Annotated in this window: 51 protein-coding genes and 3 tRNA genes (1 of these 54 running past the window's edge); 14 read left to right on the top strand and 40 right to left on the bottom strand. The window is 59.4% G+C overall.

Translation table 11 applies throughout. The features are described 5' to 3' along the window. Window positions 1–80: 80 nt before the first annotated feature. Window positions 81–569, bottom strand: a complete 489-nt coding sequence (locus tag HMPREF2879_RS01250; protein ID WP_005504421.1) for a hypothetical protein — start codon at window positions 567–569, stop codon at window positions 81–83. Window positions 570–778: 209 nt separating this feature from the next. Continuing rightward, window positions 779–1,126 (bottom strand): DUF4190 domain-containing protein, encoded by a 348-nt coding sequence (locus tag HMPREF2879_RS01255; RefSeq protein ID WP_049340397.1) that lies wholly within the window; start codon window positions 1,124–1,126, stop codon window positions 779–781. A 254-nt stretch (window positions 1,127–1,380) separates the two neighbouring features. Between HMPREF2879_RS01255 and HMPREF2879_RS01260 the strand changes: the two genes are divergently transcribed. Continuing rightward, window positions 1,381–1,472 (top strand) — tRNA-Ser (locus HMPREF2879_RS01260). Between the two features lie 93 nt (window positions 1,473–1,565). Here HMPREF2879_RS01260 and HMPREF2879_RS01265 read toward each other — a convergent pair. The 9 genes from HMPREF2879_RS01265 to HMPREF2879_RS01305 all read right to left on the bottom strand — a co-directional run bounded on the left by HMPREF2879_RS01265 (window position 1,566) and on the right by HMPREF2879_RS01305 (window position 11,938). After that, window positions 1,566–2,111 (bottom strand): SixA phosphatase family protein, encoded by a 546-nt coding sequence (locus HMPREF2879_RS01265; protein WP_049352305.1) that lies wholly within the window; start codon window positions 2,109–2,111, stop codon window positions 1,566–1,568. A 151-nt stretch (window positions 2,112–2,262) separates the two neighbouring features. Next, a complete protein-coding gene (locus HMPREF2879_RS01270; protein WP_005507582.1) occupies window positions 2,263–3,015 on the bottom strand; it encodes a winged helix-turn-helix domain-containing protein in 753 nt (250 codons plus the stop codon). A gap of 577 nt (window positions 3,016–3,592) precedes the next feature. After that, a complete protein-coding gene (upp, locus tag HMPREF2879_RS01275; protein WP_005507583.1) occupies window positions 3,593–4,231 on the bottom strand; it encodes a uracil phosphoribosyltransferase in 639 nt (212 codons plus the stop codon). A 205-nt stretch (window positions 4,232–4,436) separates the two neighbouring features. Further along, window positions 4,437–4,523: transfer RNA gene (locus HMPREF2879_RS01280), tRNA-Ser, on the bottom strand. 166 nt (window positions 4,524–4,689) lie between these two features. Beyond that, window positions 4,690–5,310 carry a TetR/AcrR family transcriptional regulator gene (locus HMPREF2879_RS01285; RefSeq protein WP_070634632.1) on the bottom strand — a complete coding sequence of 207 codons (621 nt, stop codon included), beginning with the start codon at window positions 5,308–5,310 and terminating at the stop codon, window positions 4,690–4,692. 78 nt (window positions 5,311–5,388) lie between these two features. After that, the gene (locus HMPREF2879_RS01290) at window positions 5,389–7,995 is read right to left on the bottom strand and encodes a YhgE/Pip domain-containing protein (RefSeq protein WP_070634633.1); all 2,607 of its coding nucleotides are present in this window, start codon (window positions 7,993–7,995) and stop codon (window positions 5,389–5,391) included. 2 nt (window positions 7,996–7,997) lie between these two features. Further along, a complete protein-coding gene (locus HMPREF2879_RS01295; RefSeq protein WP_070634634.1) occupies window positions 7,998–8,909 on the bottom strand; it encodes an ATP-binding cassette domain-containing protein in 912 nt (303 codons plus the stop codon). Window positions 8,910–9,209: 300 nt separating this feature from the next. Then, window positions 9,210–9,737 carry a nucleoside deaminase gene (locus HMPREF2879_RS01300; protein WP_049352318.1) on the bottom strand — a complete coding sequence of 176 codons (528 nt, stop codon included), beginning with the start codon at window positions 9,735–9,737 and terminating at the stop codon, window positions 9,210–9,212. 41 nt (window positions 9,738–9,778) lie between these two features. After that, window positions 9,779–11,938 carry a RecQ family ATP-dependent DNA helicase gene (locus HMPREF2879_RS01305; protein ID WP_070634635.1) on the bottom strand — a complete coding sequence of 720 codons (2,160 nt, stop codon included), beginning with the start codon at window positions 11,936–11,938 and terminating at the stop codon, window positions 9,779–9,781. A 338-nt stretch (window positions 11,939–12,276) separates the two neighbouring features. Between HMPREF2879_RS01305 and HMPREF2879_RS01315 the strand changes: the two genes are divergently transcribed. Next, window positions 12,277–12,933, top strand: a complete 657-nt coding sequence (locus HMPREF2879_RS01315) for a DedA family protein (protein WP_049349914.1) — start codon at window positions 12,277–12,279, stop codon at window positions 12,931–12,933. A 132-nt stretch (window positions 12,934–13,065) separates the two neighbouring features. Here HMPREF2879_RS01315 and HMPREF2879_RS01320 read toward each other — a convergent pair whose 3' ends face one another. The 8 genes from HMPREF2879_RS01320 to HMPREF2879_RS01355 form a co-directional block, all read right to left on the bottom strand. After that, the gene (locus HMPREF2879_RS01320) at window positions 13,066–13,716 is read right to left on the bottom strand and encodes a phage holin family protein (RefSeq protein ID WP_070634636.1); all 651 of its coding nucleotides are present in this window, start codon (window positions 13,714–13,716) and stop codon (window positions 13,066–13,068) included. Between the two features lie 406 nt (window positions 13,717–14,122). Further along, the gene (locus HMPREF2879_RS01325; protein ID WP_070634637.1) at window positions 14,123–14,992 is read right to left on the bottom strand and encodes a multidrug ABC transporter permease; all 870 of its coding nucleotides are present in this window, start codon (window positions 14,990–14,992) and stop codon (window positions 14,123–14,125) included. 91 nt (window positions 14,993–15,083) lie between these two features. Then, window positions 15,084–16,763 (bottom strand): ABC transporter permease, encoded by a 1,680-nt coding sequence (locus tag HMPREF2879_RS01330; RefSeq protein WP_070634638.1) that lies wholly within the window; start codon window positions 16,761–16,763, stop codon window positions 15,084–15,086. A gap of 79 nt (window positions 16,764–16,842) precedes the next feature. Next, window positions 16,843–17,436: a flagellar type III secretion system protein FlhB gene (locus HMPREF2879_RS01335; RefSeq protein WP_049349909.1), complete on the bottom strand. Its 594-nt coding sequence runs from the start codon at window positions 17,434–17,436 to the stop codon at window positions 16,843–16,845. A 107-nt stretch (window positions 17,437–17,543) separates the two neighbouring features. Then, complete coding sequence (locus HMPREF2879_RS01340; protein ID WP_239663321.1) at window positions 17,544–18,281, bottom strand: organic solvent tolerance protein OstA; 738 nt, start codon at window positions 18,279–18,281, stop codon at window positions 17,544–17,546. Window positions 18,282–18,533: 252 nt separating this feature from the next. Continuing rightward, complete coding sequence (locus HMPREF2879_RS01345) at window positions 18,534–19,199, bottom strand: hypothetical protein (protein WP_044150051.1); 666 nt, start codon at window positions 19,197–19,199, stop codon at window positions 18,534–18,536. Window position 19,200: 1 nt separating this feature from the next. Continuing rightward, window positions 19,201–19,710 (bottom strand): asparaginase domain-containing protein, encoded by a 510-nt coding sequence (locus HMPREF2879_RS01350; RefSeq protein WP_070832225.1) that lies wholly within the window; start codon window positions 19,708–19,710, stop codon window positions 19,201–19,203. 168 nt (window positions 19,711–19,878) lie between these two features. After that, window positions 19,879–19,951 (bottom strand) — tRNA-Lys (locus HMPREF2879_RS01355). A gap of 85 nt (window positions 19,952–20,036) precedes the next feature. Here HMPREF2879_RS01355 and HMPREF2879_RS01360 point away from each other — a divergent pair. The 6 genes from HMPREF2879_RS01360 (at window position 20,037) to HMPREF2879_RS01385 (ending at window position 27,281) form a co-directional block, all read left to right on the top strand. Continuing rightward, complete coding sequence (locus HMPREF2879_RS01360) at window positions 20,037–20,741, top strand: histone acetyltransferase (protein WP_070634639.1); 705 nt, start codon at window positions 20,037–20,039, stop codon at window positions 20,739–20,741. Window positions 20,742–21,207: 466 nt separating this feature from the next. Further along, the gene (locus tag HMPREF2879_RS01365) at window positions 21,208–21,825 is read left to right on the top strand and encodes a hypothetical protein (protein WP_005504391.1); all 618 of its coding nucleotides are present in this window, start codon (window positions 21,208–21,210) and stop codon (window positions 21,823–21,825) included. Beyond that, window positions 21,825–22,859 (top strand): inorganic phosphate transporter, encoded by a 1,035-nt coding sequence (locus HMPREF2879_RS01370; RefSeq protein WP_070634640.1) that lies wholly within the window; start codon window positions 21,825–21,827, stop codon window positions 22,857–22,859. The genes HMPREF2879_RS01365 and HMPREF2879_RS01370 overlap by 1 nt, the downstream gene beginning before the upstream one ends. Window positions 22,860–23,001: 142 nt before the next feature. Continuing rightward, complete coding sequence (locus HMPREF2879_RS01375) at window positions 23,002–24,045, top strand: glycosyltransferase family 2 protein (RefSeq protein WP_070634641.1); 1,044 nt, start codon at window positions 23,002–23,004, stop codon at window positions 24,043–24,045. Between the two features lie 2 nt (window positions 24,046–24,047). Beyond that, the gene (locus HMPREF2879_RS01380; RefSeq protein WP_070604981.1) at window positions 24,048–25,790 is read left to right on the top strand and encodes a polysaccharide pyruvyl transferase family protein; all 1,743 of its coding nucleotides are present in this window, start codon (window positions 24,048–24,050) and stop codon (window positions 25,788–25,790) included. Window positions 25,791–25,952: 162 nt separating this feature from the next. Then, window positions 25,953–27,281: an FUSC family protein gene (locus tag HMPREF2879_RS01385; protein WP_070634642.1), complete on the top strand. Its 1,329-nt coding sequence runs from the start codon at window positions 25,953–25,955 to the stop codon at window positions 27,279–27,281. Between the two features lie 132 nt (window positions 27,282–27,413). On the opposite strand, the gene radA is transcribed toward HMPREF2879_RS01385, so the two are convergent. Beyond that, entirely contained in the window at window positions 27,414–28,847 is a 1,434-nt protein-coding gene (radA, locus tag HMPREF2879_RS01390; protein WP_070634643.1) for a DNA repair protein RadA, read from the bottom strand. A 208-nt stretch (window positions 28,848–29,055) separates the two neighbouring features. Between radA and disA the strand changes: the two genes are divergently transcribed. Together disA and HMPREF2879_RS01400 are read left to right on the top strand one after the other, a co-directional pair. Further along, entirely contained in the window at window positions 29,056–30,132 is a 1,077-nt protein-coding gene (gene disA / locus HMPREF2879_RS01395; RefSeq protein ID WP_070634644.1) for a DNA integrity scanning diadenylate cyclase DisA, read from the top strand. A 100-nt stretch (window positions 30,133–30,232) separates the two neighbouring features. Continuing rightward, window positions 30,233–30,472, top strand: a complete 240-nt coding sequence (locus tag HMPREF2879_RS01400) for a hypothetical protein (RefSeq protein WP_049349900.1) — start codon at window positions 30,233–30,235, stop codon at window positions 30,470–30,472. A gap of 120 nt (window positions 30,473–30,592) precedes the next feature. Here HMPREF2879_RS01400 and HMPREF2879_RS01405 read toward each other — a convergent pair whose 3' ends face one another. After that, entirely contained in the window at window positions 30,593–31,384 is a 792-nt protein-coding gene (locus HMPREF2879_RS01405; RefSeq protein WP_049352742.1) for a hypothetical protein, read from the bottom strand. 93 nt (window positions 31,385–31,477) lie between these two features. Here HMPREF2879_RS01405 and HMPREF2879_RS01410 point away from each other — a divergent pair, with 93 nt between their 5' ends. Further along, entirely contained in the window at window positions 31,478–32,530 is a 1,053-nt protein-coding gene (locus tag HMPREF2879_RS01410) for an HhH-GPD family protein (RefSeq protein ID WP_070634645.1), read from the top strand. 134 nt (window positions 32,531–32,664) lie between these two features. Here HMPREF2879_RS01410 and HMPREF2879_RS01415 read toward each other — a convergent pair whose 3' ends face one another. The 11 genes from HMPREF2879_RS01415 to folP all read right to left on the bottom strand — a co-directional run bounded on the left by HMPREF2879_RS01415 (window position 32,665) and on the right by folP (window position 46,410). Next, entirely contained in the window at window positions 32,665–35,247 is a 2,583-nt protein-coding gene (locus HMPREF2879_RS01415) for an ATP-dependent Clp protease ATP-binding subunit (protein WP_049360022.1), read from the bottom strand. Window positions 35,248–36,364: 1,117 nt separating this feature from the next. Then, window positions 36,365–36,718: a histone-like nucleoid-structuring protein Lsr2 gene (locus HMPREF2879_RS01420; protein WP_049360019.1), complete on the bottom strand. Its 354-nt coding sequence runs from the start codon at window positions 36,716–36,718 to the stop codon at window positions 36,365–36,367. 677 nt (window positions 36,719–37,395) lie between these two features. Next, the gene (gene lysS / locus HMPREF2879_RS01425) at window positions 37,396–38,979 is read right to left on the bottom strand and encodes a lysine--tRNA ligase (protein WP_005504365.1); all 1,584 of its coding nucleotides are present in this window, start codon (window positions 38,977–38,979) and stop codon (window positions 37,396–37,398) included. Window positions 38,980–39,031: 52 nt separating this feature from the next. After that, entirely contained in the window at window positions 39,032–39,979 is a 948-nt protein-coding gene (gene panC / locus HMPREF2879_RS01430) for a pantoate--beta-alanine ligase (protein WP_049340443.1), read from the bottom strand. Next, on the bottom strand, window positions 39,976–40,938 hold the full coding sequence (locus HMPREF2879_RS01435) for a Rossmann-like and DUF2520 domain-containing protein (RefSeq protein ID WP_070634646.1): 963 nt from the start codon (window positions 40,936–40,938) through the stop codon (window positions 39,976–39,978). Before HMPREF2879_RS01435 ends, panC begins: the two co-directional genes overlap by 4 nt. A 128-nt stretch (window positions 40,939–41,066) precedes the next feature. Then, on the bottom strand, window positions 41,067–42,932 hold the full coding sequence (locus HMPREF2879_RS01440) for a PH domain-containing protein (protein WP_070634647.1): 1,866 nt from the start codon (window positions 42,930–42,932) through the stop codon (window positions 41,067–41,069). Beyond that, window positions 42,932–43,789 (bottom strand): PH domain-containing protein, encoded by an 858-nt coding sequence (locus HMPREF2879_RS01445; protein ID WP_070634648.1) that lies wholly within the window; start codon window positions 43,787–43,789, stop codon window positions 42,932–42,934. The genes HMPREF2879_RS01440 and HMPREF2879_RS01445 overlap by 1 nt, the downstream gene beginning before the upstream one ends. After that, complete coding sequence (locus HMPREF2879_RS01450) at window positions 43,776–44,294, bottom strand: DUF3180 domain-containing protein (RefSeq protein WP_005507616.1); 519 nt, start codon at window positions 44,292–44,294, stop codon at window positions 43,776–43,778. The genes HMPREF2879_RS01445 and HMPREF2879_RS01450 overlap by 14 nt, the downstream gene beginning before the upstream one ends. Before the next feature lie 45 nt (window positions 44,295–44,339). Beyond that, complete coding sequence (gene folK / locus HMPREF2879_RS01455; RefSeq protein ID WP_070634649.1) at window positions 44,340–44,960, bottom strand: 2-amino-4-hydroxy-6-hydroxymethyldihydropteridine diphosphokinase; 621 nt, start codon at window positions 44,958–44,960, stop codon at window positions 44,340–44,342. Beyond that, the gene (gene folB / locus HMPREF2879_RS01460; RefSeq protein WP_070507308.1) at window positions 44,960–45,373 is read right to left on the bottom strand and encodes a dihydroneopterin aldolase; all 414 of its coding nucleotides are present in this window, start codon (window positions 45,371–45,373) and stop codon (window positions 44,960–44,962) included. The genes folK and folB overlap by 1 nt, the downstream gene beginning before the upstream one ends. A 74-nt stretch (window positions 45,374–45,447) precedes the next feature. Continuing rightward, window positions 45,448–46,410 (bottom strand): dihydropteroate synthase, encoded by a 963-nt coding sequence (gene folP / locus HMPREF2879_RS01465; RefSeq protein WP_070634650.1) that lies wholly within the window; start codon window positions 46,408–46,410, stop codon window positions 45,448–45,450. 229 nt (window positions 46,411–46,639) lie between these two features. Between folP and HMPREF2879_RS01470 the strand changes: the two genes are divergently transcribed. Continuing rightward, window positions 46,640–46,846 (top strand): hypothetical protein, encoded by a 207-nt coding sequence (locus HMPREF2879_RS01470; RefSeq protein ID WP_070593054.1) that lies wholly within the window; start codon window positions 46,640–46,642, stop codon window positions 46,844–46,846. A 161-nt stretch (window positions 46,847–47,007) separates the two neighbouring features. On the opposite strand, the gene HMPREF2879_RS01475 is transcribed toward HMPREF2879_RS01470, so the two are convergent. From HMPREF2879_RS01475 to ppa, 8 genes are all read right to left on the bottom strand, one after another. Then, entirely contained in the window at window positions 47,008–47,973 is a 966-nt protein-coding gene (locus HMPREF2879_RS01475; protein WP_070634651.1) for an Abi family protein, read from the bottom strand. Window positions 47,974–48,410: 437 nt separating this feature from the next. Further along, complete coding sequence (gene folE / locus HMPREF2879_RS01480) at window positions 48,411–48,995, bottom strand: GTP cyclohydrolase I FolE (RefSeq protein WP_060824219.1); 585 nt, start codon at window positions 48,993–48,995, stop codon at window positions 48,411–48,413. Continuing rightward, window positions 48,982–51,210: an ATP-dependent zinc metalloprotease FtsH gene (gene ftsH, locus HMPREF2879_RS01485; protein WP_070634652.1), complete on the bottom strand. Its 2,229-nt coding sequence runs from the start codon at window positions 51,208–51,210 to the stop codon at window positions 48,982–48,984. Before ftsH ends, folE begins: the two co-directional genes overlap by 14 nt. Before the next feature lie 294 nt (window positions 51,211–51,504). Next, a complete protein-coding gene (gene hpt / locus HMPREF2879_RS01490) occupies window positions 51,505–52,056 on the bottom strand; it encodes a hypoxanthine phosphoribosyltransferase (RefSeq protein WP_005504342.1) in 552 nt (183 codons plus the stop codon). A gap of 197 nt (window positions 52,057–52,253) precedes the next feature. Further along, the gene (tilS, locus tag HMPREF2879_RS01495) at window positions 52,254–53,387 is read right to left on the bottom strand and encodes a tRNA lysidine(34) synthetase TilS (RefSeq protein ID WP_070634653.1); all 1,134 of its coding nucleotides are present in this window, start codon (window positions 53,385–53,387) and stop codon (window positions 52,254–52,256) included. A gap of 32 nt (window positions 53,388–53,419) precedes the next feature. After that, window positions 53,420–53,644, bottom strand: a complete 225-nt coding sequence (locus tag HMPREF2879_RS01500; RefSeq protein WP_005504337.1) for a helix-turn-helix domain-containing protein — start codon at window positions 53,642–53,644, stop codon at window positions 53,420–53,422. 260 nt (window positions 53,645–53,904) lie between these two features. Beyond that, window positions 53,905–54,732 carry an S-layer homology domain-containing protein gene (locus tag HMPREF2879_RS01505; RefSeq protein ID WP_049346262.1) on the bottom strand — a complete coding sequence of 276 codons (828 nt, stop codon included), beginning with the start codon at window positions 54,730–54,732 and terminating at the stop codon, window positions 53,905–53,907. Window positions 54,733–54,974: 242 nt separating this feature from the next. Further along, window positions 54,975–55,460, bottom strand: a complete 486-nt coding sequence (gene ppa / locus HMPREF2879_RS01510; protein WP_005504328.1) for an inorganic diphosphatase — start codon at window positions 55,458–55,460, stop codon at window positions 54,975–54,977. Between the two features lie 724 nt (window positions 55,461–56,184). Between ppa and HMPREF2879_RS01515 the strand changes: the two genes are divergently transcribed. Together HMPREF2879_RS01515 and HMPREF2879_RS01520 are read left to right on the top strand one after the other, a co-directional pair. After that, a complete protein-coding gene (locus HMPREF2879_RS01515; RefSeq protein ID WP_083309619.1) occupies window positions 56,185–56,889 on the top strand; it encodes an RES family NAD+ phosphorylase in 705 nt (234 codons plus the stop codon). Window positions 56,890–57,139: 250 nt separating this feature from the next. Further along, window positions 57,140–57,671 carry the 5' portion of a hypothetical protein gene (locus HMPREF2879_RS01520; protein ID WP_049359970.1) on the top strand. It continues 11 nt past the right edge of the window, so the window shows 532 of its 543 coding nt (coding positions 1–532); its start codon is at window positions 57,140–57,142; its stop codon lies beyond the right edge, outside the window.

Raw genomic sequence — 57,671 nt, forward strand, 5'->3', positions numbered from 1 at the left:
TATTTATAGCGTCCAAGTTTCGGGGCGCAGTTCATACGAGAAACGGGGCTTTTATGTACCCTCTAGGAGGGCGAGACCTTTTAGAAGAGTGCCAAGGTGCTGACCAGCTCAGTAAAGTGGTTGGAAGAGGAAGAAGCAGCACCTGCCGCGCCGATAAGACCCAGCAGCAGGAAACCACCGATTACAACCAAGAATAGGCCACCAAAAGCTGCGTTAATCCAGCCCATGATGCGACCACCCGAAGCTGCAGTGCCAAAACGCTCAGCCTCATTAGCCTTCATAATGCCGATAACACCCATGATCAGCGAGGGCAGACCGAACAGCCACCAGCTAACAAAGAAGTTGCAGATCAGACCAATAATGCCGAGCACCATGGAGGTCTGACCAGCCTTCTCGCCAGCAAGCTGCTCGGGGGTCTTCTGAACAATGCCGACGGGCACCATCATGGGCTGACCGTACTGACCAGGCTGCTGGTACTGCTGCTGACCGTTCTGAGCGTTCTGCTCGTTCAGGTTGCCGTATTCCGGGTTGTAGTCGTAGGAGTTAGAGTCCTGCGGGTTCTGAGACATGTGGTCCCTCTTTCGTGTGAATGGTGTGTATTGAACCTTACTCACCCTAACCTATCGCTGAGGTGGGCACAAACGGATTCGTCATTCTGGAGCTATACGCACCATATATGCACTAATTAGAAAACTAATTAGGCACGCAAAAGCCCGCGTGCACACGGAGTACACGCGGGCTTCCTCAAATCATGAGGCTACTGCAGGTAGCTTCAATCTTACTGCTTTACAAAAATCTTCAGAGCGACCAGCAAAATAATACTGACGACACCCAGAACAGTACCGGCAATAGCCATACCGCGGTTCTTCAGCTCGGGGTTATTCATAGCCAGGCGGCCGGTCGCAATAGCTACAGCACCAAGGATGAAACCGAGGACAAAGAAGCTCACAATACCGCTCACCAGAGAGACAATCGACAGGGTCTTTGCCTTCTTCGCCTGAGCCTGCTGCTCAGGGGTCTGAACGGGCACACCGTAAGGAGCCTGCTGATTGAACTGAGGTGCCTGCTGGCTAAACTGGGGGTCCTGGTTGAACTGGGGCTGGGGGTTGTTGGGGTTTTCAGACATGATCTCTCATTTCGTTGAGTAAATAAGACACCTCTGGCAACGTTGCATGGAAAAATCACACGCCAGAGACGCCCTCTATTTATCGGTTGGACAGTAGCAGTCTATCGAAAATGTATATGAGCCTCAAAGCGCACAATCCATAATCCGCCCTATAAAGCAACACATACTCAGAGATATCCTCCAAAGCACGGGCCGAATTGACCAAGCGCAAAACAGCCTATATTCTTATAGGGATGCGCTCACGAGCGCACCGTGGAGACGTGCCAGAGCGGCCGAATGGACTTCACTGCTAATGAAGGGTCGGGGTTAAACTCGACCGGGGGTTCAAATCCCCCCGTCTCCGCCACAAAAAGCCCCGTACCGGTTGGTACGGGGCTTTTGCTTTACCCATCTCATTCAGGCACGAAGCCTAGAAGCTCTTGGGCTAGAAGTTTCAGGACTAGAAGCACTTGAAATCCACGAGGCGCGCATCCGCACCATCAAGCAGAGCCCACTCCCCCGGCACCTCAAATACCGCAATGGAAGAGGGCGGGAAACCGTAATACACATCCATGGACGCGTTCGGGTCAGAATCTGGGCTCATCAGACGCTGCGCGGCATCCTGCACGCCGGGCAGATGCGACACCACCATCAGAGAATGAACATTCTCCGAAACACTGTTAATGCGCGCAATAATGCGGGACGCAGACACCTCGTACAGCCCCTCATCCAGATGAGCGGTAGGCGCCTTCGCCCCCAAACCATCCGAAACCCAAGTCGTCGTCTGACGAGTACGCAAAGCCGACGACGACATAATCTGCTCCGGAATATAACCGCGAGCCGCCAGCCAGGCGCCAGCAGCGGCAGCCTGCTCATGGCCGCGCTTCGTCAGAGGACGATCAAAATCATTCAGACCCCAATCAGCCTCCGCATGGCGCATAATAATCAGACGCTTGACCCCGCTGCGGTGCGAGCCAGCTGCAGTGTTGGAAGAATTTTCAGCCATACACCCATTCTATCTAGAGGGCGCCGGAACGTGCCGCACGCCGCCACAGCACGCACACTAACACCCCCAGGCGGGCACAAGTAAACCCCGGCGCACCGGCATCACGCCAGCACACCGGGGTGCACTCTACAGAAGCTAAATTCTGTACACGCTAAATCGAGTATTCCGGAGCAGCCCAGACAACAACCTCGGGGTGCTCAAAGAAGCGGTAACCCTGACCGCGCACCGTACGCACGGTACCCGACAGGCGACCCAGCTTCGAACGCAGACGACGAATATGCACGTCAATCGTACGCTCATGCGGATGCTCGTCACCGGAGCTCCACAGCGCCTTCAGCAGCTCCTCACGACCCACGGTGCGGGAAGAATTCTCCACCAGATGTGCCAGCAGTTCGAATTCCTTGAAGGTCAGCATGAGCGGCTCACCATCCAGGAACACCTCGCGGCGTGCCAAATCAATCAGCACACCCGAAGAGTGGCTATTCGTGGTCTCTGCTTCGCGGGCGACATTCGCCTCCGGGTGCATGTACATTGCGGTCGGGTCGCCGAGCGCATTACGTACCACCTCAAGGTCGCTACCCTCAGCGTTCACCGGAGCCAACGCCACAGCGGCGTACGACTCCGACTCGGGAGCCAGGTGGTGTGCATAAGTGCGCAAATCCTGAACGATACGCACCAGGGAGGTGCCGTTCGCTGCAGCAAGTTCCTCGTTCAAACCAACATAGAGCACAAAGCCGCGTGCCTCATTTTCCTGAGCCTGCTTATGGGCAGGGTCACCGGCTGAGAAAGTCATCGGACGCAACGTTGCAGCCTGCGCAACGGGACGCTGAGGCTGCACGACCTGGCGCTTAGCGGCGCGGCCGCGCTGGGAGATGTGCACATATCCAGGTACAGCGCCTGACATGATTCAACCTTCTCTCAAAGTCTGTGTACGGGATCCCTGTCGTACGTAGTGTGGGGTGCGCCGGAAGTGACGCCGAGTCAAACAGTCCCCAATACCTGTTCGAGCTTCAATCCTCTTACTTAATATTTCTCCTATTTGACGGATAAATCAAGCGGATTCGGCATAGTGGATTCATCTTTATGGGCGAGAGGAGTACAATACCCCCTCTCGCGTTTTGGGGTTTCAGGGACTACCTGAAGCTTTCAGTATTTTTTCTCTTATAAATATTCATAGCTTCTTTTATTTACTGGTTTCACCCTGTATTTTCATGTGAAGCTGTGAATATGCTCAATATATTTTGAGCCCCTCAAAGCACTATAGTGTTCCTCATCACATATTATCAAGGGTGTTTCATAAACCCACACAAGCGCCCAACAACACCATAAACACCCAAGACAGCAGACCGTTAGACACACATCCCCCAACACCACACCATATGACCTGCACACGGCCTCCAGCAGACACAACAAAGCGCCCCCGCACATGCTTAAACATATGCAGAGGCGCCCCACTCACATCACGTGAATAACGCTGAAAACTACTCAGCCAGACCGTACAGGCGGTCACCGGCGTCACCCAGACCCGGAATAATGTACGCCTTCTCGTTCAGACGCTCATCACGAGCAGCCAGGAACAGGTCAACATTCTCCATACCCTCAATGCCCTTCTCCAGAGCAGCAATGCCCTCAGGAGCAGCAATCAGGCACACGCACGTCACAGACTCAGCACCACGCTCACGCAGGAACTTAATGGCCTCAATCAGAGTGCCACCGGTAGCCAGCATCGGGTCCAGCAGGTACACCTGACGACCAGTCAGGTCCTCCGGCAGACGCTCAGCATACGTCACAATATCCAGGGTCTCCTCATTACGAGCCATACCCAGGAAACCCACCTCAGCGGTCGGAACCAGACGGGTCATACCCTCCAGCATGCCCAGACCAGCACGCAGAATCGGAACAACCAGCGGCTTCGGATCAGCAATACGAACACCGGTAGTAGTCGCCACCGGAGTCACAACCTCAACCTCTTCCACACGAATCTCGCGAGTCGCCTCATAGGCAAGAAGGGTCACCAGCTCATCAACCAGCTGACGGAAAATCGGGGACGGAGTGTTCTTATCACGCAGAACACTAATCTTGTGAGAGACCAGCGGGTGGTCAAGAATCTTAATACGCATAATACGATTTTACCCACCCCCGAATCAGCAAGCACCGGCAAAGCCCCGGAAGTGGCACACACCCTATAAAACGAGGCGAATACCGCCGCGCAGAACCCACCAGCGCACCCACCAATGCACCCGCCAGCACCACCCCAGAACAATCCGAAACAATCCGGACATGCAAAAACCCGCCGAGACGAATCTCGACGGGTTTTCGTTGGTGCGGTGGTGGAGGGATTTGAACCCCCGTTGGCTTTTACACCAAACATCATTTCGAGTGATGCACCTTCGGCCGCTCGGACACACCACCAACAGTGGAAAACTATAGCACACCCCCAACAGGAGGGCAAGAATGAGCCTACATATCGTGCGCGTACGGCAGCCGGGTGTCGCCTCTTTCACGGCCCCTTTAACCGTGCCCTTTTCGACACCCGACACCGAAGTCCCGGCTACGTCTGCAGACCCAACAGGTCCGCCTAATGACGGATATACCCATCTACAACCAGCATGACAGCACGCGTTGCATCCTCAGCATTACGCTCCGCCTGATGCACTTCACGATCCATGGCAAGCATATAAATCGCGCCGAACATAGAGATCGCAATCGCACGAGGATTCTGAGCGGTATCAACCGTATAGCGGCGAGCCACAGCCTCCGTCATCTCCTCCAAATAATTCAGAAGATTCAGACGGTTATCGCTCATCGCCTCAGTCCAACCATCCGCACCCTTCCACGCCTCCGAAAGCCACATCCGAGTAAAACCCGGACGGTCCTCAAGATACTGGAACGCGGCACGAATAGCACTCCGCAACGCCTCACGCGGATCAGAATGAACCGACGCCGCGCGACGCGCATCGCTCAGCAGCAACTGCGTGCCGTACTGGACCAGCTGATCCACCATGGTCTTCTTAGAACCAAAGTTGTAATACACGGTTCCCTTAGAAACACCCGCCCGGGCAGCCACCTCTTCAACAGTGGCGTACTCAAGCCCCTTCTGGGTCATGATATCCATGGCAGCGTTGAACAACTTCAACTGAGTTTTACCAGTACGGCCGGGACGACGACTTGCAGCTTCAGCGACAGGGCGCTGCAACATCAGAAGTCCTCCCTCCCTTTTTGCAGATATACCTCTATTTTATTAGACAGTTTTCCCCGGTGCTAGCCGGCAGGGCGCCTAAACCTCAATCTCCGGTGCAAGCTTCTTCAACGACCACGTACGATCACGACGCGTGCCAATGTAACCCAACACCAAACCAGCCAAACCCCACAGGGTCAACACCAGCATGATGCCCCACAGGCTCGACTCATTAATGCCATACGCCAAACGACGCGTACCCGCCACCGCATAACTCATCGGGAAGAAATCATGCATCCAACGAATCGACTCAGGCAGAGTCTCATAGGGCATCGTGCCGCCCGCAGTAATCAGCTGCAGAATCAGAATGACCAAAGCAACCAGCTTGCCCGGAGCACCCAAGATCACCGTCAGACCATGAATGAAACCGGTAAAGACCAGAGCCACATAGCAGAGGAACAGCCACACCAGCCACGGATGAGCCATCTCAAAGCCCAAACCAAACTTAATCGCCGCGAACATCAGAGTCGCCTGAGCAATACCTACCAGTCCGAACGGCATCCAGCTACCGAGCATCACACGAATCGACGGAGCATGCGAAGCCAACGCACGGTTATTCATCACGCGCAGCGTCTGAACCAGCATCAGGCCACCAATCCACAGCGCCAAGCACATGAAGAACGGGCCCATGCCCTCACCATAGTTACGAGCCGACGCCAGCGACTCATGCGACAAAGTCACAGGGTTCGACATCGTATCCGCAACCTTCGCCTGTTCAGTCGGCGCAAGGCTCGGAACCTGCTTAGCGCCAGAAGCCAGACCGCTCTCCAACGACGAAGTGCCATCCTTCAACTCGGAAGCACCATCATTCAGCTGAGTAGAACCATCAGACAGCTTCGCCGTACCGTCAGAAAGCTGCGACGCACCATCCTTCAGCTCATTCGCGCCATCAGCCAGCTTCTGCTGACCCTCAACCGCAGACTGCTCCTTCTCCGCCAAAGTACCGCTACCATCCTTCAGCTCGGCAGTGCCGTTCTTCAAAGAATCAGTACCCTCCTTCAGCTCAGAAGCACCACCCGCCAGAGTCGCAGAACCACTCGCAAGGCTCGAAGCACCCGAAGCGATCTTGGAATTACCATCAGCCAGGGTCGCCGAACCCGACGCCAACGAGGACGCGCCAGCATCCACACGAGCGGCACCATCAGCCACCGACGAAGCGCCCTTGGCAAGCGAAGACGCACCGGAATCCAGCGAATCCACGCCAGCCACCAAAGTCTGAATCTTTGCCGCAGTCGACGACGTACCATCAGACACACAATGGCTCGACTTCAACGCACTCAACTTCGACAGGGCATCAGTAGCGGCAGCATCACGAGTAGCCAGATGCGACTGCAGAGCCTTCTGATTCAGCTCAGCAACCTCATTCTTCGTCTCCTCAGAATCAACAGCAGCGACCAGCTGATCAGCCTGCTCCTGAGTCAACGTACCCGCCTCAACCAGCGGAGTCACCTGAGCACGCACCTTCTGCGCACTCGCAGACACCACAGTATTCGACAAGTCACGACCAAAATCGCCGCTACCAGCAGAAGTATCCGTCTCATGCAGACGCATGCACATCGCGTTCAGCTCAGCCGGCAACTCACGAATACCAGCCTGATCCATGCCTTCACGCAACTGATGAATACCCGACGCCAAATCATTAGCGCCCTTCGCAACCGCCGCTGAACCGTCCTTCAAGCTCGCAGTACCCTCAGCCAGGGTCGCCGAACCGTCCTTTAGCTTCGACGCACCCTCAGAAGCAGACGCCGCCGCCGAAGCCAAGGTCGACGAACCATCCTTCAAGCTCGAGGCACCATCAGCAAGCTTCGCGGCGCCAGAATCCAGCTTCGCGGCGCCAGAATCCAAAGTTGAAACACCATCAGCAAGCTTCGCAGCGCCCTCAGCCAACTGCTTCTGACCATCCAACAACTGGGACTGGCCATCAGCCAGGGAGGAGGTGCCGTCCTTCAGCTTCACGGCGCCATCATTCACCGTGGCGGTGCCGTCCTTCAGCTGAGTGATAGCGTCAGCCAGCTTCACCGTACCGTTATTCACCTTCAACGCACCATCAGCAGCCTCACCCATCTTCGAATGAATAGTCGTGAAGCTAGCCAACAGCGAATTAGCCGTCGAATTACCGACCTTCTCAGCCACCGAATCACGCACCGCAGTGCCCGCCTTCGTGACAATATTCGTCAGCACATAGTTATTCGCGTCATTCGTAATGACCTCAATACCCGCCGAACGCGCATCAATAGGGCCCGTCTTACCGTCAGCATCAGGCTTAAACGAACCGGCACTCTGCAAATTACGCGAGAAATCCTTCGGAATCACCATCGCAAAGTCATAGGTGCCGTTCTCCACACCCTCGACAGCCTCAGTACGAGTCTGCACCTGGCGCCAATCAAACGTGCCAGCATCTAGAAGGCTCTTCTTCACGTCAGCACCGGTATTCACCTGCTGACCCTCAGAATCCGTCGCGCCCTCATCCTCAACCACCAGGGCACCCACAATGCCATTCACATGGCCGTAAGCATCCCAGTTGCCGTACAGGTACAGGGCACCGTACAGCAGCGGAATGCAGGACATCGCAAGGAGCACCAGAACCGGCAGAACACCGCTGGTCAGGCGCTTAAGCTCAACAAGAGCCACACGCAGAACAGTCATTCTTACTCCTTCTCAGCGGTCTTCTGGGCAACAGTCTTCTGGTTGCCGGTCTTCTGGTTATCAGTCTTATGGTCAGTGGTCTGAGCGGCTCCGGAAGTGCCGGATACCGCGGGGGTGAGGGAAATCGAAGAGGCCGAGGGGATTTCCTCCACCTCACGCACCTCAATCACGTCAATCACAGGCTCGGTCTGGGTTAGTTCCTCTGCCGCAGTCAGCTCTTCCGTCTCAGTCAGCTCTTCTGCAGGCTCCTCAGCCGGCTCAAACTCGCCGTCCTGATCCATGTGAACACTACCCACCACAGCACGGGCGCCCTGCCAGGACTCCGAAATATGCGGAACAATCGCCACCACAGTGCGAGGGCGATCCTCGTCAGTGGCAAGCTCCTCCAGGTAAGGAAGCCACATATAGGTGTGGTTCAAATGACGGGAGGGCGTATCAAAAACCAGCAGGTCCGAAGGACTCGCCTGCGCCAAAGCCGCCACCAGCTCAATGTTCATCTCACCATCAAGCTCATCCATCCACAGGCCGTCCAGGTCCTCAAGACCGCGTTCCTTCAGCCAGCGGCTCGCACGGGAACGACCAAAAACCGGCAGATTATAGGAGAGCATCTCCGACACATAATCGTGCACGCGCATATGCTGCTCAGGAGCAGTCACATCAGGAGAGTCCACCACGCTGCTGAGAGCACGCAGACGCTTCATCGAAATACGGCGAGGCTCATCATCGCCCTTGCTCCAGCTAATCGTTCCGCCGGACAGGGGAAGGCGACCAGTCAGCGCCAACGCGAGAGAGGTACGCTCCAACTGGCTATCCGCCTGAACGATAATGACTTCACCCTCGCCCACTGAGAAGGTGGTGCGGTCAAAAAGCGGAGTGTGGCGCCCTTTTGCCCAAATATTGTCAACGCTTAACACGGTTAGATCCCCTCAGAGAATGGATGGTTCGGGTGAGTTTCTGGGAGTCATCCGCGGGCACCACGCGGGGTGTAGAACGTCAGGCGCAGGCAGGCGGAGGCTCCAATGCCTATATATGGTAGACCCGGTTATGTGTGATGTGGTGGGCTTTTCATGAAAAAACATGGGTCATTTTTGAAATTTCTGAAGTATTTTTCAAATAAATGGGGTTTTTCGTACAAATAACGCGAAAAGCCACGCAATCTCTGCGTGGTTTTTCGCGTTATACAAACCATCTTTAGGGGTGAGGCCTAGGGCAGGTCAGGGGCGGCGTTCCTTAAAGAAGTCCACCATCAGCTGCGCACACTCATCAGCACACACACCCGCATACACCTCGGGAGCCGGAGCAACCCTGCCGTCACGCAGTACATCGTAACGACTGCCAGCAGCCCCCGTCTTCTCCTCCCAAGCTCCAAAAACCACCGTCGAAACGCGCGACGCCAGGATCGTGCCGGCGCACATCAGGCACGGCTCAACCGTCACCACGAGCGTGCACCCGTCCAGGCGCCACTGACCACGATGCGCCGCCGCCTGACGAATCGCGTTCACCTCCGCATGGGCGCTGGGGTCATGCTCCCGCTCGCGGGTATTACCCGCCGAACCAATAATGACGCCCTGCTCATCCACCACCACAGCACCGATAGGGATCTCGCCACGCTCACCCGCGGCGGCACCCTCGGCGAGGGCGCGGACCATCCACTCGCCGTGTTCGGGGCGAGCGGGAATATCGCTGAGCACAGCGGAAGAACCGTCTGTGACCGTCAATTTTGAATATTCCGAATATGACATACAACCTCGTCAGGGGAATAAATAAACACTAATGGGCGCAACTAGTGGGTGGCAGCCAAAGAGAAAGGATACACCGCAGAAGCACCCGCCAGCCGTAGCTCACGCGCCACAGCCGTGAACGCCCACCGCGAATCCACGACATCAGAAACCAACAGAACAGGGCACCGATGCTCATGCACATAGTCCAGAACTTCTGCAGGCACCCGGTACGAGCGCAGCACATCCGCACAGCGGAATGCGCTATTACCGCCAAAGAAACGCGGCTCCCCCACCAGAGACACCCGGCCCAAATCCACCAGACGACCCACCGACGCCAATCCCCTACCCAGGGACTGAGCCAAACGAGGACGCACCGGCGAAGGCAAAGTCAACACCGCCACCGGACGACCTGCCTCAGACCACTCCCAAGCGGCAAGCACCTTCACACAAGCGCGACCCAGCTCGGCAGGGACCTCAGAATCAACCGGCTCACCCAGCTCATTCGTCGCCAGAAGCTCACGCAGACGTGTACCGTACCCCATGTCGCTCAGACGTGCCAAAGCGTAACCGGATTCAGCCTGCTCGTCCTTAGACAAACGACCGCGCGGCGCATCCGCACCCATCAGCTGATCCAGCCCGCTCGGCCACATGCGGCGTGGTTGCAGGGGCACGCCCACCGTATTGAAGCTGCTCTGCGCCGCCTGCTGCGCCTCAGCAGGAACTTCAACCGGGTACCAGGGGCCCGCACACACATCGCAACGACCGCAAGCAGTCGCGGAATCATCATCAAGCTGCTGGGCTAGGAAAAGCATACGGCACTGACTAGTGCGTTCATACTCGAGCATGGCGTTCTGCTCCACCACACGCGCCTGCGCCACCGCCGCGTAACGGGCACTATCGTACTGCCACGGCGAAGAGGTTCGACGCCAATAGTTGCCTTCCTTCACGGCGGCACCCTCAACATCTAGCACCTTCAGCAGAAGCTCCAGGGTGGAGCGGCGCAACTGAACGCGCGCCTCCAACGCGGTAACGCTCAACCCCTCCGGGGAGTGGGCGAGGGCATCCAGCACCGCCAGCGCCTGCTCCTCATTGGGCATGGAGGCGGTCGCAAAATACTCCCAAATGGCGCGGTCTTCACGACCGGGCAGGAGCAGAACATCAGCGTTGACGGCACCTCGTCCGGCGCGGCCAATCTGCTGGTAGTAGCTCACCGCAGACGACGGCGCGCCCAGGTGCACGACAAAACCCAAATCAGGCTTATCAAAACCCATACCGAGGGCGCTCGTCGCCACAAGAGCCTTCACCCGGTTTTCCTTGAGCGCCTGCTCTGCAACCAGCCGCTCATCCGGGTCAGTTTTGCCGGTGTAGGCAAGCACCTCGTAGCCGCTGGCACGCAGAGCGTTTGCGGTATCTTCTGCCGCGGAGACAGTCAACATGTAGATAATGCCCGAACCGGGCAGGCTGTTCAGGTGCGTGAGCAGCCAACCGATGCGTTGCGCCTCATCAGGCAGGGTCAGAACACCCAGGCGCAAGGACTCGCGGGACAGCGGACCGCGCAACACATGTACAGGTGCGGTGGTATCAGTGCTGAGCTGTTCGGCGATATCGCGGCTAACACGGTCATTCGCGGTTGCGGTAGTCGCCAACACCGGCACACCCACCGGCAGAGACTTAATGAGCGAACCAATACGGCGGTAATCGGGGCGGAAGTCATGGCCCCAGTCAGAAATACAGTGCGCCTCATCAATGACGAGCAGGCCCAGGCGCGACAGCAGGTACGGTAGCCACTGCTCGCGGAACGCCGCGTTATTGAGGCGTTCGGGGCCCACTAGGAGTACGTCGAGCTCGTTAGCTTCGAGGCGGGTGCGGATTTCATCCCATTCGGTGACGTTCGCGGAGTTCACCATGGCGGCGCGCACTCCCGCGCGGGATGCCGCCTCGACCTGATCACGCATGAGGGAAAGCAGCGGGGAGACGATAAGCGCCGGGCCCATACCGCGGGCACGCAACAGCAGGGAAGAAATGAAATAGACTGCGGACTTACCCCAGCCGGTACGCTGCACGACGAGGGTGCGGGCGCGGTCGGCTACGAGGGCGCGAATCGCCTCGTACTGGCCGTCGTGGAACTCGGCATTAGCGACGCCGGTGAGGCGGCGCAACACTTCACGGGCTTCAGCATGCAGGAGATCGGCGGGGCTGGACGCTGGCTGTTCGGGGTTCATGGTTCTCTCCAACGGTGGATGGTTGGGTCAATCGCTACGCCGCGACGCGCCGTGCTCTCTTTCCATCATGTCACACCCCGGTATCGCCCGGCTCTGCGGATAGTCATTTCTTGAGGAAGCGTGCGAGCGCCGCGTCACCTCCGGCTGTTTAGCCGCGATGGTGGGGAGATTTACGCCTCGCTCACCCGTGCGTCCGGCGTAAATGCCGGTAGAATTGTGCCAGTAATACACAGCCTCCGCATAGTTTTGCACAATGTTCACCATAGGTACACTTTCTATGCTGGTGTTATTCCGCCGCCGATCCGTGCGTGCGGTCCACTCACAGTTCAGGATTTTTCATGACTTTTCTTGCCATCGCTTTGGCGCATCTTCCGGTTGCGCTCTTGGGCCTCGACCTTGAGCAGTTCCTGCTCGATACCGGCCCCTGGGTTCTGGTTGTTTCGGCAATTATCGTATTTATTGAGTCCGGTGTTCTTTTCCCGGTTCTTCCGGGTGACTCCCTGATTTTTGCTCTGGGTATGCTTCATGAGCAGATGGGCCTGTCCCTGTGGGTTGCTTTCCCGGTCCTGGTGCTGGTTGCTATTGCTGGCGCTGAGGTTGGCTACCAGATTGGTGCCCGTTACGGCCGTAAGATCTTCAAGGATGACGCGAAGATTCTGAGCACTAAGAACCTGCACACTACCGAGGAGTTCTTCCAGAAGCGCGGTAGTTTGGCTCTGGTTCTGGGTCGTTTCGTGCCGATTGTTCGTACTTTTGTGTCTCTTGCGGCTGGTATTTCTTCGTACGACCGTAAGAAGTTCCACCTGTGGAATGTTGTTGGCGCGGTTGCGTGGATTGGTTTGATTGGTCTGGCGGGTGTGCTGCTGGGCGGTATCCCGTTCGTGCATAACAACATTGAGTACATTGCTGTGATTATTGTGGCGGTTTCAGTGGTGCCGGTTATTATCGAGTACCTGCGTGGCCGTTCGAAGGCGAAGCAGGAATCTGCTGAGTAATACGTGAGTCCTTCTCGGTCGTTGAGCCGGGGATGAGAAAAGGTGGGGATACCGTTTGGTATCCCCACCTTTTTGCGTTCTCTCAAACCCGGTGGAGGTGATGCCCCGGAAGCCAGCTACACCTCCGCGAGGTTACTTTACGCCCATGCGTCGCAGGCCTCCACGCATTTGGATGTACCGCCCCACCTGCGGCTGGCAGAGAAGAACAATAATGAGGATGCGGCTGATGAAGTCAAAAGCTATCTTCGCGTAGAAGACGTGAAGGGTCATAAACGGGCCAAAAAACATAACCCTGGCCGCTTGCGTACTATAATCGTCGGTCAAAAAGACGTGATAAAAGAGAGCTACAACCACAATGTCCAGAAGCATGCGTAACGCACCCTCGATAATAATCACCACTCGCGCCCACTCATAGCCCTCATTGAGGTACCAGGCGCTGATCGTTCCTAGAACAATAGGGAGAACCATCGTAAGCCCCATCGTCATACCTGCAAACATGTAAACGCCCGTAAATTCTAGACCTACAAGAGGCTGTAGAGGATATGTGGACATGTACAGCATCAAGAATAGGGATACCGCCCAGATGGCAATGGGGGGCGACGGAAGAGTAATAGCGCGCTGAGTACCCGGCACACCATGCACGGGGCGGGCACCTACAGGAACCGGAAGCTGAGGCGCCACTGCGGCGGGTGCCGCGAAGTTCGGTGCCGGAAAGTTCGATCCTGCGGTATTAGGTTGAGGTGCCAGTGTGCCCGCGGAGGCACCGGAAGTATTGTTCAACATCGTCGTTCTTTCTCTCGTATGCTCGCACTATGGTGCGTAAGTCGGTGATTATTACCCTCGTTTAGGTCGATTTACTTAAAACATACCTAAAAGGGTTATTTGATGTAGTTAGCTGAGAGAATAATACTTTTTCAGTATAGAGTAAGTTCTTCGGGCCTTGTAGAGTTTTTATACGAAGCCTGGAACCTTTTAGGCAACTCAAAGGGTTTTACCAGCTAGAAGATTTCGATGTTTAACGCGAAAGGGTGGGGATACCGTTTGGTATCCCCACCCTTTCATGCTCTGAGCATTTTGGTGGTAGTGGTGTGCTCGGGAGTGCTGTCGCCGGATGCATTATCCTCTGCCGTGTTACTGTCTACCGCGCTACTAGGGCTAGCCTCGGAACTCCTGACGTTGGTGCCCCTTTCTATGTTCCCCATCCCGCACTACGGTGTGGCGGGCGAGGGTTGTTTTCCTTTGATGAGGTGCGTTCTCCATCCTCATCATCAGCGAAAAGCTCTCGAAGTTCCGCCGGCACCTGACCGGCAGCCTGTCTCGTCTCAGACATCATCTGCTGGCGTTCTAGCGCACGTGCCCCGCTAACGATTTGTGTGTACACCCTAATAGGAGCACGAGTCAGCAGCACAATCATCAGGAGGTAAAGAACAAGAGTAAAAATGCCGCTCGCGACACGCCCCAGGCTGGACGCCGCAGCCGCTCTAGAGCTTAACTCCGAGAAATTATCCGCAAGAATAAGCACACCGCTAGCAGCCGCGAGAGCGCAGTAGATGATGGTAAGAATGCGCGCCCACTCGCGGCCATCCCAGATCTTCCAGAGAATAAAAATCGGGATGGCGGAGATGATGAGGGTAACCACCAGGGCAGAGAAGAGAACACTCACCACCGTCTCAAAATCGATATATGACCCGCTTAGAATCGGCAGAAAATTACTCAGGGGCCCCAGCACGATAATGGCGGCAGCGCACCACATGACGCTACGCATAGCCTTCGGGCGCTCCGGAATTACCTGCTCGGAGGCGGCAGTGTAGCCGGTGGTCGCCTTCCGGTAGCCAGTAGTGGTTTGCTCGGGGGTGCTGGCGTGCTCGGAGGTGCTGCCGCCGGGCGCGTTATCCTCCGCCGCGCTAGTGTCTGCGACATTACCGGAAATTACGTTGCTGGAGACGGCATCGCCCTCTGCCGTGCTATTTTCAGCCTCGTCGGAGGGTAGCAGCACGCTGTACTCGGGAACCGTGTACTCCGGATCGTTCAACGGCTGCTTTGGGGTACGTTCTGACATCATTGTTCCTTTCTTCTCTTCGCACCTGCCTCGCGCGCTGTAGCACGGGGCAGGTGGCAAAGAGTCTCCCCATGGGGAGGGGCTTCCCGCCCTAGTTGAGGCGGTAGCCTTCCTCGGTGTACACGGAAGTATCCTTGTAGCCGCGCTGTTCGTTGCGGGAGTTCTTCCGCGCATCCGTACGGCGGGCCCTCTTGTACTGCTGAGCGACCGCTTCTTCAGCCCGTCGGTTAGCTTCCTTCTCTTCCCTGCGTGTCTGTTCTTCTTCCAGGTGAGTACGCGTTTCTGCATCCTGATGCGCAACAATCCAACCGTCACCGGCGTTCACCTGTTCACGTGCTTCTATCCATGCCAACCTCGCGGTAGCCATAAACGACCTGGTGGGACGGCTCATGAGCAGCACGACTATCAGCAGGTAGAAGGCCGTAAGAAAAGCTCCCATAATGTCACTCACCACGATGGAAACTACGTAGTCTCGGGGCCTTGAAGTCAACGACTCATCCGCCAGCCTGGAGAAATAATCAGCCGAGATGAAAGATTGCAAACTCATCGCCCCGATAAAAACCACAAAAGCACTACCGAAGAGGGTGAGGAAGTACGCCCATCTACGGCCCTTCCACAGTCGACGGAGGACGAAAATCGGTATGAGAGAGAAGATGAAGGTAGCAAATATGCCTGAAATGATGATGCCCGGCATATTTTCCATAACGCGGTCTGGCACTTCGTTATGGATAGATACATAGATACGTTGGATTGCGGACAGAATAATAATGGCTGTAGCGAGCCACATGACGCCGCGCAGCGTCTTCGGGCGGGGCGGGAGCACCACCTGAGGGGCGGCAGGCGCGGTGGAGGCGGCGGTCGCCTCCGCACCCTCGTGCGCTTCCTGTTGGGGCTTAGCCGACCCGCCAGACGTGCCTCCGAAGTTAGGCTTTACACCCGTCTTCTGGGCGCGCTGAATCTGCTGTATCTCAGCCAGCAGGCGGTTCTTCTCCACCGGATCATTCGAGAGCGCATAATCGGCAGAAAGCTCACGCAACAGCTGCTCGGTAGAGTCCTTGACCGGGCCTTCTTCCTTCTCAAGCTGACGAAGAACATCCTCACGGGTCGGCTCTTCCTCATCATCCGCCATGCTGTCCTTGATGATCTGCATCTGCTCCCGAATCGCCGCGGGGCTCGGGACCACGCCCACAGCCGGGCGAGTCAGCAAAAACAGGAGAACGGCGCTACCCGCCGTAATCACCCCGACCAGAGCCTGCGACACCATAGACGAAGCAGCGGCAGGATGCGACACCGGATCCAGTGCGGTAAACGCAGGGAAAAGCACCTGAGCCAGACCAAAGACACCCGCAAAAGAGAGCACACCGCTCAAGGAACACAGCAGAAGGTACAGCATCAGCAGGCGGCGCGGATTAACGTACCCTGACTTGGTATAGTCCAGAACGAACCAGAGGAACGGCACCACCAAGACAGCGTCAGACAGAACCTTCGGCAGGGCATAGCTAAGGAACGAGCCGATGTTCACACTCCGGCCCGCGGTAACGATAATCTGGTACGCATCCAGGAGGAAATACACCAGAATGAGCATCATCGCGATGGAATACGCTTTACCGAGAATCGCCATTCCCCGGTCGAATTGCTGCTCCTTATCGCCGACTATGCCGAGGTTTCTTTTCGCCTCTTCAAACGCCGCCCGCTCATCATATGTGCGCTTAGCAGCGCCGGGGGTAGTCTGCGATGTGGATTCGTGCGCAGGTTCGGAAGTAGGGTGCACGAGTCATCCTAACTGTGGTTGGGTGAATAAAGTTATCGGTGAGCCGCAGGTCCGGGACCCGCAGCCAGAATCTGCAAGGCTAAATCAGGTAGTCCTCGCTGCGGCGCAGGCGCCAATCACGGCGCGCTTCCATGTACGAACGCGACTGACGCGACCACACCAACGCCAACGCGACCACACACACCAGCATGTACGGTGCAGCAATATATACCGGCGTGTACAGCGGGGAGGCGCTACTGAGCAGCAGCTCAACATCCTGGCTCGGCGCACCATTCAACGTACCCAGAAGAGCCGCGACTGCCAGCATAATCAGCAGGGATGCCAACACACCCAGCGCCAACGCCACCGACAGCACCAGCGCCGCCCAACGGTAACCGCGCAGGTACGCCACCGTGCAGAAGCCGTGCAGGGTTACGTTACCGAAGGCGCTAACCAGCAAGAACATCACCGGGTAGTACGCCTGCGCCTCCACCAGCGACTGGGCACGCCAGGTCGAAAAATGCGATAGCTGCGTCGTCGCATACGTGACACCCGTGTACCCAATCAGCACCAGCCAGCCCACAGCAATAGCGAGCAGAACCCAACCTGCCACCGACACGAGGGTCGGGGTGGCAGGCTTCGTAGGATGGGTGGTGTTCGGAGCGGATGGCGGAGAGGACTCAACGGCGGACATAGCGGAATCTTTCGGATGTCGGCTGATAGTGTGCGGAAGATGTATGAGCGAGTGTGTGGTGTGTGGGTGGCGGCGCGGTGTTCATCTACCGCGCCGCCTCAAAAACTTTAGGAAGAAATAGACGGATCAACCGTCGCAGAAATACTGTCAGGCAACGACGGCTGATCTGCCCGATTCGCCATCGCAATCCTCAAATTATTGAAGCGGTAAATGGTCAGCAACGATAAGCCAACCTCGCTCAACCAGACCAGGCCCAAAAGAACGAGCACCAGCATGGGGTCAAGCCCCATCGAAACCCCAGCCCAGTCAAGCATCAACAACAGGAACGTGATGGGTGAAAGCACCAGCCCCACCGCAACATACCCGATGAGGGAACAGATAGCCCAGACGCTATACACGGAGGCATCCGCCGAATCACGAGGAGGGCGCATCAGAGGCCACATCTGAACCACCAGGTAAAGAGCAGCCACAAAACCAAAGCAAATCGCCAACGGCTGCGTGTACTGGGAAATAATGAGGCCCTCAACCAGGCTCAAAATACACAGAATAACCGCGCGGACCAGCAGGTTCTTCTTGAGCATCTGCTGGCGCTCCTTCACCTCATCAGCGGTATAGGTGCGCAGAAAAGCGGGAACCTGACCCTGCCCCGGGAACGGCGGTAGAGGACCCGTCGGGTGTGTACGCACCACAATCGGAGGGTTCGTACCATCCTGAATGATGACGGTAGAAGTCGCCGAAATAACCGGATGCGAACCAGTCACCACCGGCGGCACGTTCAGCGGAACGGACACCTCCGGCGTAGCAGGAGTCACGTGACGGATAGGCGCCTGAAAGCGGGTCTGCATACTGATATCTTCATCCGGGTGTTCTGCGGATGAAGCGGCATCTGTGTTCAGGTGTGTAGCGCCCATGAGTGGCCTCCTGGCAGGTGCGGGTCGTGTTTCTGTCTCTACCGTATCACGCGTACTTTAAGGGAATCTGAGCAGTAGCTGGGCGTCGCGGGGAGCGTGTCACACCGCCGCTTATCGCCTCGTTATCACCCCGTCGGAGGCGCGGATACGCGGGGTAGAATCCCCGCCCGCCGGGGCGCGTTAGCCCTACTCCGCTACCTGCGAAGCCTCCGCGTTCGGGTCCTCTGCATGCTGCTGTTCTGCGTTCCGCTGTTCTTCCTCTTGCTTCTTCTGCGTCAGACGCAAGCTCCTACGAACCGCCAAACTATAGAACAGCGAGAACAGAACCTCCAACGCGAACGACGCCATGACCGTCAGCAAGCTCACCGTGTAGAACACGCCCACACGGTCCAGCAGCGTCTGCGGACCCTGCACCGTCACAAGCGCATAGGCAAAGAACGCCGTCATAATCGCCGCCGCGACCCCGGACGCTGCATTCGCCAGCAACACCAACTTCACCGAACGGTTCGCCCGGTAAATCATGGCAACCCACATATGCATCACCAGATAGACCAGCGGCACCGCACCAATCGGGAAAAGCGTGACGCGAATGAAGTAATAAACAGTAATCAGCGAGGGTACGACCAGCAGCAGCACACGCACCAGGTACAGGTTCTTAGCCGGCAGCGGGTAATCACTGGTGACATTCCAGAACTCATCAGCCTGCTGCTCCAGCTCATCCATAGCCTGCAGCTGCATAAGCTGCGCCTGCGACATATGCTCCTGCGGCACAAGATCCGAGGAGCCCTCAACCGGCGCAAGCTCAGCGGCAGAAACCGGTTCACCCCGCCGCATACGAGCGGAATCAGCCATCCTAGCCCTCAAAAATGCCGCGCGAACGGTCCTTACGCACGCTCTCAGCAGGGAAAATACGACCGCTCATGCTGATGTACACACCCGGCTCCAGCAGATTCAGGGCGGCAATAGCGGCACCCAGGTTGAAGCCTGCATCCGAACGAGCCATCACGGCGGGCTGCATCGCACCGGTCAGCACCACAACCTTATCGCCCAGGTCGGCGTGCTCCACCAGGTAGCGGGCAGTCTCCGGCATGGTGTCAGTACCGTGAGTGATGAGCACCTGGTCGTTAGTGACAGCGTTCAGCGCCTCGGTCAGCTCGGCACGATCCTCATCGGTCATGTCCAGGCTGTCCTTGCCAATCAGCGGGCGAATATCAAAACGGATATCGGTAATCACACGGTCCAGCAGATCCTTAGCGGCAGGCTCACCAATATCCATGGTGCCCGCCACCGAATAGAACTTATCAATCGTGCCGCCAGTGGCAAGAATCGTGATCTCTTCGGGGTTCTTAATGGTGACGCTCACGGGTTTCCTCATCTTTTCGGGTCAACGTACACAAATCAAAACTGCCAGGCGAACCCGGCAGGACACGCCCCACCACACGGGATAGGCACGAGGTAAGACCACGCGCATGAGGGTGAAGACGCAAAAACCCGCCGACCCCCGCAATGCGGGAGGCGACGGGTCGGCTAGTGCGCCCTGTGGGGCTCGAACCCACGACCTGCGGATTAAAAGTCCGTAGCTCTACCGACTGAGCTAAAGGCGCTCCATCCACACAAAATTGAAAGTGTGCAGATAGAAATACTATACACTACCGACCCCAGCGCAGTGGCGGTACACTGGAAAATCCTATGTCTACACCCGCATCATCACCCAGCGCCTCCGGGCGCACCCGACACCGAACCCACCACCGACCCGTCCTCTACTCCGCCGAAAAGTTTGAACGCCACGAAGGCGGCATGGACCCCGCCGCACGCGAAGAGGCGGCACACGCCTCCGCACGTATCCTGCTGATGCGCGGACGCGGCACCGACGAGCAGATGACCGAGCGGCTCGTCAGCTTCACCGACGACTACGGTATCGAAATGCTCGCCGAACTCTGGTCCCACGCGAGCGCCCACTCCCTGCCGGGTGCGCTGTGGCGCATGTACTGGCTGCGGGATACGGTGCACCGTTCGCCGCGCGGGGTGAGCCGCGCCTTCGAGCTGGGCATGGCAGAGGATTACCGTTCGCACGTGGTGGCGGGTGTTCCCGACCCGCCGAGTGCCGAGGAGGTGGTCCGCACGATTGATGAGATTCTGGCGGGCTTGTACACCGGCGATATGGATATTGCGATGGAACGCTGCGCCGCGTTTGCGCACGTGGTGGCGTTGGGTATTCGTACCGATTATGCGCGCTCTGCCGGACAGGATGGTGCGGTTCCGGGTAGCCACGAGGTGAAGCGTGAGGCGGTGGAGCGTCGCGCTCGTATGCCGCGTCAGGCACAGCAGATGGAGCAGATTGCGCACGATTTGGAGGCGGTCGCCGCCCAGCTGCGCGCCGTTGAGGCTAGTTAACAGGCTAACGGGGGTTCCGGGGCTGATTCTGCGCAGGAAAAATCGCAACCCAACCTCGAAGCATTTTAGTCTTCTGCAACGTTTGAGCACCTAAAAATACGGGTTCGTGCCGCGAATTGGCACAGGTTCCACATTGGGCCGCAAAGGCCTGAAAAGCCTGTTTCCGATTGACTCTGCACCGGGTGCGGGTGGATAATAATTACAAGATGTCGGGTTGCTAATAGGTAGCCCCGGGCTCCAAATCTTTAGCCGCTTCGAGCGGCCTTCCGCCGAGAGGCGCTCCCAACCCGACATCCCTAAACGTTCCGGTGGGGGTCGAGAAATCGACCCCCACCGTTTTTCGTTTAAAACCCCGTCTAGAAGCAGCCGTCAGCTCGGCGCGATTGCGCATAAAAACCGTGTGCCCCGTGAGATACCCCCGAGCTGCGCGCACCCGCAACCCCCGATACTGGTTAGACTGGGAACTATGCTGCACCGACTTTTTCCCCACGCTAACGAATCCCTCGCCTCCCTCGCTGAAATTTCAGCGCAGGTCGGTGAGGCCGCCGCGTTGCTCTCTGAAATGGTCGGCTCCCCCGTCGCGGAGTACCCCGAACTCTTCGAACGCATGCTCACCCACGAGGCGGACTCCACGAACCTGCTGTTCCGCACCCTCACCGAGGTGCGTAGCTCCTTCTCCCCACCGATCCCGCGTGAAGACCTGTACACGCTGGCACGCAAGCTCACCAACGCCGTTGAGAAGCTCACCAGCGCCGCGCACGTGCTGTCCCTGCACAGCATTGACGGCTTCGCTACGCACATCACCTCGATCCTGGACATTATTCAGCGTCAGGCGGTGCTGACCGCCGCCGTCATCCCCAAACTCGCCGACATTCGCGGCCTCGACAACTACTGGATGGACATGCTGCGCATCTCCCGCCAGGCGCTGCGCACCGCCGAAGAATACGACGCGTACATTGCCGAACGCTACACCCCCGAACGGTACCGCCGCTACGCCACCTTCCTGGCGCAGCTGACCGCCGCCTCCAACGCTATGCGTGATGTGTCCGCCGAGATCGGCCGCATTATCGTTCAGGAATCCTAATGCTCCTGGGTCTTCTAGCCTGTTGTGCCTTCATTGCCGCGGTCTACGTGACCGGTGTGCACGACGCCTCAAACGCCGTCGCTGTTCCGGTGCGTACCCGCGCCCTCGGCGAGCGCTCCGCCCTGTACCTTGCCGCGCTCTTCAACGTGCTTGGTGTGGTCGGTGCGTTCCTGCTGCTCGGTGAGTATTCCGCCTCGTGGGTGAGTGCCCCGGAGGGTACCACCGGCCTGAACGGCATCGTTGCGGCGCTGCTGGTCTGCGCTATTTGGGGTGTGCTCACCTGGTTCCTGCGGTTGCCTTCCTCCTCGACCCACGCGCTGGTGGGCGCCCTCGCGGGTGTGAGCTGGTGGACCCAGACGAAACTCGAGGACGGCGCTGAAGGATTCGGTTCCCTCGCCTTCCTGCCGCATATTTTTGGGGCGACCCTACTGCCGCTTTTCTACCTGCCGCCGCTCATTTTTCTGCTGTCCTGGCTGATGGTGGTGCCGTTCTACCGGCTGGTGGTGGGGCACAACCCGCGCCTGGTGAATCAGCGCGCCCGTGAGGTGCTGGCGGTATCTGCCTCCGCAATCTCTCTGCTGCACGGTCTGCAGACCGGCTACCTGTACCTGCTGCTGTGGGCGCTACTGAGCGAACGCATCATGGATCCGGCGCTGATTCAATCCCTCACCTGGGGCGGGATGCTGCTGGGCACCCTCATTATTGCCCTCAGCCTGGGTGCCGGTACGCTGACCGGTGGCCGCCGCATCGGCTACACCTTCGCCTACAAGATGGTCCGCCTAGACCCGTTCCGTGGCGCGGTCGCTCAGGGCACGACCGCGGTGGTTCAGGTGCTCGGCTACTTCCTGCTGCAGGTGCCGTTCTCCTCCTCGCACCTGGCGACTGCATCGGCGCTCGGCGCGGGCGTGAACCAGCGTTTTAACGCGTTGAAGTCCAGGATTGTTCTGCAGATTCTTCTGGTGTGGCTGGTAACCATTCCGGCGTGCTTTGTGCTCGGTGTGCTGGCGATGGTGGCGCTACAATCCATCAGCTAGTTTTTAGCGGCGGTGCATGCCCCTGCATGCTCACTGCCGCGGGATAGCCGGGCGGCGGGTTGAGTCTGAACAGTGCACACCCTCATAATGGGTTGAGTTCTTGGGCTGGCACGCGCCCACTCACCCTCGACTGATTGTGGTTATGTCTTCTCCTACCGTAGCTATTCTGGTCCGCACGAAGGACCGCCCCCGCTTCTTGAGCCGCGCCCTGGAGAATATTGCGCAGCAGACCTTCACCGACTACACGGTCTGCGTGATCAACGACGGTGGCGACGAGCAGGCAACCCGCACCGTCATTGAGGCATCCCCGCTGGGTTCCGGTCGCGTGCAGCTGCTGACCACCGCCGGCGGCAACATGGAGGCGGCATCCAACGCCGGTTTGGCGGCGACCACCTCCAAGTACGTGGCGATTCACGATGACGACGACCTGTGGGCACCCGAGTTCCTGGAACGCACCGTCGCGGCGCTCGAAGAGAGCGGCGCGCTCATGTGCACCACCCGCATTGTGGAGCGGTACGAACGCGAGAACGCCGACGGCGAGTTTGAGGTGTACGAGGAGCGTATTTTCCACGACGGCCTGCCCGGCATGGGTTTGCAGTTCCTCTTCCGCACGAACCGTGCCGTGCCGATCGGTATTCTCTACCGCCGCAGCCTACACGAGCTGGTCGGTTTCTACGATGAGTCCCTGCCGGTGGTCGGCGACTGGGAGTTCAACATGCGTGCCGCCTCCGTTGCGGATATTCTGCTGGTGGATGAGCCGCTGGCGTACTGGTCGCTACGCCCCGACGCAGAAGGTGCCGAGGCGAATAGCGTGAAACGTCAGGCTGATCACGCCCGCTTCGATTCGCTGGTGCGCGCCCGCGCTATCCGCGAGGATCTGCAGGCGGGTGCCCGACCCGGTGCGTACCTGTATCAGGCGCATTTGGCGGCTGACCTGGAGCGTCGCGTGATTGACGGGCACGATCTGACCCGCGAATCCCTAGATATTCTGCGCTCCATTGAGAGCCGCCTGGAACGTATCGAGGCCCGTCAGCAGTCTATTGAGAACCGCCAGCAGGCTATTGAGGAGCGTCTGCGGGTTCTGAAGCACCTGCGCACCCCGGGCCGCGCGCTGCGTTCCTTGGCGAAGCGTTCCCTAGTTCGTCGCGGTGCTGAGGCTGAGTCGGCAGATCAGAAGGGCGCATAGCCATGACAGAGAACAATCATTCTTCTACAGCACTGCCCGTTACTGAAGCACCGCGCGTGCTCGTCATTGGCGATATCGGCCAGCACACCTACCACGTGGGCGACGAAGCCATGACCATTGCGAGCGCTCAGGCGCTTTCCGAAGGCGGCGCGGCGGTCACCCTCATGACCCGCGATGTGGGCCATTCGGCGCGCTATATTGGCGCAGCGGTGAATCATGAGGCGGCACAGCATGAGGCGGGCGCGCCCTACGAGTACCTGCCGTTTTTCCTCTTCCCCTGGGCGCCGGCTGAACGCGAGCTGACCCTCGCGGCGTTCGAGTGCGTCCTGACGGAGCTGCACGCCGACCGAGAGCGCCCCTCCGTTACCGAGCTGGTGGCGTTACCGCAGGTGCAGGCGCTGCCCGAGGTGTTGCATCCGCTGGAGCAGACCGTTGAGCGCATGGTGGAGTTCGCGGACTCCATCGCCGCAATGGATGCGATCGTGGTCTCCGGCGGCGGTAACCTCAACTCCCGTTACGGTTGGCTGCTCTACGAACGTGCCGCCGCGGTGCGTGCCGCCGAGCATGCGGGCGTGCCCGTGTACGTGACCGGTCAGTCCCTGGGCCCGGTCCTCAGCCCCGAGGACGCGCAGGTTCTAGAGCGCATGCTGCGCACCGCCCGCTCGGTGACGGTGCGTGAACGTTCTTCCCTCGCTTGGTGCCGTGAGCGGGGTATTGACGCGCGCCTGAGCGTGGACGACGCCACCGACTACCCGGTGGCTTCCCCAGCGCGTACCCTGCACTATGCGGAGGGTATTTCTGCAGGTCAGGCGCTTGATGAGCTGCCGGAGCACTACGTCTGCGTAACCGTCAACGAATGCACCAACCAGCAGGCGCAGCAGATTGCGCGCCTACTCGACGGCATGTGGCGCGAACACGGCTACGCACCCGTTTTCCTGAGCCACTACGGTGACCCGCAGGACCCGACAAGCGGCGATATTCAGGCGCACCAGCGCATCGCCGAGCGGCTCAGCCCATCCACCCCGGCGACCCTGCTACCGATTCTGCACGCCGACCAGAGCATCGCCGTGCACCGTGCGGCGGCGTTTACTCTGACCAGCCGCTACCACCCGGCGGTGTTCTCCGCCGCGGCGGGTATTCCCGTGCTTGCCCTCGTGCCGGATGCCTTCACGCAGATGCGCGTGGGCGGCGCCCTGAGCCTGTACGGGCTGGGCGAGTTCACCCTGCCGTTGGGCATGCTCGCCGGTGGTGTTCCCGAGCTGATGGTTGCCGCCGCCCTGCGACACGCGGCGGTGACATCGGATGCGCGCCGCACCGAGCTGCTGGAGGTTCTGCGAGCCGAACGTGCCTACCTGCTGGCGCAGATTCTTGCATCTGGCGCAGAAAAGCTGGACGAAGTAGAGGCACCCGCGCCCTTCCCCGCCGTGGAGCAGGTTCCGGCGCTCCCCGAGCCGCTGGGTGCGACCGTCCGTGCCGCCCGCGAGCTCTTCACCGAAACCTCCCTCACCGCGGGGTTCGAGTGGGCGATGTCTGACCGGGCGCATTCCTGGGATGCCGAGCACCGCCGGCAGCTCGAGCGCGCCCGCACAATCGGTGGCGGGTACAGCGCGCACGGTATTCACGGGGCGCACGGTGCAGAACAGACGCGCCCCGTCACCGTTGAGGCTTATTCTGAAGCACCCGCCGAGGCGCATCCCGCCCAGCCGGGTCTGCTGGCGAGGGTGGCGCGCCGCCTCCGCGGCTAGATTCGCGGCTAAGCCCCTTGCACTGAGGTTTCGGCACGCAAGCTGAGGTTTCGGCACGCAAAACCGCCCAAGCCGAGGCGCTAAGCGGGGTTCGGGGCGCGGGGTCTCTCACACTTCAACCCAACACTCCCCTACCCCCTTGTGCACCGCATGTGCGCCGGTATGATGGTGCCCATGGCACGATTCGCAGACATTCTACGCACTACTGAACAGAACACCCGACAGTTCATTCATGAGGGTATTCACCGAGTCCGAGCAGACTTCTTTCAGTCTGTGCAGATTGTTGCGGCGTCTATGGGCGCTTGGCTTTTCGCTGAGCGCGTCCTGGGCCACCACGAGCCCATTTTCGCGCCGGTGGCTGCCCTCGTATCCCTCGGCTATGTAAGCGGTGCTAAGCATTCCCGCCGAATCCTTGAGGTCTCCTTCGGCGTGACCCTCGGCATTCTCATTGGCGACCTTCTGCTGATCCTGCTCGGTCACGGTACCTGGCAGGCGGCAGTGGTGCTTTTCTTGACCGTGATTATTGCCCGATTTATTGATAAGGGCATTATTTTTACGATTCAGCTCAGCTTCCAGGCCTGTTTCACGTTGCTGCTGCCCGTACCTGACGATGCGTTCACCCGCAGTTTTGACGGTATCGTCGGTGGCGCGTTCGCGTTCCTCGCGATGTATCTGATGCCGCGCGACCCGCGTAAGAACCCGCGTGCCCGCGCGCAGGCTCTCATGGATGCGTTCGCGAAGGTTTTCCAGCTCTCCTCCGAGGCAATCCGCTACTACGATTACAACAAGGCGTACCAGAGCCTGCTCGATGCGCGCGCCCTGCAGCCGCTCTACGATGCATGCCGCGGTGACCTGATTACCGCGCAGGGCATGAGCGAGCTGTCCTGGAATAGCCGCAAGAGCAAGGGCGAGCTGGCGCGCATGGCGAAGACCCTCGCCGCGGTGGATTTGGCGATTCGTAACGACCGCGTGCTCAACCGCCGCATGGCGTCCACGATTCACCACGTGCAGCTACGAACTGCCGCGCAGCTTTCACTCAGTGACGCGCTGACCGAGCTGTCGTTGGCAGCGCAGAGCCTCGGCCTGGGCATGTCTGCACCGACGGAAGGCGAACGCGAGCACTACATGATGGAGGCACGCGAACGCATGATCAAGCTTGCCGGCACCCTCGAGCCGCGCACCATGGGTGTGGCGACCTTTGAGGGCGAGTCGCTGGTGCTGATGCTCCGCCTGATTGTGGTCGACTTTTTGGAGGCGACCGGCATGTCCCACAAGGACGCCGTGGCGGTTCTGGTGCCCCTGGGCGAGGCGGTCACGAAGCATGCACCACGCACCTCGGCAATCCCGATTGTTGACGCTGACATGGACGACTCCACGGTGGTTGATGACGTGACCGATAGCGCGGTGAACACCCACCACACGAACAAGCTCAACACCCGCTCGATCAACATCATGTTGCACGAGAACGAGGAGGAGAGCCGCTCCTCCTAGCGGGTTTCTGGAGGGTTTCTAGCGGGGTCAGCGGCAACCCATCAAGACGCAACGGAGGGGGCTCCCGGCCGGTATTCACGCCAGCCGGGAGCCCCCTCCTCCGCTATCTCTATGCTGTTGATGCGCGGGTGGTTACTTCTGCGGGAAGAGCAGCGCGAGCGCCTCACCCAGGGTGGTTACCTCACGCACGGTGACCCCCTCGGGCACGTCCCCCACACCGGTCGGGGAGGCGGGCACCAACACGTGCGTGAAGCCCAGGCGGCCCACCTCCGCAATGCGCTGGCGGATGCCCGGCACAGCACGCACCTCACCGGCCAGACCGACTTCACCGAAGACCGCGAGCTTGCGCGGTAGCGGCTTATTTTGTGCCGCTGAGGCAAGCGCCATGACGCACGCCAGGTCGGCGGCGGGCTCGGCAATTTTTGCGCCGCCCACCGTGGAGACGTAGCAGTCGAGCTTGCCCACGTTCAGCCCGGCGCGGCGCTGCAGTACCGCCAGCAGCATCTGAATACGCGCCGAATCCAGGCCCGAGACGGTACGGCGAGGGGCGGGCGCCACCGCCTGATCCAGTAGCGCCTGTACCTCCGCGAGCAGGGGTCGGCGGCCCTCCATCGTGACGGTCACGCAGGTGCCCGCCACCGGGTGCGGGGTACTTGAAACGAACATGCCGGAGGGGTCCAGCACGGGCGCGATGCCGTCCTCGTGCATGTCGAAGCAGCCCACCTCATCGGTGGGTCCGAAGCGGTTCTTAATCGCGCGCAGCATGCGGATATTCGAGTGCTTATCGCCCTCGAACTGGCAGACCACGTCCACCAGGTGCTCAAGCAGGCGCGGGCCCGCGATGGTGCCTTCCTTAGTCACGTGACCCACGAGCAGGGTGCACATGTTGCGTTCCTTAGCCGCGGCAATCACGGAGGCGGCAACCTCACGCACCTGGGTCACACCGCCGGCGCTACCCTCAACTTCCGCGGAGGCGAGGGTCTGCACGGAGTCAATGACCAGCAGGGAGGGGTTGATCTGCTCAATATGCGCCAGGGCGGTGCCGAGGTCGGTTTCGCTGGTCAGGTAGAGGGTGTCCGCGATGGCGCGGATGCGGTCGGCGCGGAGCTTGACCTGCGCGGCGGATTCCTCGCCGGTAATGTACAGGACCGGGCGCGGCGGCTGGGGCGCGATATTCTGCACCCCCTGCTGCCCCGCGATCCCGGCGGTGCCGCGCGCGAAGGTGGCGGCGACATCCAGCAACAGGGTGGATTTGCCCACGCCGGGTTCGCCCGCCATGAGGATGACCGCGCCGGGTACGAGTCCGCCGCCGAGCACGCGGTCAAATTCGGGGTTTCCGGTGCTCATGTAGGCGGCTACGCGCGAGTCGACTTCTGCGATGGGCTGGGCGGGTTTCTGCACGCTGGATGCGGCGCGGGTGCGCGCGCGGGTGCCCCCGGCGGCTTCTTCGACGGTGCCCCAGGTTTGGCATTCGCCGCAGCGGCCTACCCATTTGGCGGTGGTCCAGCCGCATTCGGTGCAGCGGTAGGCGGGTGCGGTTTTGGTGTTTTTCGTACGCGCGGTCATGGGTCTATTTTAGGGTCTTGGGCGATATGGTGCGCGGTGTTTGGTCACGGCGAAATGGGGTGCCACAGAACGCATTTTTACTCTTAAACGCAGATAGTTTAGCCCGGTGCACTCCCGTATAAATATCGAGAATATCCGTTCGTTTTTGAGGCACTTTAGCCCGCCGTTCCGCCCCTGACCTGGCTCAATAACCACCCTTACGGGTACAATGGTTTTCGTGCAGATGAATTATAGTGACCTATTGCTTAAAACTATCGCCCGAATCGCCCCCGGCACCGAGCTCCGCGAGGGCCTGGAACGCATCATGCGTGGCCGTACGGGCGCACTCATCGTACTCGGATCCGACCGCACCGTATCCTCCCTGTCCTCGGGCGGTTTCAACATCGACACTGAGTTCTCGGCAACCCGCCTGCGCGAGCTGGCGAAGATGGATGGCGCTATCATCTGCGACCGCGACGCCACCCGCCTGTTGCACGCCGGCGTGCAGCTCATGCCGGACGCCTCCATTGAAACGAACGAGTCCGGCACCCGCCACCGCACCGCCGAGCGCACCGCGATTCAGACCGGTTTCCCGGTGATTTCGGTGAGCGCGTCGATGTCCGTGATTTCGGTGTACGTTGACGGCACCCGCTACATGGTTGAGGACAGCCAGTACCTGATGGCTCGCGCAAACCAGGCGATTCAGACCCTTGAAAGCTATAAGAAGCGTCTGCGTTCGGTGCTCTCCAACCTCTCCTCCCAGGAGATTGAGTCGAACGTTTCCCTGAGCGACGTGGCGATGACCCTGCAGCGCATGGAGATGGTGAACCGCATTATCCGCGAGGTCAGCCACTACGTGCTGGAGCTCGGCGTGCACGGCCGCCTGATTGCCCTGCAGCTGGAGGAGCTGCGCGCCCCCGAGATGACCGCCAGCGACCTGATCCTGCGCGACTACCTGCCCGAGGTGAACGACGAGCTGATTACCGCCGGCGTTGAGGCGCTTCAGAACCTGGACGATATGGACATCGTGGATCTGCGCACGATTGCCCGCACCGTCGGCTTTGGTGAGAACCCGGACCTGGAGTTCCCCCTGCAGCCGCGCGGTTTCCGTCTGCTCGCCGGTATTCCGAGCATCCCGAACGCTATTTCTGAGCGTCTGGTGGAGCGCTTTGGTAGCCTGCAGGCACTCATGGCGGCGTCCCTTGAAGACCTGCGCGCTGTGGACGGTGTGGGTGAGGCTCGTGCCCGCACAGTGCGTGAGCAGCTCTCCCGCATGGCGGAGAGCAGCCTGGAGAAATATCTCTAAGTCAGCGGCGCGTAATCCCCCCCCCCGGAGAATATTTTTGCGCTTATGATGCAGTGACAGCGGAGTTTTCTCCGCACCTTGACACCCCAAGGAGGTCACAATGTCGTACTCACAAACCAAGTATCCGTCGACCAAACGCCCCGTCCCGTTCTTTGTGTGGGCGTCCCCCATTCTGTTCCTGATTTACCTGCCGCTACTGTGGTTCAAGGTCATCCCCAATTCTTTTGAGGTGACCGACCTGTCCACCCTGCTGCTGGCGGCACTGCAATGGACCGCATTCGGTAGCCTGCTCGGGTACCTGGGCGAGCGCCGCTTCGCCAAGCCCCGCGCCTCCAAGTAATAGCCAGACAAAAGCTCATACGAGAAGCCCCCGCGCCGGAAGAACATCCAGCACGGGGGCTTCTCACGCCCGCACGGGGGCTTCTCACGCCCGCACGGGGGCGAAAACTATAGAAGTGAACTACTGAATCACGAAGTTCACCGGAGCCGAGCTCACACCATTGACGGTCACCGCAGCCCAGTAGGAACCCTTCTGAGCGGCCGAAGCGGAGGAGCAACCCAGCACGTTGATCTTACGGTCCCACGCCAGGTCGGTTGCGCCCTCGGCACCTGCGGCCACCTCAGACTTCTGAACGGCGGTCGCCGCGCACAGGCTGCGGGTGTACACCTGAGCCGCACCGGAGGTGATGTTCAGGTCCACGCCGGTGTTCGCGCCCTCGCCACCCACAGCGCAGGGGGTCTTCGAGGAGTTCGTGTAGGTCACGTGGAAGGACACCTGCTCACCGGCTGCGAAGGTACGCTTCGTGGGGGTGACGGTCACCTTCAGGTCGTTCGCGGTGCACGCCGCAACAACAGCCGCAGTGGTCACCGAGGGTGCGGGGGTAGTCGGGGTCGCCGCGGGGGTGGTTGCCGCAGGGGTTGCCGCGGCGGTGGTCACGCTTGCAGTGGGTGCCGCAGAAGCGGTCACCGAGGGGGTTGCCGAAGCAGTAGCCGACGCGGTTGCAGAGGCAGTCGCGCTAGCGGACGGGGTGGCCGAAGCAGTTTCGGAGGGGCGAGCGCTGAAGCTCTGGAAGGGCGCGCCGGAAGGCGTCGCGGTGGAGGCTACAGTGGCGTCCTTCTTGCCGTTAATCATGCCGACCATGGAGGTCACGCCAGCGACCAACAGCAGAATGACAGCGAGCAGAGCAATAACCGCCACGATGCGACGGCGGCGGTAGACTTCGGGAGGCAGAACGGGACCATTTTCAGACATACTCTTAAGGATACCGGGTTTAACCCTGAGAATCACAGTGAACTCTGTTCATGCAGTTTTGGGAATATATGCCCTGTGGCGTAGGCTTTTCGGATGACCACAGAAGCATCCACCCCTACCCAACACCTCCCTGAAGGAACTAATGTTGAAGCGCTTCACCAACGCATCAACCAGTGGTTCCTCGACCAGGCACGCGACCTTCCGTGGCGCCGCGACGAGTGCACCCCCTGGGGCGTGATGGTCAGCGAGTTTATGCTGCAGCAGACCCCCGTCAAACGCGTTCTACCCGTGTGGGAGGAGTGGATGCGCCGCTGGCCCACCCCCGCCGACCTTGCCGCCGAGCCCGCCTCGGAGGCGGTGCGCGCCTGGGGCCGCCTGGGTTACCCGCGCCGCGCGCAGCGTCTGCACGGTGCCGCTGTGGCGATTGTGGAGCAGCACGGCGGTAAGGTTCCCGCCGACTACGAGGAGCTGCTGGCTCTGCCGGGCGTAGGTTCTTACACGGCGGCGGCGATTAGCGTGTTCGCGTTCGGTCTGCGCGCCACGGTCATTGATACGAATATCCGCCGCGTGCACGCCCGTGCGGTATCCGGTAAGGCGCTACCCTCGCGTTCGTTGACGGCGGCTGAGACTCGCCTGGCGGAGGCGCTCATGCCCGCCGATACCCCCACCTCCTGCCTGTGGAATGCGGCGACCATGGAGCTCGGTGCGCTGGTCTGCACGGCAAAGTCCCCGACCTGCGAACTGTGCCCGGTGGAGGATCTGTGCGCCTGGGTTGCGGCGGGCAAGCCGGAGGCGGACTACACCCCCAAGGGCCAGAGTTGGCACGGCACGGACCGCCAGGTGCGCGGTGCGGTCATGGCGGTGCTGCGTGCGGCACATGAGCCGGTGAATCGCGAGCTCATCCTGGGTGCGGGAGTAGGTGCGGGTGTAGCCTCGGCTGGCGATACGACCTCTTCACCCGTTGCAGCCTCTTCGCCAGACTTTACGTTCCCGGCTGATGCACCCGCCGCGGTGCATCGTCCACTGAAGGCGCTGTACGCCCTCTCCCCCGCCACCGAGCAGCTGCAGCGCTGCTACGCGGGGCTGCTGGCGGACTCTCTCGCCCGCGAAGTCACGCAGGGCGATAGTGTGCTCGTCTCGCTCTAGTACCCGCCGCAGAGGAGCTCCTGGAGCCTCCCAAAAGCATAGAAACGCCTGTGGGGCGGCACCGGATGATTCCGGTACCGCCCCACAGGCGTTTAGTGCGCTAAAGCCTAGCTACCTAGAGCTTATTCCAGAGCCTAGTCGTTGCCCTGACCCTCAGCGGCAGGTGCCTCAGCTGCGGGAGTCTCAGCGGGAGCCTCGGAAGACTCGCCCTCGTTCAGCTCCTGCACCGAGTCCAGAGCCAGCTCCTTCATCGGCTGAGAAGAGAAGACGAACTTCGCGGAGTCGCCCTCGCCCTCAACGTCCACGGTGATCTTCTCACCGGGCTTGATGTCGCCGAAGAGGATCTTTTCAGACAGGGCGTCCTCAATGTTGCGCTGCATCTCGCGGCGCAGCGGACGAGCACCCATGGACGGGTCGTAACCCTTAGCCGCCATGAGAACCTTCGCAGCATTAGTCAGCTCAATGGACATATCCTGCTCCGCCAGACGCTTAGCCAGGCGACCCACGAACAGGTCCACGATCTGCAGAATCTCAGACTCGGAGAGCTGCGGGAAGACAATGATGTCATCCACACGGTTCAGGAACTCGGGGCGGAAGTGCTCCTTGAGGTTCTCCATCACGCGTGCCTGCATGCGCTCGTAGTCGGCTGCGGTGTCATCCATCGCCTGGAAACCAACCGGGATGCGGCGGTTCACGTCACGCGAGCCCAGGTTGGTGGTCATGATGATGACGGTGTTCTTGAAGTCCACCACGCGACCCTGCGAGTCGGTCAGGCGACCGTCTTCCAGGATCTGCAGCAGCGAGTTGAACAGGTCGGCATGAGCCTTCTCAACCTCGTCGAACAGGACCACGGAGAAGGGCTTGCGGCGGACCTTCTCGGTCAGCTGGCCGCCCTCATCGTAGCCAACGTAGCCGGGAGGCGCACCGAACAGACGGGAGACGGTGTGCTTCTCCTGGTACTCGGACATATCCAGGGTGATGAGCGAATCCTCATCGCCGAACAGGAACTCGGCAAGAGCCTTGGCAAGCTCGGTCTTACCCACACCGGTCGGGCCGGCGAAGATGAACGAACCACCGGGGCGGCGCGGGTCCTTCAGACCTGCGCGGGTACGGCGGATAGCGCGGGACAGTGCCGCAATAGCGTGCTCCTGGCCGATAACGCGCTTGTGGAGCTCCTGCTCCATGGTCAGCAGGCGGCTGGACTCTTCCTCGGTGATCTTGTAGACCGGAACACCGGTGGAAGCGGCCAGAACCTCAGAAATAACCTCGGGGGTCACGGTGCCGAATGCGTCGCCGCCTTCGCGCCATGCCTTCTCGGCTTCTTCCTTCTCAGCCAGGACCTTCTGCTCCTGATCACGCAGGCCTGCGGCCTTCTCGTAATCCTGGGAGTTGATGGCGTCTTCCTTCTGCTGGCGCAACTTGGCTGCCTTCTCGTCGAGCAGCTTGATTTCCGGGGGTGCGGTCATGCGCTTGATGCGCAGACGTGCGCCCGCCTCGTCAATCAGGTCGACAGCCTTATCCGGCAGGAAGCGGTCAGAGATGTAGCGTGCCGCAAGGTTCACGGCAGTCTCAATGGCCTCGTCGGTAATGGTGACGCGGTGGTGCGCCTCGTACTTATCGCGCACACCCTTGAGGATTTGCACGGCAAGCTCCTGAGAGGGCTCCTCAACCTGAATCGGCTGGAAGCGGCGCTCCAGAGCGGCGTCCTTCTCAATGTGCTTGCGGTATTCGTCCAGGGTGGTTGCACCGATGGTCTGCAGTTCGCCTCGAGCCAGCATGGGCTTGAGGATGGAGGCAGCGTCAATCGCGCCCTCTGCGGCACCTGCACCAACGAGGGTGTGAATCTCGTCAATGAACAGGATGATGTCGCCGCGGGAGCGGATTTCCTTCAGGACCTTCTTCAGGCGCTCTTCGAAGTCACCGCGGTAGCGCGAACCTGCGACCAGGGAGCCGAGGTCCAGGGTGTACAGGTGCTTGTCCTTGAGGGTTTCGGGAACGTCACCGTGCACGATAGCCTGTGCCAGGCCCTCCACGACGGCGGTCTTACCGACGCCGGGCTCACCAATCAGCACGGGGTTGTTCTTAGTACGGCGGGAGAGGACCTGCATGACGCGTTCCATCTCCTTGTGGCGGCCGATGACCGGGTCCAGCTCGCCCTCACGCGCTGCTGCGGTGAGGTTGCGGCCGAACTGATCCAGGATGGTCGAACCCGCGGGAGTGCCTTCGCGAGAGTTACCTGCACCCACGCCGGCGGTTTCCTTATCGCCAGAGTTGTTACCGGGGTAGCCGGAAATCAGGTCCATAACAGCCTGGCGCACGGCAGCGGGCTCAGCGCCCAGCTTGACCAGCACCTGGTTTGCCACGCCCTCGTTTGCACGAACCATGCCCAGCAGGATGTGTTCGGTGCCGATGTAGCCGTGGTTCAGCTGAATAGCCTCGCGCATGGACAGTTCGAGAACCTTCTTCGCACGCGGGGTGAAGGGGATATGGCCGTTAGGCGCCTGGGGGCCGGGGCCGACGATGTCCTGAACCTGCTCACGTACTGCGTTCAGGGTAACGCCCAATGATTCCAGGGCGCGGGCACCGATGCCTTCGCCCTCGTGAATCAGACCGAGCAGAAGGTGTTCGGTACCGATATAGTTGTGGTTGAGCATGCGTGCCTCTTCCTGGGCAAGCACCACAACACGCCGAGCTCGATCGGTAAAGCGTTCAAACATTTACGCACTCCTTGCATTTTCCTATTGATACAAGAGTACGTTGAGCGCGGCTGAAAGGGCGGGCTGATGGGCGTCTGTTCGCCATCAAGAGAACAGATGAGCTGTTCGGGGCGTTTTAGGCGCGGTTTCGGGGCTTCTGGCGGGGTGCAGGGGTAGTTTTGAGGGGTCTAGCTCACGCAGGTGAGCCTACCTGAAGGTGGATGGGTGCCGCCAGGTCGGTGCTAGCTGTTTTTGTCGGTGCTGACTGCTTCTCCCGAGGCCAGCTGTTTTTGCCGGGGCTAGCTACTTTTGCCGGTCCTAGCTGCTTTTCCCGGGGTTGGCTGCTTTTCCCGGGGTTTCCTGTGCAGAGTGTGCGCATATTGCCGTCGGATGTACCGCGGACAGGTGCTACAAGTGGGTTCCGAGGGTCTACGGTGCCGATACGAGGGTTTGCGGGAGGGGCGAACACACAAGAACCCACATAGACCAACACCTAAACCGCTTGTTTCCTGCACGTGCATGAATATATTGCAGAAATTTTTAAAAATTTATATGTTTAAGTGAGAAATTTCAATAATTCGCAAAAAATATTTGCCGGATAACGCGGCGCTTATTTTCCGGATAATTCCCGCATCATTTCGGCGCCCCATCAAGAGATAATCCGTAAGTTCTGAAAGCCCCACCGAAGATGCAGGGCTCCCAATTATTCGAAAATTTCAGTCAGTACATTCCAGCCCCTTCGATGGAATACCCAACGCAACGATCGCATGAATATCACAGTGCATATCCCCCGCTTTGAAGAGATTAATGCACCATTACCTTTAGTGTTCCTGCCGATGCATGAAATCTAAATGGGGAGCCTGAACTCGACACCATATTGCGCATCCGATTCTCGGATCTTCCTCCTAATAATTCAGAAGCGGGCATCAGCAAAGGATCAATATATTTTACATGTAAATAGTTAATTGGGGTGGGTGATATAAAAACACCCCACCACCCCCAGCAGATATGCAACTCATATCAAGAAATACCGGGGCAAAACTAAAGGCGGACAGTGAGAACACCATCCGCCTTTAGCGCCCGGAGGATTAGAACCCTAAAGCACTAAACCCTCCGACAACGTGAATACTGAGAGCCTTTAGCCCTGAGCCTTCATTGCTTCGTAGTATGCGTCCTGAACATCCTGGTGGATGCGGCCACGGTCAGAAACCTTGTGGCCGTTAGCCTTAGCCCATTCGCGGATTGCTGCGGTCTCGGGGTTGCGCTTAACCGGAGCAGCGGTGCCACGGGGAGCACGGGTGCGCTGGGCAGCGGTGCCCTGCACGCGGCGGGACTTCGCTACGAAGGGGCGGATAGCGTCACGCAGGCGAGCTGCGTTTGCGGAGGACAGATCGATTTCGTAGTGAGCGCCGTCCAGGCCAAAACGGATAGTTTCGTCTGCGGGGCCGCCGTCGAGATCGTCTTCAAGGATGATGCGAACCTTCTGTGCCATTGAGGCACCTCCTCATCTGTTGCATATATCCTGTGGAGTAAACTCAAAAGCCTCTATCGGGATTGAGAAAATAATGTGCCGGATATATTTATGTACTAATTTTCTTTCATATAGTAACAGAACTGTATTAAAAATTCCGAAAATATTCTGAGCATTGAAACAATGCACCAATCACCCGCAGCGATATATCGCTTCTGTGCATCCCCGCTAAATCTGCACTCGCTACAAGAACATTAAAGTGAAGTTTAGAGTGCAAATACTTTGGATTCTTCCAGACAGCAGACACAGCCCCCAGAGACAAAGACACCTAATAATGCGCCCCGGCGTCCCCGACAATCTGAGCGCAATATAGCGCCCGCACGAGCCTGCACATTAGACCATTCACACCATACATTTCAGCCCTATTCAAAAGCGAAATTCTGCCACCTCTCAACCCCTCATTATTTTCTATGTAACGCGTTCATGCATAAGAGCAGAAACCCCCGCCAGAGTGAATAGAGCAGCATAAATCAGCACCAGAATAGAGTAAAAACGCCCCTGACCTGTGTAAATAAACAGAAACCCCACCCCAGAAGCTATACACCGTGCAAAAGAGTACACAGAAAACGGCGGGTGCCGCAGATACAACCGTATCCGCGGCACCCGCCGCATTATCACCTCATGCAGAAGTCAGAAGCTTAGGCTTCCGGCTTCATCAGGGGGAAGAGAATAGTCTCACGAATACCGGGCTGACGCACCACAGTACCCGGACGCTCCGGATCCTGATCGCCCGCCAGCAGCATAATCAGACGGTCAATGCCCAGACCCAGGCCACCCATCGGGGGTGCACCGTGCTCCAGGGCGCGCAGGAAGTCCTCATCCAGCTCCATCGCCTCATCGTCACCGGCAGCAGCCAGCAGCGACTGAGCGGTCAGGCGCTCACGCTGAATGACCGGGTCAATCAGCTCGGAGAACGCGGTACCGCGCTCCATACCGCCAATAATCAGGTCCCACGCCTCAATCAGGGGCTCACCGGAACGGTGCGGGCGAGCCAGCGGCTGAGCGCTCGGCGGGTAATCGTACACGAAGGTCGGGTTCACCAGGGTCGGCTCAACGATCTCTCCGAAGAGCTCGGTCACCAGCTTCTCAGCGTCCCACTTCGGGTCGATGTCCACCTCGTGCTTCTCAGCAATTTCGCGCAGAACGGAAGCGTCAGTCTCGGGGGTGATCTCAACGCCCACAGCCTCGGACAGGCCCGGGTACACGCCAACCCACTTCCACTCACCAAACAGGTCAATGGTGCCGTTCTCAGTCTCAATACGCTCAGTGCCGACAGCCTTCGCGCAGCTCTGGATAATCTCCTTCATGCGCTCAGCCATCACAAACTGGTCAGCGTAGGTTTCGTAGCACTCCAGGGTGGTGAACTCGGGGCTGTGGGTCGAATCCACGCCCTCGTTACGGAACACGCGGCCAATCTCGTACACGCGCTCAATACCGCCCACCACTGCACGCTTGAGCGGCAGCTCGGTCGCAATACGCATCGTCATCGGCTGATCAAAAGCATTCAGGTGGGTGCGGAACGGGCGAGCCGTCGCGCCACCGTGCACCAGCTGCAGAACGGGGGTCTCAACCTCAATGTAGCCGTGATCCTCCAGCACGCGGCGGACGGTTCGGGTAATCAGGGCGCGCTTCTTCACCAGCTCGCGAGCCTCCTCGCGAACCATCAGGTCCAGGTAGCGCTGGCGAACGCGGGTTTCCTCGTTCAGGTCCTTGTGCAGAACCGGCATGGGGCGCAGCGCCTTCGACGCCATCTTCCAGTCGGTCACCATAATGGACAGCTCACCGCGGCGAGAAACAATCACGCGACCGGTCACGAACACGTGGTCACCCAGGTCAACCAGGGACTTCCACTCAGACAGGGACTCCTCGCCCACCTCAGCCAGCGACAGCATCGCCTGGATACGCTTACCCTCGGTACCACCCTGCAGGGTCGCAAAGCACAGCTTACCGGTGTTACGGACGAACACCACGCGGCCACCAACATGCACCACACGGTCAGTCTCGTCGCCAGCCTTCAGCTCCTCAGCAGCCAGCTTCGGATCGTACTCGGCGCGCAGATCCTCAATGTGGTTGGGCTCCACGCGGTTACCCTCAGAATCCAGCAGACCCACCGGGTATGCCTCGCGACCCGACTCGATCAGCTTCGCACGCTTTTCCAGGCGAATCTGCATCTGCTCGGACATATCAGCAATCGCCGGTGCGGCAGTGTGCTCAGTGCTCACAGTGATACCTATCTGTGTAGTGTGTTGGGGACTCTTCTAAACGAACGAACGCTTAGCGCAGGTCCATGTTGTCAATCAGGCGGGTCGGTCCAACGAACGCAGCAACCAGTGCCAGCACTCGCTCCGACTCCTCAGTCGGCTCACCGAAAGTCATCGGGTCGACCAGTTCCAGGTAGTCAAGGCGCACACCCGGAGTGGAGTTGATACGCTCACGCGCACCGTCCAAATCAATCTCGTGGAAGCCACGGTTCAGCGAATTCTCACGCAGCATCGCCAGGGTGCGGGACAGCACCAGGGCAGACTCGCGCTCCTCATCCGACAGGTAGCTATTACGCGAAGACAGCGCCAGGCCGTTATCTTCGCGAACAATCGCCACAGGGCGCATGGTCACGTCGTGGTTGAAATCGCGCACCATACGCTGAATCAGGATGTACTGCTGAGCGTCCTTCTGACCGAAGTACGCATTCACCGGGTGGTTACCGGCTGCGGGGCGAATAATGTTGAAGAACTTATTGACCACGGCCAGCACGCCATCAAAGTGGCCCGGACGGGTCGCACCCTCAAACTTGGTGCCCAGCTCGCCGCTCGAAATGCGGATGAGCGGGTCACCGTCGGGGTACATCTCTTCAACCTCGGGGGCAAAAATAATGTCAACACCGGCGGCACCAGCCAGGGCAGCGTCTGCCTCCAGGGTGCGCGGGTATGCTTCGTAATCCTCGCCGGGGCCAAACTGCAGCGGGTTCACGAAAATGGAGGCGACCACTACATCGTTCTGTTCAGCGGCGCGACGCAACAGGGTTGCGTGGCCGTCGTGCAGGGCGCCCATGGTGGGCACGTAGCCCAGGGATGCGTTCTTGTACTGAACTGCGGTGCCGTTCTGCTCCGCCTCCTGGCGGGCTGCCCGGTCCAGTTCTTCCTGCGCTGCGGCAAGGGATTCGGTGATTGCCGTGCGGAAATCCGCAATGGTGGTCACGACTCGGGGCATCGAAGTCTCAGTCATGACGAGAACTCCTTGTTTTCGGGGGCTGAATCATCAATATCGCCGGGGTGGTTGCGGTCCGAAGACTCACCCAGCAGATTCTCAATTCGTCCCAGTTGTTCATCGTTTAACAAACCTCTATTATGCGCTCTTTTTGCGGTTGCGTGTGCCAGAGCGGCATAAGAGTCTGTAATATCACCTGTTTTCTCATGCTCTGAGTACTCATTCAGAGCCTGAAGGTGAGCCTTTACGGTGCCTGCGTCTCCACGTGCCACGGGCCCGGTGAGAGCACCCTCACCGCTGGCGAGCGCATTGTCCACGGCGGCTCGCACGAGGGGGCCCATGTAGCGTGCCGGATCCTCAATACCGATGGAGGCGAGCATCTGCTGGGACTGACCCAGGATGGTCACGAGGTGGTTCGCGGCGTGCGCCAAGGCTACGTGGTAGAGCGCTCGGTCAGCCTCGGCAACGTGCACGGGTTCGCCGCCCATCTCCACCACGAGTGCCTGAGCAATCGGGATGAACGGTGCAGGCCCGGTCACTGCGAAGCAGGTGCCGTTCAGACGCTGCAGGTCCACGGACATGCCGGTAAACGTCATGGCGGGGTGAATCGCCAAACCGATAGCGCCCAGCGCGGTCGCCGGTGCGAGAACCTCGGTGCCGTGACGGCCGGAGGTGTGCACCAGAATCTGACCGGCGGTAATACTTCCCGAGGAGGCCAGGTAGGTGATGAGGCCCGGCAGCTCATCATCGGGAACCGCAAGAATCAGCAATTCGCTACGCTCAGCAATCTGCTCCACCGGCAGCAGCGGCACATCGGGAAGCAGCATCGCGGCGCGCTCCTGAGAAGCCTCAGACACCGCGTGAACACCCACAATAGTGTGCTCACAGGCGCGCAAAGCCGCACCGAGGACGGATCCGACCCTCCCGGCGGAAATAATTCCAATGCCCAAACGCGCAGGTTTTGAATGCTGTATCACGGCTTTAAGTATATTCTCCCTTTCACGCCGACCCTGCCGCCGGTGTCACGAAGAACACTGGCGGCAGGGCGCAATCTGTAGTTTTGCTGCCCGCTTAGCTGGTGGGTTAGCTTAGCTAGCTGGCTGACTTAGGGGCGCCCGCTCAGTACCGGCTCAGGTACGCGATAGTAGGGCTCAATACCCTCCAACCGAACCGTCATCAACCACACCAAATCCTCGCAAACACGCGGCGGCAAGTGCATCATGAGCGTGCGCACCGGGCCGGGCACCGTACCGAAATGCACGCTCGCGCATCCGAAGGCACGCTGCAGCGGGCCCTGGCCTCGGCTCACGCTCAGCACACGGCTGACCGGAACAATCGACAGCGTGCGGATAAAGTAGCCGCCACGAATCAGTAGCAGGTCGCCCTGGGTATGCTCGCCGACGCTCGAACGTGCCGCATCAGAATCAATGCGGGTGCTCGCCTGCACCGAACCGGCAGTGTAACCGACCGTGGTCACGCCGTTACGCTTCCAGGTGAGCAGGTCCATCCAGCGCGCCGAAGAGGGCGTCACAATCATTGCCGGAACCTGCGGCTTCTGACTCTTCAGCGAACCATCGGCGGTATCCAGCAGCACCTGCGCCTGCGCCTCATCCAGGGCGGGCAACAGCAGACGCAACACCATCAGCGTCTCCTGTTTGTTGCCGACCGGCAGGGCAACGTTGCGGGTCACCAGCTTCTGGTTGTCGTTCTGCTCAATACCAATACCGGCAATGGTCATCTTGATGCGGTACCAGCCGAATGCACGCCACAGGATGGACTGCTCCACGGCGAGCGCCTGAATACGCTCAACCATCACGTTCTGAGTGTGCGTGCCGGTGAAACCGTAGCGCAGGGTCACGCCGCCCTGACCGCTGGGGGTGATTTTGAAGTTCGCGGCACCGTCAAAACGTGCCCACAACGTACCCAAGTAACCAAGCAGCGGGACGAAGGTGCCGGGTAGCAACGCCATGAAAATCAGGAACGGACTCTCGCCATCCATGATCGCGGCGAAGACGGCAATGCCAACCATGAGGGCCACGGCGGGCACCAGCCACACCAGGTGCTCCAGCATGATGGAGGCAATCAGACGCACATTCGAGATGCGGAAAATCGGCGGCTGCGAGGGGTCGGCCGCGACCGGCATCGGCATACGACCGCGAGCGCCGCGGCGGGATGCGCCGGGCTGCTGAGTACCGGGGCGCTGGGGTGCAGACTGCTCGGGTGCGAGCTGCTGGGCGCCCTGCTGAGGCGCCACCTGCTGAGTGCCGTCCTGTACGGTACCGTCCTGCCGAGGCGCACCATAGGACGCCTCGAACGGCTGATGCAGCTGATCCGCATCCGGCATGCGCTCCGCCGAAATCTGCATGCTCTCGGGCAGCACGTCGACCGGGCGGCCCGCCGCCTCCGAACGCAACAGGTTGATGCTCGCCATCGCGGTACGGCGCAGAACCTCCGCCTTGCGGGCGGAAACGTACTTGATGTGCAGCGCCTCCGAAGAGCCGTCAGCCACCTCAAAACGAAGCTCCGACACACCCAGCAGGCGCGCCACCAGAGGACGCGAAATGTCCACGCTCTGCACGCTCTCCAGGCGAATCGTGCGGTTCTTCTTGAACAGAAAACCGCTACGGCGGTGAATCGCCAAATCGTCCAGGCTGTAGCGGGTAAACCACCAATCAATCGAGCCGCCAACCAGAATCAGCATGAGCACACCGAAGCCGATGAGCTGCGAGTACGTCGCACTGAAATAGCTGCTGTTCTCGTCGAATGCCTGCGTCAGGCGCGCGCCCCACTCGTTCGGCGGGGTCGTCAGAATATTCAGGATGATGCTCTGGAAGAAGCCAAACGCCAGCAGAATAACGAACCAGAGGTTCATGATGAACGTGCGAATATCGGCACGCCACCACTTCTGCTCCTGCGGCACCTGAGACGCAGGAGGCTGCGGCGCGGGGTTAACCGGAACCGGGATACTCATTAGAGTGCCGCCATTCGCTCATCGGCGCGGCGCACCAGATCCGCGCGCAACTCCTCCGCCACATTCAGCGGAATACCGAACAGCACCATCGTGCCGGTGGTCGTACCCGCGGTGCGCACCGTCAGGCGGGCAACACCGCACATGCGCTCCAGCGGGCCCGAATCCACATCAACATACTGGATGCGACCGTACGGCATAGAGCTCATCGAACGGAACACGATACCGCGGCGAGCCATCAGGTGATTCGACTCCAGGGCGTAACCAAGCGCGCGAGTACGGCGCGGAGTGGTCAGAATCCACCACAGACCCCACAGACCAAACACCGCAATCACAGCCAGGCCGACGATGCGTAGCGCCTCCGGACCGCCGAAGAACGCACCCGCACAATACAAGGCAACGCCCGCAAGAATCGGGAGCGCCAGGGCGGAAAGAGTGTGAACAAAACGAACCGTCAGGTAGCGGGAGGCGGCGGGCACCCACTGCGGCTCCGGCACAGATTGCGCAGGAACCGGCTGGGAGCTTACCGGCTGCGCGGGCTGAGCGGGCACCTGCTGAGAAGGCACCTGCTGAGGCGCGTTCGGGTACGCGGCAGCGGGCGGAGCCTGCTGACCGTGCTGTGTCTGTTGCCCATACTGCGCCTGCTGGTCATACTGGCTCTGCTGTCCATACGGAGCACCAGGCTGACCGTAAGCCGCCTGCTGGTACTGCCCATACTGGTTCTGCCCGTACTGACCCTGCTGACCGGGCTGACCGGGCTGACCGGGCTGACTCTGCCCATACTGACCGTATTGGCCGTTCTGAGCGTCCTGCCCGTACCGACCATTTGGCGAATAACTATTCTGGTTAGGAGCCGACATAGGTTCCTCCCTCTCGCGGCTTGACAGCACCGGAAGAGGAGGCCGCATCCTCATCATCCTCCGGCGGAATACGACAACAATGCTGAGCCCATAGCCCAGCAATCAGCAGGGCAACACTGCCCACACAATTAACAAGGACCTCCCAAAAGACCACCGAAAAACCGCGCACAGACACCATCGCCACATGGTAACCAAGAATCGCAGCGCACCAGCCCGTCAAGAGGGCACCGGTCATGATGGAACCCTGCGCATACGCCACCGCACGCGCCGCAAGAATCGGACCCATATGGGGTACCTTCTCACGCGTCTGAATACGACGATAACGAGCCACCTGCACACCCAGCCACACGGCGCCCGCCGCAACCAGCAGGCACACCGCGCCGAGCATCCACGAAAAATTCAGCTCACCAAAACCGGCGCCAATCATCACGGAATTCACCATCAGAGCGGCAGCGGCACCGCACACAGCCGCCACAATAATCGCCCGATAACTCAGGGGCTTCATGGTGTTTCCTTTCGGTAGGTTCTTCTACCTTCCAGAGTGCCACATTTAAGGCTGATCAGGTACCTGCATCTCACGCATATAGCTAATAGCGTCTTCATCCGCCCCAAGCAGCGTGCGGGACAGCTCCGCAACGTTCACGACCTCGCGGCTCAGCGGCGCAGGAACCTCATCCGGCCGCTCCCCCGAAGGCTCCGCACGCCGGGTCACCGTCAGGTACGCCTGCGGGTCCATCTGCGCCCACGGCACCAGCACAAAAGCACGCTCCTGCGCCCGCGGATGCGGCAAAGTCAGCACCGGATCCTCAGAGATCACGCCGTCATAGTCAATCACGTCAATATCGAGGGTGCGCGGACCCCAACGCACCAGGCGCTCACGGTGATGCACCGCCTCCACCGCGTTACACAGCTTTAGCAGCTCGTAGGCGCCCAGGTCAGTGGTCACTTCAATGACCGCGTTCACGAAATCCGGCTGACCCGCCGGGCCACCCACCGGGGCGGTACGGTACAACCCGGAGGCGCGCACCAGCTGCACGCCGCCCGCCACCAGGTCGGCGACGGCACGCTCCAGGGTGTCTTCGCTTTCGCCCAGGTTCGAGCCCAACGCCAACACCGCGCGGTGTTTCAGGGTGTTGGGCTTCTGCGTATCGGTTTTCTGGGTGCCCGCCACTAGCGGCCGCCCTCCACGACACGCTCTGCGGCGCGCTCACGGAACACGCTCACCGCAACGTTACCGAACGGCAACTCAATCGGCGCCTGCGGCTTCGACACGGTAATCTCCACCGCCTCCACAAGCTCAAACATCGCGAGAATACCCTCGGCAATGTTCACGGCGAGGGTCTCAATCAGGTCCAGCGAACCGTTCGTCACGTGGCGGTGAATCAGGTCAACCACGAGCGCGTAGTTCGTGGTCTTCGTCAGGTCATCCGTAGCGGCTGCGGCGGAAAAATCACTGTACAGGGTTGCGTCCACGACGAAGGGCTGGCCGTCGCGCTTCTCAAAGTCGAGCACGCCGTGGTATCCCTTGGCGGTAATGCCGGTGAGGGTGATGCGGTCGTGGCGGGCGTAATCTGCCTGGGTCATTGGGGGTCTCCTAGAAAATATTCGGGTAGTCGGAGGTTGTGGGTGGGGTTGGTGGTTCTAGAGCTGACAGAGCCTTAGCTTACGGAGCGCAGCGCGGAGGCGACCGTCACCGCATCTACGCTGGCGGGCACGTCGTGCACGCGCACCGCCCACACGCCGCGCGCCGCGACCAGGGCGGTCACCGCCGCAGAAGCTGCCGCACGATGCTGAGCCGGGCGCGGCTCCGACAGCGGCTGCCACAGTTCGCGCTCCGCCTCACCCGCATCGGTTGCGGTGAAACCGCTCGCGTTCAGGCGCTCAGCCAACGCCATATCCGCTGCAGTCAGGGCGTTGGCGATAAAACGCTTGCGGGAACCAGCAATGAGCAGGCGGTGCCCCAGGCCCTGTAGCTCGTCAACGGCGGCAAGCAGCTCCCAATCCTGCATGCCGCCCTTCGCGAAGCCCAGGCCCGGGTCAAGAATCAGGTTCTGCGGCAGCACACCGGCAGCGAGGAAACGCTCACGCAGGCCGGTCAGCTCCTCCACAACCTCGGTGACCACGCCTCGCGGGTACTCCGCCAGGCTGTCCATGGTCTGGGAGGTGCCGCGGGCGTGCATGAGGATGTACGGCACCTGCAGTTCAGCGGCGGTTTCAATCATTTCATTGCTGACGTTCAGGCCGGACACATCGTTGATGATGTGCGCACCGGCGGCAATGGCGGCGCGAGCGGTCTGCGGGTTCATGGTGTCAACGCTGATGGTGGTGCCCATCTGCGCGACTGCCTCGATGACGGGCAGGATGCGGCGCTGCTCCTCCTCCACGCTGATGCGCACGGCACCGGCGGGGCGGGTGGACTCGCCGCCAATGTCGATAATGGAGGCGCCCTCGGCAATCATGCGGGCGGCGCGGGCGATGGCGTCGGTGGCGGCGTAGTGCTGGCCGCCGTCGCTGAAGGAGTCGGGGGTGACGTTGAGGATGCCCATCACGAGGGTGCGTTCGGCGGCGAGCGCGTCGCAGGGCAGGAGGGCTACACGGGTGGTGTGTGTGGATTCAGTCATAAATTTATCGTACCGAATCTGTGGTGCTCCCATGTTTGCCGCTGTGATTGGAAGGGGGATTGAGGCGGGGGTTGGGACAGCGACGGGACGATTTTGGGGACACAACATGCAATATTTGCATTACAGATACCTATTTAAGGGTATGCTGGGAGGGCACGCATACCGTGCCTGGCGCGTTCCCGGTCGGTGGCGCGCACCCACACATACATACTCTAGGAAGTGACTCATTGTGAACTTGAAGACCGGAGCTTGGATCCTCTCCCTGGTGGCTCTTGCCGCGCTGGTGACTATTGTGCTCGCTGAAGGTGCTCCTGCCGTGCGCTGGATTGCTTTCGGTACTGCAACCGGTTGCGGTTTCATTGCCGTGGGCTTGATCGTGACGCTTGCCCTGGGTTGGGATAATCCGAGCGAGTCGAAGGGTAGCTTGCAGCGTTAGCGGCGGGCTCTTCTAGCTTCTGCGGTGCGGCATGATCGGCGCCGCCACGCCCCGCGGAAGGTACCGGCTCAGAACACATTCTCAGAGCACTTTGGCGATGCGAAAAGGGGCGGAGGTTTTCACCTCCGCCCCTTTCAGCGTGTCTATAAGCTGTGAAGATTTTAGCTCCACAAACGGGTTTCTTCCCACCCTTGCGGTATACCCATAGCCCGCGATACATCAACCCCAGGAACGGAAATATCAGGACGTTCCTTCAGAATCCGGGTTAGAGATTCCGTATCCCCGATTCCGCCCTGGTCCATCAGATATTTGAGGAGGGTGAGCATGCCGAAGGTTTTACACATCTTATGGTTCTCTTCAGCCTGTGGCACACCAAATAGGTCAACAACCTCACGGATTTCAGGGCTCTCAACTCTTCCACCTCTCAACACACGCGGTAAGCGAGGCTCTGGGTGCAGCTTATTGTAGAACCTACTTTGATGCGCACAAATATTGCGCATTACCCGCAGCGAGTTAATCCAGGTTTCCAGTTGGGGGTCAGTACACCCCAGGGCTTTCGCGATATCTCGCCGAATATTTGGCGGGGAGACCAAATACAGATTCTGCAGAGCCCCTAAATCTAGAACTTCCACCACCACCCACACAGGCAACTTCCCGCCGTATTGCTCACGGTGATGCTTCACGAATTCTTCCTCAGAAGTACGAATAAGTTGTTCGCTTTTTCTCGTGAATCTATTCCAAGCAGTGCGCCTTTTACTACCTTGAAGATCACACCGGGTTTCATCCTCGTATATGAGAGGGTCCACTTCCCCCAGTAAATTCCCTAGGCGGGACCGCAAATACACCTCAAACTGCGAGAAGTACGAAAACGCAATAGACCGAAGATTACGGTCATATTCATACAGGGCCACAATATCTTCAAAGACCGTTCCGGGCACGAAAGTATCCAAGCGCTGCCCGCTTCCCGACGACCGCCGAAACGAATAATAGTAACCACTCAGACGGTAGTAACTAACACGCTCGAGGACATAAACAGCACGTTCTTGCGAACCTACGAGCATCCCCCGCTCTTGCAAGATACCAACCTGCTGTTCATATGATTTAAATGGTTTTACGCTTGAAAACATGTATTATCCATCGCTTGATATCGTTTCATCATTGTAACTCTTTAATAATATCAACATAAGGATATTAAGGGTATAACTACATGCCCTGTAAGCCATCTGCTTTGCTAAGGCAATCATTTAAAAACGATGACCGGTCCTGGACCCATGAGGGGAGGAACCGGTCGCGGTTATTTTCGTTTCAGATGAGACGAGGAACAGCCATGCTTGCATTAACAACGGTACGTAAAGAACGCGATACGTAGCGTTGTTAAAAAAGAAGACCGGTCCTGTACTCCCGAAGGAGTGGTGCCGGTACTAGTGGTACTACTCTACAGCTGATGATGCTCTTCACGCAAGGGCTCTCGTCATACAGCCCAACACATGCGACCACACAACGCAGGGGCAGGATTCCTTAGAATCCTGCCCCTGTCGTATAGCTATGAGATCATCCCGAACGCTTAGCGCTGCGAGAAGATCAGGCTCATCGCCTCCGCACGGGTTGCGCCGTTCATCAGCGCACCGCGCACCGCGCTGGTCACGGTCTTCGCGCCCGGCTTACGCACACCGCGCATCGACATGCACATGTGCTCAGCCTCAATCACCACAATCGCGCCGCGCGGGTTCAGGTGCTCCTCCAGAGCCTCCACCACCTGCGTGGTCAGACGCTCCTGCACCTGCGGGCGGCGAGCGTACATATCCACCACGCGGGCGAGCTTGCTCAGGCCGGTCACCTTACCATCCGGGCCGGGAATGTAACCCACATGCGCCACACCGTGGAAAGGCACCAGGTGGTGCTCACAGGTGGAGTAGAACGGAATGTCCTTCACCAGCACCATCTCAGAGTGGGCGATGTCGAAGGTCGTACCCAGAATCTCGCCGGCGTCCTGGTGCAGGCCCGAGAAGAACTCCGCGTAGGCGCGCGCCACACGTGCCGGGGTCTGCTGCAGACCGTCACGGTCCGGGTCCTCACCAATCGCGAGCAGAATCTCGCGGACGGCAGCCTCAATACGCGGCTGGTCAACGGCGTTCTTAACCTCGCTCATTCTCTGCTCCATTCTGGTTCGGGGTGCCGTTCTCCGGGCGCTGCGCCGGAGGGGCGGGGTAGTTCGGGTACTGCTGGGTGGGCATTGCGACGGTCGGGTCGGCGTCCGGGTCGGTGAGGGGCGCCTGAGGCGGCAACGGCTGCGTAGGTGCTATCGGAACCTGCTGCGCGGGTGCAGCCGGTGCTACCGGAACAGTAGGTGCCGTAGCAGGAGCTGCCGGCGCCTCGGCAGGTGCTTCCTCAGACTTTTCGGCTTCCTTCGCCAGCTCGCTCGGTGCCTTCACCGGCGGGATGTCGGTACGCTCACGGGTCGGCTTGGAGTACCAGTGCTCACGCTCGGGGCGCTTGCGAACATCCTTGAAGATTTCGGCAATCTCGTTCTCGAGCAGGGTTTCCTTCTCCAGCAGGGCGAACGCCAGGCGGTCCAGAATATCGCGGTTTTCCAGCAGAATCTGGAATGCCTCATCGTGTGCCTGCTCCAGCAGGGCGCGGATCTCAGCGTCAACCTTTGCCGCGGTCGCGTCGGAGTAGTTGCGTGCCGAAGCGCCGCCGCCACCGAGGAACGGTTCGGTGTCTTCACCGCCGAGCTTCACGGAACCGATCACGGCGCTCATGCCGTAGTCGGTGACCATCTTGCGGGCGGTGTCGGTTGCCTTCTGAATGTCGTTAGACGCACCGGTGGACGGGTCGTGGAAGACGATTTCCTCAGCCGCACGGCCACCCATCGCGTACGCCATCTGGTCGAGCAGTTCGTGGCGGGTCGTGGAGTACTTGTCATCCTGCGGCATGACCATGGTGTAACCCAGGGCGCGACCGCGCGGAAGAATCGTAATCTTGGTGACCGGCGCGGAGTTACGCAGTGCCGCCGCGACCAGGGCATGACCGCCCTCGTGGTATGCGGTGACCTTACGCTCGTGCTCGTTCATGATGCGCGAGGAACGCTGCGGACCAGCCATGACGCGGTCGATTGCCTCGTCGATAGCGCGGTCGTCAATCACGTTGCCGTTATCGCGGGCGGTCAGCAGAGCCGCCTCGTTCATGACGTTCGCCAGGTCAGCACCGGTGAAGCCGGGGGTGCGCTTAGCAACCTGAGCCAGGTCAACGGTGTTAGCGATTGGCTTGCCTGCGGCGTGAACGCGCAGGATGTGTTCGCGGCCCTGCATGTCGGGGGCGTCCACACCAATCTGACGGTCAAAACGGCCGGGACGCAGCAGCGCCGGGTCCAGAACGTCGGGTCGGTTCGTTGCCGCAATGACGATGACGTTCGAGTTGCCGTCGAAGCCGTCCATCTCAACCAGCAGCTGGTTCAGGGTCTGCTCACGCTCGTCATTACCGCCGCCCATGCCGACGCCGCGGCGGCGGCCAACAGCGTCAATCTCGTCGACGAAGACGATGGCGGCGGGGTCGCTCTTCGCTTCCTTGAACAGGTCGCGCACGCGGGACGCACCCACACCCACGAACATTTCAACGAAGTCAGAGCCAGAAATCGAGTAGAAGGGCACGCCAGCCTCGCCCGCCACAGCCTTGGCGAGCAGGGTCTTACCGGTGCCGGGAGGGCCGTACAGCAGAACGCCCTTGGGGATCTTTGCACCCAGGCGGGTGAACTTTTCGGGTTCAGCCAGGAACTCGCGGACTTCTTCCAGTTCGGCGAGCGCCTCGTCCACGCCGGCAACGTCGCTGAAGCGCACATCCGGCTTGTCCTTGGTGAACTTCTTCGCGCGGGACTTGGAGAAGCTCATGACGGAGGAGCCGCCTCCGACTCGTCCCATCAGGAACCAGAAGAGCACACCAAAGAGCAGAATCGGCAGGAGCAGGGACACCAGGGAGCCCAGGAAGCTGTGCTCAACGGGCTGGTCCGTGTAGCTTTCCAGCTCGGCGGATTCCATTGCCTTAGCAACTTCGTCGCCGCGGGGCTGCACGTAGTAGAAGCGCACCGACTTACCGTAGTTGTCGTTGCCCTTCTTGTAGTCGTCCTTAAGCTGCAGCTCGACGCGCTGGTCGCCGTCGTAGATCTTTGCGCTCTTGACCTGGTGGTCGTTGAGCAGCTGAAGACCCACGTTGGTGTCCACCTGACGCGAGGGCTGAGTGAAGAAGGAGGCCATGAGGAAAGCCAGCATGATTACGAGAGCTGCACCCGGCCAGAACCAGGGGCCATTAATCAGCTTCTTCAGGAAGCCCTCCGAGCCTTTCTGCGGAGTATTGGGGTTTTGCGCCAATGCTTTGTCCTTACGTTGCGGCTGTAACCCGTTGGGGTGCGGCATGCCTGCCGGAACACCCAACGGTGCAACCTTAAATGTACCCTACCCCGGCGGGCGGCTAGGTACCGGGCTTCTCTATTTCACCTGCGGGCTAAAGGGTTGTAGCACTCGGTGGGGGTGAAAGTGTATCTTCTTCGGCGGGTACATCCGCCCCCGAGTACATCCGCCGTCGGGTACAGCAACGCCCCGCTCCCCCACAAGCGTGAGTAGGCGGGGCGTCACCACCTACAGCATGGTTGCTGAGGTGAAGGCTTAGGAGTAAACGTGCGGGTGCAGGGTTGCGACGCAGTCCAGGTTGCGGTACTTCTCAGCGAAGTCCAGGCCGTAACCAACAACGAACTCGGGCTCGATGTCCCAGCCGACGTACTTGACCTCAACGTCAGCCTTGACGACCTTGGGCTTGCGCAGCAGGGTGCAAATCTCAACGGAAGCTGCGCCGCGAGAAATCAGGTTCTGCTGCAGCCATGCCAGGGTCAGACCGGAGTCAATGATGTCTTCAACGATCAGGACGTTGCGGCCCACCAGGTCGGTGTCCAGGTCCTTGAGGATACGCACAACACCGGAGGACTTGGTGCCGGAACCGTACGAGGAAACAGCCATCCAGTCCATGGTGTAGTGGCCCTTGAGAGCGCGGGAAAGGTCAGCCATGATCATGATGGCGCCCTTGAGAACACCCACCAACAGCACGTCCTTACCGGCGTAGTCTTCGTCGATGCGCGCCGCCAGTTCGGCGACCTTCGCGTTAATCTCTTCCTTGCTGAAGAGAACGTTCTTGATATCGTCCTGCACGTCGATAGCCTGCACGATGTATTCCTTCGTATTCTTTTAGACGCTCTGCGCCTCCGCCGGGGGCCCCGGGTGCGGGGGTTTCATGCCTTCCCACAGCGGACAATGTGGATGGTGTTCGCCTTAAGTATGGCTTAAAACGGCGCCGCGGCGCACCTCACCACGCAGATAGTGTGTGCTGAGGGCGCTCCACGGGCACCTAGCTGGGCACCTAGTTAGGGTCGAGTTGGCACTAATACGAGCACGTCCAGGCGTTCACCGGTTGCCGGATGCACAATTTTGCGGCGGCGGTACGCGCTCACGTGACCGGGCATCTGAACGGGCCCAGCTACCGCGTATTCGGCGGTGAAAGAGTCCAGCGCCTGCAGTCGCTCGAAGCCGGGGTTCTCTCCCCCGGCGGTCTTGCAGGCGGTCGCAAGCACACGCAATCGAAGCGCCGGGTGTAGCGCCGCCACCTGCGCACGGTCCAGTAGCACGGCGTCCTCACGTTCGATGCCACGCACGGTGGTTCCGGCGGGTAGGAGCGCCTGCTCGTAGACTACCTGTGCCTGCTCGTCGAGGTATTCGGCATCGGGGCCGGCCACCGCGGCGGTGCGCGCCAGGGAGCGGGCGACGTCCCCGCCGAGGTGCTCCTCCAGGTAGGGCAGCACACTGTGGCGGATACGGGCACGCATGAGGGTTTCGTCGGTGTTGGTCGGGTCGATCCAGGGGGTGAGGGTTTCGGCATCGCAGATGTCGAGCATGTCGGTGCGGCGCAGACCGAGGAAGGGACGCAGGTAGGTGACGCCCCTTTCGACGCGTACGGGCGGCATACCGGCAAGGGAGCGTGTGCCGGAGCCGCGGCTTAGGCCGAGTAGCACGGTTTCTGCCTGGTCGTCGAGGGTGTGGCCGAGTAGTACGGCGCGGGCGCCGGTGGCTTCGACGGCTTTCGTGAAGGCGGTGTAGCGGGCGGTGCGCGCCGCCATTTCGGGGCCCATGTTCCCGACGGGAACCTGCACTTTTTCGGTGATGACGGGGTGAAGCCCCAGGTCGGTGAGGGTCTGCGCGGTCTGCGCGGCGACTGCGGCGGAGTCTTCTTGCAGGCCGTGGTCGACGATGATGGCGCCTACGCGCACGTCGCCGCGGCGGGCGAAGTGCGCGGCAATTGCCGCCAGGGCGAGGGAGTCGGGGCCGCCGCTGCAGGCGACCAGGAGCAGGGGTAGATCGGCGGCGTCCGCAGTGGAGGCGGTGCGGGAGCGTCCGGTGGCTTTGATACTTCCGGCGCCGAGGAGCTTTTCGAGGGCGGCGGCGAGGTGGCGGCGGGCAGTGCCGACGGCGGGGTGCAGGCGTCCTGCGCGTCCATTCTGCATGGTGGTTCCTTTATATAGGTGTGCGGGAGGGGTTAGGTGAGGGGGTTGGTGATAGCCAGCTCGATACCGAGCTCTTGGGCGACTTTGAGGACCGCACCAATTGACGGGCCGGGCAACCCACGCTCAATATCGCGGATTGTTTTATCGCTGAGCCCGACCATCCACGCCAACTCCATTTGGGTGATTTTTTCGTACTTGCGGACGGCGCGAACCTGCGCACCAAATTCCTGTGCGAACCCCGTTGCGTCGAATGCCATGGATGTCCCCTCCTCACCGCTACAGAACCTCAGATTATACGAACTATTCTTCGTAATATGCCCATATTAGCACCCCAAGAAGCCCTCCGAGGCTGTTTTCCGAAGAATAGTTCGGTTACACATGTCCTTCCAAGGAACCTCCGAACACAATCAAGGAGCACAGCAAAAGGGGGCGTGCCCACCGCCTCCAGTACGCACGAAAAATCGCACGAACCAGACACGGGAAACACGCCCCCAGCAAGCCCTCCGCTCACCTGCCACTAGGACAGCGACTGCAGACGAGCCACAATCGGTGCCAGCTCTTCATGGTAATCAAGAACCATGAGAGGGGTGAAAATAGTGCGGTACGAAGCGTAATAGAAATCTGGTGTTTCATTGAAATCCCACGGCGTGTACCCGTTAGTGAGGAAACCAGTGTCATACGCCCGGACTTCTTCCCCCTTCGCCAGCGCATGCTGATACATCCAGCTCATTGCTCGATGCAACTCACTACCCTCCTTAATGGGGGCAGCACCCTTCTCCGCACGCACAGCATTCGCCTTATCCAGAGATTCCAGAGCCACCTTGGGGCTACCCGCAGCACGATAAAGGAAGGTAAAGTAGGCGCCACGGCTCGCCGGAGTGTCATAGTGGAAGGAGCCGTCAGACCAACCGGTGGTCAAACCCACACGGGTCGCCCAAATAGCAACCTTATAACGAGCATCACCCGGAGTCAGGTCGGTGTACGGGGACTTCTCCGGCAGGTTCTTCACCTCGGGTGAACCCGCCAGATGGTACAGGTACTCCAGCAAGCGACCACGCGAAATGGTCATGACCCCGTTCGGCAACTTATCTTCACGGGTTCGGGCCAGCCCAACAACCTGCTTCTTCGTAATCAGGCCGGTACACTCCGCCCAGTGCAAATTGGTCATCATGTTTGCGCCGTAATAGAAGTGCATGCCAAAACAATTAACATCAAACTCTAGCTCTTCAACAGGCTGTGCAGATTTCGGCTGAATGTATGCCGCCTGGGCTACGCCCTGACCCATATACCCCATAGTCAGCGCCAACAGTGCCGCCGCACCACGGGTCGAAAGGTTTTTCTTCATTTTCTATCCTCGGTGAAAGGTGTGAGAGTAGAAGAAGAGTGAATCCCTTTGACCATACCCGGAATCTGCACCTCGCGCAATCAACTACACCCAGCGTACAAGCAGATGCGGCGAAAGACACAACAAAAGGGGGCGTGAAAAAGGGGCGTGCCCGCCGCCTCCAGCACGCACGAAAAATCGCACGAACCAGACACGGGGAACACGCCCCCTACAAAACCGGGTGCACCTAACGGTGCGGCAGCTTAGTGACCCTCAGCTGCGAAACGGTCGATAGCCTCCTGGACCATCTTCTCAGCAGCAGCCAGGTCTTCCCAGCCCTCGCCCTTAACCCACTTGCCGGGCTCCAGGTCCTTGTAACGCTCGAAGAAGTGCTGGATCTCAGCCTTCAGCTGCTCGGGAACATCAGCCAGGGACTTGATGTGGTCGTAACGCTTGTCGGTGGGAACACACAGAACCTTAGCGTCGCCGCCAGCCTCATCGGTCATGTTGAACACAGCAACCGGGCGGGACTCAACCAGCACACCGGGAACAACGTCAACGTCCAGGATCAGCATTGCGTCCAGCGGGTCGCCGTCCTCACCCAGGGTGTTCTCGAAGTAGCCGTAAGCGGTGGGGTACTGCATGGAGGTGAACAGCACGCGGTCCAGGCGCAGGCGGCCGGTCTCGTGGTCCACTTCGTACTTCACGCGGGAGCCGCGGGGAATTTCAATAGTGACGTCGAGTTCCATCGGAACCTTCTTTCTCGTGAGTTAGAGTCACTTTCGCGGCGACTTCGGCGCGCAAGGTGCGAAAGTTAGGTGTTGAACTCACCCATTGTAACCCGTTCGCGCACACCGAAACCGCGTATTCGGCGCCAAAACCAGCGTAATTTACCACGGGTCCAACGCGGGATTAGGTGCGATAGGAATAAAGGGTGTAGAGCCTAGCGGGTAGAAAAACTTGACTCGGCAGAACTCTCTAAGCGGTTATTTCGTGCCTAGAAGTCCGCATTTTGGCGGGCAGAGAAAAAACCCACACAGAATGTGTGGGTTTATGATACAATAGCAGGTGGTTTACTAGGTTGGTAGCTTTAGAATCGCCTTCTCACCATGTGAGAGGTGAATCTACAGACCTGAAGATACGCATCGCGAAAATTTTCCCGATTATCCGATACGGTCTTCGAGTTTGCTACAAGAGCAATGTTTCCTACATCTAAATCTTGAGGGGTTTATACCTCCTGGGTAACCCGACCTTACAGCAGGTCACCGCCTACGTTTACAGTATAAACCGGTGTTTCACAGATTTACAAGTGCGTTTAACACTATTTTGCGCTTGTGTAACTGGAATCTCTGAATTTACTGAAGACGGTGCCCCCTGGATCTGCCATATGAAAAGACGTTCTGGGAAGCTGAAAGGTCTTATGCCATATATCAATCGGGTGTCTCCAATAAATACAACAGGAGCACCCCTTACATGAAAGAAGCATTTATGCCTTTCGAACCTCGACACCTGTCGACGCTAAAACCCCCACCCGCAGACCTGAAAGCAAGCGATATACCTGTAGTATACGCAGGTCCGGGCACTGAAATTGAGACGGTCTTCCGGGTGCACAATCAAACGCAAGAAGACGAGTCGACGTCAAGTAATGTCCTGCGCGATTCTCGTCATTATTCCAGCTCCTTCCTCAAGGAGGACGGTAAAGCCGGAGGAGGCCGCTTCGACCTCCCGAAGCCTTTCGGTACATGCAATACAGCTACTGATCCTTTCACAGCCATGCATGAGTCTTTTGGACAAAAGTCTGCAGGAATTACTGTTGAGGAATTCGTGAATAAGGCAGTCACCGAGCTGCTCATCATGAAAATACTGCGACTTGCTGACTATACCAAGCCTAGTCCCTATATCGTCCCTGGCGATATAAGCGGTCCACTTGTTGGTGGATACGGCGTCACCCAGGAGTGGGCTAAGAAGATGAAAGATCTCGGTTTTGACGGGATTTATAGTCGATCTTGCCACGGTGACGGGTTTTGTGTTTACATCTTTGGGGACGGAGGAGTACACACAGACCTCCTAAAGGTAGTGGATTATCGCTCTGCTAGGGATGTCTATCGAGAGATGCAGCGCGCCGAACATTTGCCGCCTGTTATCCCCTACGAAGATATGGGCGACGATCTCCTGTAGAAACGTAGCCTTCCAGCTACTTGTGTGACAGATCCCCTTTGACCCTCGCGCATCAACTTTACGTGGGGGCAAAGGGGATTTCTGCACCTCTAAACCACATTAATTATGTGATACTAACTTTATATTAAGGCTTTATTTAGTGTATTCTAGTGGGGAGCCCCCTGCCGTATACGCACCAAATCCCTCAACTGAGGTAGGCAAGCACCTACGATATGGGGCCCCTAGTTACTAAAAACCCTGTGGAACTCCAATGGACGCCAATACCCTGACCAGCCGCGTATTTGAACCGGCCCAAAAATACATCCAATCAAGCCTTGAATCTGGTGAAATCACCGCAAGCAACGACCTTGCAGACACCCTAGCCAACGCGCTCTACACTGCAACGCAGAAGCACCTGGCAGAATACCGAAAGCCCCTCTACGCCCGTGATCTCGTCGGCAAGATGTACTCTACCGCATCAGCCCGCGAGTACCTTGGAGGTATTACCCCCCAAGCACTCAATGACCGCATCAACAAGAAAACTATCCTACGTGTCAAGGACCGCAAGGGACGCAACGGATACCCGCTATTCCAGTTCCGAGACGGCGCTATGGACCCAGACGTACAGAAAATCATCCAGACCCTACTCAAGGGCAACTTCTCTGAATGGCGAACCGCTATCTGGCTAACCATCCCCTCACCGGAATACGGTGGGAAATCCGCATTGGAATACATGAAGGAATCACCCGACAACTTCGCAATAGTCCTCTCGGATGCTGAAAACGACGTCAACGACCTGTACG

This window comes from Rothia sp. HMSC069C04, from assembly GCF_001812895.1.
GTDB lineage: Bacteria > Actinomycetota > Actinomycetes > Actinomycetales > Micrococcaceae > Rothia.

Bases quoted from the DNA above. Each gene is read 5' to 3' on its own strand.
- HMPREF2879_RS01250 (WP_005504421.1), bottom strand. From the start codon at position 569: ATGTCTCAGAACCCGCAGGACTCTAACTCCTACGACTACAACCCGGAA.
- HMPREF2879_RS01255 (WP_049340397.1), bottom strand. From the start codon at position 1,126: ATGTCTGAAAACCCCAACAACCCCCAGCCCCAGTTCAACCAGGACCCC.
- HMPREF2879_RS01265 (WP_049352305.1), bottom strand. From the start codon at position 2,111: ATGGCTGAAAATTCTTCCAACACTGCAGCTGGCTCGCACCGCAGCGGG.
- HMPREF2879_RS01270 (WP_005507582.1), bottom strand. From the start codon at position 3,015: ATGTCAGGCGCTGTACCTGGATATGTGCACATCTCCCAGCGCGGCCGC.
- upp (WP_005507583.1), bottom strand. From the start codon at position 4,231: ATGCGTATTAAGATTCTTGACCACCCGCTGGTCTCTCACAAGATTAGT.
- HMPREF2879_RS01285 (WP_070634632.1), bottom strand. From the start codon at position 5,310: ATGTTGCAGCGCCCTGTCGCTGAAGCTGCAAGTCGTCGTCCCGGCCGT.
- HMPREF2879_RS01290 (WP_070634633.1), bottom strand. From the start codon at position 7,995: ATGACTGTTCTGCGTGTGGCTCTTGTTGAGCTTAAGCGCCTGACCAGC.
- HMPREF2879_RS01300 (WP_049352318.1), bottom strand. From the start codon at position 9,737: ATGTCATATTCGGAATATTCAAAATTGACGGTCACAGACGGTTCTTCC.
- HMPREF2879_RS01305 (WP_070634635.1), bottom strand. From the start codon at position 11,938: ATGAACCCCGAACAGCCAGCGTCCAGCCCCGCCGATCTCCTGCATGCT.
- HMPREF2879_RS01315 (WP_049349914.1), top strand. From the start codon at position 12,277: ATGACTTTTCTTGCCATCGCTTTGGCGCATCTTCCGGTTGCGCTCTTG.
- HMPREF2879_RS01320 (WP_070634636.1), bottom strand. From the start codon at position 13,716: ATGTTGAACAATACTTCCGGTGCCTCCGCGGGCACACTGGCACCTCAA.
- HMPREF2879_RS01325 (WP_070634637.1), bottom strand. From the start codon at position 14,992: ATGTCAGAACGTACCCCAAAGCAGCCGTTGAACGATCCGGAGTACACG.
- HMPREF2879_RS01335 (WP_049349909.1), bottom strand. From the start codon at position 17,436: ATGTCCGCCGTTGAGTCCTCTCCGCCATCCGCTCCGAACACCACCCAT.
- HMPREF2879_RS01340 (WP_239663321.1), bottom strand. From the start codon at position 18,281: ATGCAGACCCGCTTTCAGGCGCCTATCCGTCACGTGACTCCTGCTACG.
- HMPREF2879_RS01345 (WP_044150051.1), bottom strand. From the start codon at position 19,199: ATGGCTGATTCCGCTCGTATGCGGCGGGGTGAACCGGTTTCTGCCGCT.
- HMPREF2879_RS01360 (WP_070634639.1), top strand. From the start codon at position 20,037: ATGTCTACACCCGCATCATCACCCAGCGCCTCCGGGCGCACCCGACAC.
- HMPREF2879_RS01365 (WP_005504391.1), top strand. From the start codon at position 21,208: ATGCTGCACCGACTTTTTCCCCACGCTAACGAATCCCTCGCCTCCCTC.
- HMPREF2879_RS01370 (WP_070634640.1), top strand. From the start codon at position 21,825: ATGCTCCTGGGTCTTCTAGCCTGTTGTGCCTTCATTGCCGCGGTCTAC.
- HMPREF2879_RS01375 (WP_070634641.1), top strand. From the start codon at position 23,002: ATGTCTTCTCCTACCGTAGCTATTCTGGTCCGCACGAAGGACCGCCCC.
- HMPREF2879_RS01380 (WP_070604981.1), top strand. From the start codon at position 24,048: ATGACAGAGAACAATCATTCTTCTACAGCACTGCCCGTTACTGAAGCA.
- HMPREF2879_RS01385 (WP_070634642.1), top strand. From the start codon at position 25,953: ATGATGGTGCCCATGGCACGATTCGCAGACATTCTACGCACTACTGAA.
- radA (WP_070634643.1), bottom strand. From the start codon at position 28,847: ATGACCGCGCGTACGAAAAACACCAAAACCGCACCCGCCTACCGCTGC.
- disA (WP_070634644.1), top strand. From the start codon at position 29,056: ATGGTTTTCGTGCAGATGAATTATAGTGACCTATTGCTTAAAACTATC.
- HMPREF2879_RS01400 (WP_049349900.1), top strand. From the start codon at position 30,233: ATGTCGTACTCACAAACCAAGTATCCGTCGACCAAACGCCCCGTCCCG.
- HMPREF2879_RS01405 (WP_049352742.1), bottom strand. From the start codon at position 31,384: ATGTCTGAAAATGGTCCCGTTCTGCCTCCCGAAGTCTACCGCCGCCGT.
- HMPREF2879_RS01410 (WP_070634645.1), top strand. From the start codon at position 31,478: ATGACCACAGAAGCATCCACCCCTACCCAACACCTCCCTGAAGGAACT.
- HMPREF2879_RS01415 (WP_049360022.1), bottom strand. From the start codon at position 35,247: ATGTTTGAACGCTTTACCGATCGAGCTCGGCGTGTTGTGGTGCTTGCC.
- HMPREF2879_RS01420 (WP_049360019.1), bottom strand. From the start codon at position 36,718: ATGGCACAGAAGGTTCGCATCATCCTTGAAGACGATCTCGACGGCGGC.
- panC (WP_049340443.1), bottom strand. From the start codon at position 39,979: ATGACTGAGACTTCGATGCCCCGAGTCGTGACCACCATTGCGGATTTC.
- HMPREF2879_RS01440 (WP_070634647.1), bottom strand. From the start codon at position 42,932: ATGAGTATCCCGGTTCCGGTTAACCCCGCGCCGCAGCCTCCTGCGTCT.
- HMPREF2879_RS01445 (WP_070634648.1), bottom strand. From the start codon at position 43,789: ATGTCGGCTCCTAACCAGAATAGTTATTCGCCAAATGGTCGGTACGGG.
- HMPREF2879_RS01450 (WP_005507616.1), bottom strand. From the start codon at position 44,294: ATGAAGCCCCTGAGTTATCGGGCGATTATTGTGGCGGCTGTGTGCGGT.
- folB (WP_070507308.1), bottom strand. From the start codon at position 45,373: ATGACCCAGGCAGATTACGCCCGCCACGACCGCATCACCCTCACCGGC.
- folP (WP_070634650.1), bottom strand. From the start codon at position 46,410: ATGACTGAATCCACACACACCACCCGTGTAGCCCTCCTGCCCTGCGAC.
- HMPREF2879_RS01475 (WP_070634651.1), bottom strand. From the start codon at position 47,973: ATGTTTTCAAGCGTAAAACCATTTAAATCATATGAACAGCAGGTTGGT.
- folE (WP_060824219.1), bottom strand. From the start codon at position 48,995: ATGAGCGAGGTTAAGAACGCCGTTGACCAGCCGCGTATTGAGGCTGCC.
- tilS (WP_070634653.1), bottom strand. From the start codon at position 53,387: ATGCAGAATGGACGCGCAGGACGCCTGCACCCCGCCGTCGGCACTGCC.
- HMPREF2879_RS01500 (WP_005504337.1), bottom strand. From the start codon at position 53,644: ATGGCATTCGACGCAACGGGGTTCGCACAGGAATTTGGTGCGCAGGTT.
- HMPREF2879_RS01505 (WP_049346262.1), bottom strand. From the start codon at position 54,732: ATGAAGAAAAACCTTTCGACCCGTGGTGCGGCGGCACTGTTGGCGCTG.
- ppa (WP_005504328.1), bottom strand. From the start codon at position 55,460: ATGGAACTCGACGTCACTATTGAAATTCCCCGCGGCTCCCGCGTGAAG.
- HMPREF2879_RS01515 (WP_083309619.1), top strand. From the start codon at position 56,185: ATGAAAGAAGCATTTATGCCTTTCGAACCTCGACACCTGTCGACGCTA.